We start from the raw sequence: 57,671 nt of genomic DNA on the forward strand, positions 1-57,671 counted from the left end.
GATAACTCGCTCCATGCTTATGAGCATCAAAGCTATCCGTTTGAGGATTTGCTGGAACGGGTGAAGGTAGTCCGGGATGTGAGCCGGAACCCTTTGTTTGATGTTATGTTTGCGATGAATACAGTGGACATGAATAACAGCCTCGATCTGGAGCTGGAAGGAATGATCATGGACGCTATCAAATTCAATGGAAACATGTCCAAATTCGACATAAGCTTAGATGTGCTGGAGAAACAACAAACCTTGGAATTAAGCTTTGAATATTCCACCAAACTGTTTGAAGAGACAACGATCAAGCGAATGGGCTTTCATTACATGGAGATTGTCAAAGGTTTATGCCAAGACCCTAACAGAACGATCTCCGAACTGGAAATGATCACTCCGGCCGAACAAATAACGTTGCTAACAGATTTCGCAACATCGGTTTTTGGCGGAGAATCTGAACAAGAATATACGTTCCTAGAATACTTTGAAGCGCAGTCAGAGCAGATTCCGGAACAGGTGGCTGTCGTATCTGCAAATGAACATTTGACATACCTGGAGGTGAACGAACAAGCCAATAGACTTGCTCGAACACTTCGGGCAGCCGGTGTAGGACGCGACACGATCGTTTGCATCCTGGCAGATCGTTCCCTGCATCTGATTGTCAGCATACTAGCCGTTTGGAAGGCGGGCGGCGCCTATGTTCCGATTGATTCCGATTACCCGGCGGAACGAATTCAATTCATGCTGGAGGACAGTCAGGCTGCCGTACTGTTGACCCAATCTTCCCTGAAAAACCAATTGGATACTTGGGGCGCAGGAAATACGTCACACCATGCTGTGCTCTGCCTTGACGACCCGGGTATATATAGTCATGATGCATCGAATTTATCGCATATCCACAAGCCCAGCGATCTTGCTTATATGATTTATACGTCGGGCACGACGGGACGCCCGAAAGGCGTCATGCTCGAGCATCGGAATCTGATGAACACGGCTTACGCGTCCCGTAGAGAATACCGGCTAACGGAATTTCCGGTTCGGCTGCTTCAAGTAGCCAGCTTTGCCTTTGACGTGTTCGTTGGAGATATTGTGCGCACGTTGTTTAATGGCGGCCTGATGGTGCTTTGCCCTCAGGAGGATCGACTCGAACCGGTTCGCTTGTATGGCTGGATCCGAGATTACCAGATTACGGTATTGGAATCTACGCCTGCACTAGTAGTCCCGTTTATGGCCTATATTCATGAGAACAAGCTGGAGGTCGGCTCCTTGCGGCTTCTCATTATTGGGTCCGACAGCTTCAGCGTGCGCGACTACCGGACGCTGCAGGAGCGATTCGGATCGCAATTCCGCATTATGAACTCCTACGGCGTGACGGAAGCGGCTATCGACTCCAGCTATTATGACGAGCCGTCGGACAACCTGCCGGCCGGCGGGAATGTACCCATCGGCAAGCCGCGGCTGAACGCACGCTTTTATATTTTGGATGCTTCGCTTCACCCGGTCCCGGTCGGTCTGAAGGGCGAGCTGTGCATCGGAGGTGCAGGCGTCGCCAGAGGGTACTGGAACCGCCAGGAACTGACGGAGCAAAAATTTGTTCCGAACCCGTACGTACCGGGAGAACGATTATATCGTACCGGGGATTTGGCCCGCTGGCTGCCGGACGGCAACGTCGATTTTATTGGGCGAATCGATAATCAGGTGAAAATCCGGGGGTACCGAATCGAACTGGGTGAAATCGAGAATCGGCTTCTGCAAGCCGCCTCTGTACAGGAAGCGCTGGTGATCGGTATGACTGCCGGGGAAGGGGAAACCGTGCTTTGCGCCTATTTTGTAGCGGGCGAGAAGCTTTACCCAAGCGCCTTGAGAAAAGAACTGGCGCAGGATCTCCCAGGTTACATGATTCCTTCGTATATTATCCAGTTGGAGGATATGCCGCTTACCCCCAATGGCAAGCTGGACCGCAAAAGGCTGCCTGTACCGGACCGCAAGCTGCATGAAGCAGCGGAGTATGTCGCGCCGCGGACCTCTCTCGAAGCGAAACTGGCTAGCCTATGGCAAGAGGTGCTCGGGCTGGAGAGAGTCGGGATGACGGATAACTTCTTCGAGCTTGGAGGGCACTCGCTGCGCGCAACGGTGCTCGTCGGTAAGATCCGAAAGGAAATGAATGTCGATTATCCGCTGAGAGATGTATTCCGGTGGTCGACGGTTGAGGACATGGCCCGAACGATAGCAGATATGGAGGAGCCATCCAAGAATAAGCCCTTGAATGCTTCCATTCCTGTAATTCCCGAACGGGCGTATTATCCGGTTTCTTCTGCCCAAAAGCGCCTTTTCATTCTCCACCAGCTCGATGGAGGCGAACAGAGCTACAATATGACGGGTATGCTGCTGCTTGAAGGGAAGCTGGATGTGCCGCGGTTCAAGGAAGCATTCCATCAATTGATAGAGCGTCACGAAACGCTTCGTACCGGCTTTGAGCTTCTAAACGGAGAACCGGTGCAGCGGATTTACCGCACCATAGATTTCGACATGGAGCATATCCTCGCCAAGGAAGAGAATGCAAGGGATATCGTACAGGCATTTGCCCGCTCATTTGATTTGGCCGCTCCTCCACTACTTCGTGCAGGATTGATTGAGCTGGCCGAAGACCGGCATATTCTGATGCTGGACATGCATCACATCATCTCGGACGGTGTCTCTACGGCCATTTTGACGAAAGAGTTGAGCTGTTTATACAATGGAGATGGTCTCACGCCGCTTCGCATTCAATATAAAGATTATGCGACTTGGCAGCAAACGGAAGATCAGCTGTTAAAGCGGGACGAAACATACTGGCTTTCCATGCTTGGAGGCGAACTGCCTGTACTTGACCTTCCGACGGATTATGCCCGCCCAGCCGAGAAAAGTTATGAAGGTAACACATGGTCCTTCCAGCTGGACGCAGAGCTTCTCAAACAAGTCAAGCAGCTTGCAGTAACAAGCGGGGCGACTCTGTTCATGGTACTGCAAGCAGCGTATAGCTTACTGCTTCACAACTATTCGGGACAGGAGGACATGGTGATCGGAACGCCGATCGCGGGAAGAATCCATGATGACTTGCAGCCGTTGATCGGGATGTTTGTCAACACGCTTGCTATTCGGCTTTACCCGACCTCAGGCAAGACCTTTTTATCCTATTTGGATGAAGTAAAAGAAACGACGCTGGACGCGTTTGAACACCAGACGTATCCGTTTGAGACATTGGTTGAGAAGCTTCAAGTGAAGAGGGATGTAAGCCGTCATCCGGTTTTTGACACGATGTTTGTCATGCAAAATACAGAACAGGAAGAGCTTACGCTCGAAGGGCTTCGGATTACGCCTTATCCGAACCCGAATCGATTCGCAAGATTTGAATTGACCTTAACGGTGTCAGAAAACCATGACCGGCTGGACTGCCAGTTTGAGTATGCAGCCTCTTTGTACCGGCAGAAGTCGATTGAGCGCATGGCCGCACATTTTGAGCGCTTGCTTACCGCCATTGTGGGTACTCCGGAAGCGGCAATCGGATCGCTTGAGATGCTTACATCGGAAGAGAACGAACAAATTCGCAATGCATTCAATACTGAAATCGCGGATTATCCATCGGACCAAACCATTCACCAGTTGTTTGAAGAGCAAGCCGCGCGTACCCCGGACCATCTGGCAGCCGTGTTTGAGAACCGCAAGCTTACGTACCGGGAGTTAAATGAATGGGCTAATAAGCTCGCTCGAGCACTTAGAGAAGCGGGTATACAAGCCAATCAGCCGATTGGACTCATGGCGGAACGTTCTTTGGAAATGCTCGTTGGCCTATTCGCGATTTTGAAAGCGGGCGGCGCATATGTGCCGGTCGATCCGGGATACCCGGAAGAACGAATCCGTTACATGATCGAAGATTCCGGCATGAACGTACTGCTGACACAGCGGCATTTGCAGCATAACTTGAATTTCAGAGGGACAATTGTGGCGATTGATGATGAATTGACGCTCCATGCGGATGGCTCGAATGTAGAGCCTATCGCCGAGCCGGATCATCTAGCTTACATCATCTACACATCAGGTACGACAGGGCAACCCAAAGGGGTTATGATCGAGCATCGAAGTATCGTCAATACGCTGCTTTGGAAAAAGTCGGCCTATGGCTTCCAACCTGAGGACCGGGCGCTGCAAGTGTTGTCTTTCTCCTTTGATGCGTTCGTCGCTAGTACCTTCACGCCGCTGCTGGCGGGAGCGGCTTTGGTTATGGCCGGGGAAGAAGAGGCGAAAGATCCTGGCGAGATCAGGCGCCTGACCGTGCAGCATGCCGTTACGCATTACACGATGGTGCCTGGCCTGTACTCAGCTGTCCTGGAAATGCTGGCTTCGGCTGACGACTCTTCATCTACCGGCGATGGAGAAGCCGGCAGCTCTCTGAGGGCGGTTACGCTAGGCGGTGAAGCGCTGCGTCCATCACTAGTTACGCGCAGTAAGCAAATCTTGCCCCATGTGCAAATTTTTAACGAATACGGGCCTACGGAATGCAGTGTCATCGCTACCTGCAACCGTGATGTTGATCCGGATGAGCCGATTGCGATCGGACGTCCCATTGCAAACATGCAAGTTCATATTTTGGACCGCAGTGGCAGGTATCAGCCTGTGGGCATACCGGGGGAGCTATACGTCTCCGGGATCGGCTTGGCTCGGGGCTATTGGCGACGGCCAGAGCTGACGGCAGCCTCATTCATAACGCATCCAAACGAAAAGAACGTCAGAATGTACCGGACCGGTGATCTGGCCCGCTGGCTGCCGGACGGCTCACTGGAGTATATGGGCAGGCTGGATGAGCAAGTCAAGATCCGCGGCTATCGGATCGAGCTGGGTGAAGTCGAAGCGATTCTGGCGGGTATGGAAGAAGTGCTGGAATCGGCAGTCATCGCGCTGGAGGACAATTTCGGTGGTCATATGCTGTGCGCCTATTATACAGCTGATCGCCCAATTCCGGCCGATGAGCTAAGAATGAGGTTGAGCCGGAAATTGCCCGCCTATATGCTTCCAGCCCATCTGCTGCAGCTTGAGCGTATGCCTTATACCGTCAACGGCAAACTGGATCGAAAGCAATTGCCTCAGCCCGAGCGCACCGAATGGCTGAAGCCGGAAAGGGCTCCCCGTACAAAGCTGGAGAGGGATTTGGCAGAGATTTGGCGGGATGTGCTGCAGGTACCCCAGGTTGGCATCGACGATAATTTCTTTGATTTAGGCGGCAATTCGTTAAGCTTGATCAACCTTTTATCCCAAATCAACAATCAACTCGAGCTCAGCCTAAAGCTGAACAGCCTATATAACTATCCGACGATACATCAAATTTCACAGTACATCCAGCAGGAAGAATACAGATTGGCATCCGAGGAGGATGGTTTGTACTTGCTGAATGACAAGAAAGATGTTCAAATCTTTGCTTTCCCTCCTGTACTGGGATTAGGCATCTTTTATAGTGAAGTCGCTCAGTATCTCGATTCGCATTCCTTTTATTCGTTCGATTTTATCGAGAGCGAGGATCGTATTGAGCAGTACGCCGACCTCATCGAGCGCATACAACCGGAAGGTCCCTATGTATTGCTCGGATATTCCGCTGGAGGCAATCTCGCTTTTGAGGTTGCTGTTGAGCTCCAAATACGGAATCATCACGTTTCGGATTTGATTTTGATCGACAGCTATAAAATGGACAACATGACCGCAAAAATTCAATCCGAAGATCAACAAAACTTGTATAATCAAATTATAGAAGAAGCTAGGCACCATCCGTTTTATCAAAACTTGCTCGAAACCGATTTTTTCAAACAAAAAATAAAGAACAAAATCATAGCATACACAACCTACTTGCATGGCTTGTTCAATACAAACACGATTTGTGCAAATATTCATTTTGTGGAGGCTGAAAAGGATCGTGAGGCTTTGGAAGTAAGCAGTTCCATGGACGATCCATTCCACTGGCAAAATTTCACCGTTGCACATTACCGAAGATATCAAGGCTCCGGATCTCACGGGGATATGATGGATCCCGAGCACCTGCAGCACAATATGTCGATCATTTCGCAAATTTTAATGTCGAGTTGCCCTGTGACTGTTGTTTAACAGGACTAGCAAAGATGAATAAGAAGGGGCTGTCCTTTCGGGGCAGCCCGCCTTATTCCATGAGGGACTAATGGACTGAGGGACTGAGGGGATTTCTATGACCAATAAGTATAACCTTTTGATTATTGAAGATGACAAGGATCTAGCGGATGCCATGAGAAAGCTGCTTGACAAGTGGGGGTATCACATAGCAATCTGCGAGGACTTTGAATATATCATGAAGTGCTTTAATGAAGTTGAACCCCATATTGTCTTACTGGATATTAATATCCCAGCGTTTGACGGCTTTTACTGGTGTAAGAAAATAAGGGAGGTATCCAAGGTGCCCATTGTTTTCGTAACATCCAGAGACAGCAATATGGATATTGTCATGGCGATGAATAGCGGGGGAGACGATTACATCCAGAAGCCTTTTGATAGCCACGTCCTTGTTGCCAAACTGCAAGCCATTATACGTCGTACTTATGAGTATCAAACGGTCGAAACAAGCCTGATTGAGTACAATCAAGTCATTCTTAATCTAAATGACACAAAATTGTATTTTGGCGAAAAAAACGTCGAGTTAACGAAGAATGAATTTAGAATACTAAAAACAATGATGGAGAATAATGGTAAAGTCGTGTCCAGAGACAGCTTAATGAAACAACTTTGGGATGACGATCTCTATGTCAATGAGAACACGCTCACGGTTAACATGAACCGTTTGAGAAAAAAACTGGAGGAGCTCGGGGTATACGATTTTATTCAAACCAAAAAAGGAATGGGTTACCTGGTCCCATGAGATTGTTTGATTATATTCGTATACAGAAACTGTGGCTGCTGAGTCTCGCCGTCATCATGATGGTCCTGAACAGTATTTTGTTTAGCAGCTTGTCACTGAACAAAGGCATTCAGGATATTGTCTATTTGAACCTCCTCATCATGACGATCCAGGCTGTTTTTTTCATTTATGGTTTCATCCGGCACAAACGAAACTATGCAAGCTTACTCCAGCATGCCAAGGGTAACCCGGCTCAACATGCCCATAATAGCGATTTCTATTTGGAGCTTTTTGCCGCATTAGTGGAGGAAAAGAAGCGAGTTTTTGCCCAAAAAGAAGAGGATTATAAGAAAAACATGAATGAGACTCAGGAGTATATGACGCAGTGGGTGCACGACATCAAGGTCAATCTTGCGGTATGCGACCTGCTCTTGGAGGAGCTTGAGAACAATTATGAGCTTCGAAATCAGATGGAACAAATGAAGTACAGAATTCATCAAGTCCTTCAGATCACCCGTGCCAACCATTATGATCAAGATATGGCCGCGACAGAAGTAGATGTATGTCTTGAGATTAGGAGGGCCATTAAACATAATGCGTTGTTCTTCATCCATAAAAATATTGAAATCCAAACCAATCTACACCCTTTTACCGTCATTAGCGACCAAAAATGGGTTTTCGATATACTTTGTCAAATCCTAAACAATTGCAGTAAATATACGCCTCATGGCGGTCAGCTTTTGATATCCGCTCAAGAAGAAGAGACAGCTTATTACGTACGCATTCGGGATAACGGAGTAGGCATTCCAAAAGGGGATATCCCACGAATTTTTGATAAAGGCTTCACCGGTAAGAACGGAAGGTCGGGAACCAAATCTACGGGGATGGGGCTTTATTATGCGAAAAAAATGGCCGACCGCTTGTGCATAAGCATTGAGGTTGAAAGCAAAGAGGGGGCGTACACGGAATTTACCCTGATTTTTTATAAGCTTTCCGATTATTTTACGATTTCCTCCTCAAGAAACAATATGAAGCTGTAGGAATAAATATCGATGATCTAGATATGAATAGTTTCCCCCATGTACCTTCAAATTAACGCGATGTCGTGTTAAATAAAATGAACATAAAGAAGGCTGTCGATACTTTCTCGACAGTCTGACCATCCATAATAGGAATACCTCTCTCATTTAGGTTTCATGTTAGAAATGTTAGATATGGTTTTGTCTTTTAAATTCGAAAATCTCATCAACAGCTTGATGAGACCCGCCAGATTTTCGAAAGGATTCCTTCATCGTTGCAGCAACTTCCTTGAAGGATGAATGACTTAACACATGATCTACGGCTTCTCGCAGCTGATTTGCAGTCAAGCCTTGCATCTGCAATTGAATGCCAGCTCCGATTTTGGCGACTTGCCCCGCAATGATCGGCTGATCTGCGCTTTGTGGAATTACAATTAGCGGAACACCGCAATACAAGCCTTCAGTGGTACTGTTCATACCTCCATGTGTAATAAAAAGTTTCGTGTATTGCAGAACATCCGTTTGTGGAACGTAATTTTTTACAATGAAATTAGCGGGAATTTCCCCTAAGTCAGAAATAGAGGTGCTATTGCCAATAGATAGGACAATCGTATGATCCGTGTTTCCCAATGCTTCAAAACATAGCTTATAAAAATCTAATGCTTGGTTAAAGACTGTACCTAACGAAATATAAATGGGGTTCTTTTCTTTGATCAAGGTCATGTCGAAGTCCTCATTCGTTACGCATGCTGAGATAGACGGGCCTACAAACTTAAAAGATTGATCGAATGTTTCTACATTTGGTTGAAACTCCTTTGTTGTATAAACGATTGTAATCGGTGCAGGATTAAAGAATACTTCGTAAGGCGAATGAATCTCCACATGATAACTGTCTTTCACCTTAGCTGTCAGGCTTTGATAAGTGTCGATTATCGGTTTCACGATCTCTTCTGGGACTGTCGTAGAAAAATTCTCTAACGCTTGATCAAATGATACATTGGAAAGGGCAAAAGAAGTGCAAGAATTGATTGCAGGAAGTTTAAGAATTTGAGCGAGAATACGTCCACAACCTAACATGGAATCATGGATGATATAATCAAAATGCTCTCCTTTGATTTGTTCAAGAACGCTTGGAATGACGATATCAGCCGTAAGTAATAGACCGTTGACTTCTTGGTATAAATAGTCTCTTCCACCTGAGAGAAAGGCTTTAATTAATGTTTGATCATCAAAGGTTCGTACTGTAGCTCCAAGCTTCTCAATTCGCTCCCGAAAAGCTTCTATGGTAAAGTACACGACCTCTTCACCGCGTGAAATTAACTCTTGCACAACGCCTATAGTTGGATTGATGTGTCCCTCTGATCCAATACAAATAAATAATACGCGCGCCATCTCCATCACTCCTTAAGGCTGATAAATTAACAATCCTACGACAATCGGGACGTGGCGTCAAAGGCGCATGCCAAGCAGCCTCGCTGTCTTCAAGAACAAACTCCGTAGTGGCGATTTTAATGTCCTCTTCGGCGATCATATCAAATACACTTTTCACGGCTGAAAGCATTTCAGACTTAGAAACACTCTTATTGTCTGGATGAAGTTCCAATGATGATTATAGTTACTTGTCGGAGCGAATAAAAGTTGCAAACTCTCGAAGCTGACGAGGCCATTACACTTGATATGACTATGGACGATGGACAAGAATTGTTTGAAAACGCCATAAATTCTGTCGTAACGGGAGGTGCGGATGTTGGTTTGGATTACCTTTGAGGGGATAGTGCCATTTCCATCATGTCAGCTATTGCTAAGATAAATTCAGAATTCACAACACTTTTTATGAGACTGCTGGTTGCCCCAGTTCCTCCATTAATCAGAACATTTTGGCCAGGTTTAAAGCGAACTCGAAATACCAATGCAGCCCATGATGACATAGCTGTGTTGGCGAAAGCGGCAGCAGTAATATCATCAATTCCATCTGGAAACGGACAATCTGCTTTTCGCTGACGACTGTTTGCTCAGCCAAGCTACCATAAGAAGCAGGAGGTAGCGCAAAGTATACGCGAGATCCATCTTCCAAAGTACCGACACCGTCAATACGCGATAATTGGAAAGTTCATTTCTGATAACTAATGCATACCCATTGAACCGAACTTGCTGACTCGACTTAAGGCTACTTGAGAAACGTTAATAAAAAATAGTCCGCTTGTTGGGACGGGGGAATCAAAATGACTATATTCGGGAATTGCCCCTGTTTGTCTTACGATAGCTGCTTTCATAGATAACATCCTTCCCTCTTGTATTATGTGCATATTGCACATAAATTACAATAACATAATTATGTGTAATATGCACGCATTTTATTTTGTAGTAAGGGGTACTCCCAGCGAAGCTGTCATGAAGTGCCAAGTATCATAATAGAGGTAGAGCTAGCAGAACGCGGCCGAGCTAAATCAGAAGCAAAAGATGAAACTGCTAAAAATAGGATTAAACCGTTATTGACTGATCGTACGAACGTCATGTTCATCTGCTCGGACGTTGGACCCAAAGCGAAAGCCTGCAGTTGCCGCTGGGTTCCCCGGTGGGATTTACATCTTAGTCGAGGGTATTGACAGGCAAGTCCAATGTGACCGGAGTATACTACTCCGAGAATGGAAGGCCCATGCTTGCCTCCGAACAAGTAAGTGCCCTCGACTTCAGCCATCGAGTCGCGGCCGAGACCCGTAAACTACTCGCATCATGTTATCCGATGTTGATAGTAGGTTTACCTATTCGAATCCTCATGGAAGAAAAATACCGATAGGGGAAATCGAAAGATTATAATTGCATCAACTTTGCGGATGGTGTCAGCTTGGCTGGTACTACCCCTAATGAGAAAGGGAGCCCTGCACATGTTTAGAGAGCAAACTGCTATTAAGTTTACATAATATAAATTATGTAATTTTGAACGGTGTATTTTATTTTGCACAGTTAACTACTAATGGAATTAATTAATTTACTTTGGATGTAAACTCCCAAGCTTTTGGGTTTATTTTGAGTGGATTAGTGCCTGAAAGTTGGGGGACAGAAAGGTTGATAATTAAAGACCTTACAATTGATCTTGTGCCTATTGTTCAAGATTTATTTGAATCAAGCCAGTTTATTGGACAATGGGACGGAAATTTTGAGCGAGAGCCTGATTACATTATGAAGCGCTTGGTTGAAGGTGATTTGCCTCCTAACGGCTTTAAGGACAATAATAAAATTCAAACAATTCAGCACTCCGAAAGCCGGAATGTTATTGGATTTTTGTCCTTTTATCATGGCTTTCCAGACGAAGATACCGTTTATGTTGTGTTCATGTTCATTGAGAATTCTTATCAAAAAAAGGGGAATGCTTAGGAAGTAATAAAGGGTTTGACTAATGAATTGAAACATTTAAATCATAAAACCATGAGGCAGTGTATTCCCAAGATACTTATGCAAACTTGGAGTTAGAGATAGTAATAAAGTAGGTGATCGATAAATTATCGTGGGACGATTTACGTTATATGGTACAAAATCTATTGAAAGCGGGTTATGAATTAATCACAGCATTATAAAACTCAACAAACGAGAATAATCTGGTTTTTACACGATGAGTAGATCAGGGCCGAAAGAGTTCAATAAGCTGGTAAGCACGGGACAATACATATCCAGAAACCCGGATACGGGAATCTCACTACATACTTTTTCACAAAACCCGTATTTTGTACATATGTACATAAATCTGAATAAACCCTTATACACTGATGATGTGCAGCGACAAGAACATGCCCCTATTAGCGACAAGAACATGCCCTTATCCTCGAGTCAAAAAAGCAGCAGTGTAAGAGTATTAACACTTTCGATTTGAACTTTTCTAAATACTATATTAATTCATATATCCCCATTTTCTATATTGGCTTGCTTTATAATAGTGTAATGGCGAGGTTAATTGATAGTCAGTATTGTGAATACTGAAGCGTGATACAGCATCAGTAATTGCCCTTTCTTTAAATGCGATATGAATGCATTTTCCTGCAAATTAGGGAAATTTCCATGTATTTTTCCAGAAAGTCAATCCCTATTTGCCCTGTACATGAACATTTCTAAAAAATAAATGCCTAATTTCTGCTTTAGCCATAACTTACTTTCAAAACATCGTTCTAACACCAATAGACGTGCTGCTTAAAGTTAAAGTCGAAGACGCTGCCGGTTAAATGGGCAGCATCTTATTAATAGTCCGCAATATCATGTTCGGATCAGCACGGCTGTAACAGCTAGGTCCTTCATGATTCAAGGCTTTATAGCACGTATGGCTGCGGACACCAGGTATTGTTCTACATTTGCGCCAGGAATCCAATCCTTGATGAACGTCCTGGATTCGTCTTTTGGCTCGATCTCAATTTGGGTAAACCCGCATTGCGCAAGCATGGCTTCCAGTTCGCCGATGGAGGAAGCTCCTGAAATGCACCCTGAATAGATACGGTCGATATCCTGTTTGATTTCATCCGGAAAATCGGCCGTTGCCACGACATCCGATATAGCCAGTCTGCCGCCGTCACGCAGCACACGGAACGCTTCGTCAAAAACCTGCTGCTTCGATGGGGACAGATTAATGACACAATTTGAAATAATCACGTCAACCGAGTGGTCCTGAACCGGTAGATGCTCGATCTCGCCCAGCCGAAATTCCGTATTGGTAAATCCGCTTTTGCTGGCATTTTCGCGGGCGCGGCTGACCATTTCCGGTGTCATATCTACACCAATGACGCGGCCGGAAGCGCCCACCTGACGGGAGGCAAGAAAGCAATCAAACCCGCCTCCGCTGCCCAAGTCCAGCACGACTTCCCCCGGTTGCAAAGCGGCAATGGCTTGCGGATTGCCACAACCGAGGCCCAGGTTCGCCCCATCCGGAACGGCCGTTAATTCTTCTGACGAGTAGCCCATTTTAGCGGAAACATCCGCGGCCGACTCACAGCAAGCATTGGCTGGCTCTGGCGCACAACAGGACCCCGCCCCTACATCCTGTAAGGCGATCTCCTTATATCGATTCCGAACGTTTTGTCGAATTTGATCATTACTCACTTGATTCATGAAAGATCACTCCTTAATTTTTTATACAATCAACAGCAGCTCGTAACGCAGCAAGCCGTTGGTTTTGCACGTATGATTGGCCGTCGGTTAAAGAATCGGACGGATTGCTTTTGTATAGCGTTTGGCCTTTTCCAAGCTTCTCTAGCAGATCGTTCGGTTTCCCTTTGGCGCTGTTTCATGAGCATTTCAGCAGCAAACCAATTGAGATTCAAGTCGGTCCCATCTTTTATCAAAAAATGAAAAGCATTCAGCGTTTAAGATGATGCAAAAGCTTTTTAACAACAAACTGCGCGTCCGGCCCCACCCCCCTTAAGGTAGCAGAAGCAAAGGAACTCTGCCCTTCCAGCCCCACATAATAAAGCCCCGGAACCTCGCTTATACCTGCTTGATGTAACGGCCTTCCTTCCGCATCCAGTGCGCCAATGGCTTGAAGGTAGGTAAGATGAGGCCGGTATCCTGTCGCAAAGATCACCGTATTCACCGGTTCTTTCGTCCCGTTCGGCCAAATGACGCCATCCTCATAAAAGGACGTAAACATTGGTTGTTGATCCGGTTTTCCTGCCGCTATTTTCTCTTTGTACCCGCCCGAATCGTTCACCGCACTTGTACTCGGTGCGGTTTTCCCGAATCGCCAAAATGGAAAGGTGTCAAATCCAATCAATCTCACCCAAAAATGCACATCCTGGCCCCAAATCTTCTGTTTCACGAACTGAACCGGCTGGAGTACCGCTAGAGACGTCCGGCTCACCTTGGCCAGCTCAACTCCGATCTGTACGGCAGAATTCCCGCGCCCCACCACCACCACGCGTTGATGGATAAATGGCTCTGGGTTTCGGTATTCAGAGGAATGAAGGATGCGTCCTTGAAAAGCCTCTTGCCCCGGCAAAACTGGCGTATAGGGATTGTGAAACGAGCCGGTCGCATTAATGAGGGTACGTGCCCGAAACGTATCCCCTGCCATCGTGCAGACCGTAAACCCGTCTCCATCCTTTTCGACCGATACTACGCGCTGATTGGTTCGAACCGGTAGTTGAAACTTTGCCCGGTAATCATTTAAATAACGAACGACTTCATCACGCTTGGGGTAACCATTCGGATCGCCGGGGAACTTCATGCCTGGCATCGACGAAAAGCGTGCCGGAGAGAACAGTTTGAGACTATCGTAATAACGCGGCCACGAACCGCCTGCCTCGTCGCTCGCGTCCAAAATAAGAAATCGAAGTCCTTTCTTCTGTAGATGATAACCGGAAGCAAGACCCGCCTGTCCTCCTCCAATGACAATCGTATCCAATACCTCATTCATACCAACATCCTCCGATTTATTTGCAATTTGCAAGTATCAAAGAAAAGAAAATCACCCGATGGGGGTGGAACAGCATAGGCTAGATTTCGACATCGCTTCATTCAAAAGCTTAATGGAGCGAATGACCGTTTCTTTTTCAAAATCGTTCATATGAGAGAACACTTCAGCTAAATAAGCGTTCATTTGCTGGTCAATCGTCGTAGCCACGTATTTCCCTTCTGTCGTGAGCGAAAGCACATACACCCTACGGTCACCTGGATCGGGCGATTTTTTGACCAAATTCATTTTAATTAACGATTGGATTTGTCGGCTAAAGGTCGTAATATCGGTCCCTAACGCCTCGGCTACCTGCTGAATAGACGGTTGATGCTGACGATCGATCTCGTAAAGAATATGGCTTTGCACTAAAGATATATCGCAACCACCGGCCGAGCAGCAATTTTTATTAAGAAACCCAAAACGGCGAGTCATGATTTGAAATAGTTCGCGAGCATTTTCCACAGTGGTTCACCTCATGTTTTAGTTATACAATATTTATTTGCAAATTGCAATTATTTAATTGCAATAAGAAAAACCACTCGCTGAGTGGTCTCCTGCTCGATTATTTGCCGGGATATAGTTTGTGCAACGATTCTTTCTGGGAGGGTTTAATATCAATGATGTTGCGAATGCTTTTCGCCTTTGCCTCAGCTTCGTCAAGCGTATCGCTTAATCCCAAAGCAAGTAAGGTGCCCGCGGCTACCGTACCGGTCCGTCCCTTTCCTCCACCACAATGAAAAGCAACTTTCTTGTTTTGGTGATAAGCTTCGGTGACGGTCTGGATCGCTTGCTCAAACGCTTTTTCTTGTGGCATAGTGGCATTATCCGCTAACGGAATTTGAATCCATTTCGCATTCGCCGCTGGATAGGCGCAATCCGTCGCTTCGCCGCGCAAATCAACAATCACGTCGATACCTTCGTTTTTAACCATCGATTCCACATCAGTTGCCGCGCCCATGAAAATTTTATCCGGTATCAAAGCATGGTAGGTTTTTTCAGACGCCATAGACTATACCCCTTTTTTGAACGATCCAAACTCAATCGAAACCTGGGCCGCTGGCGGAGCGCAGCACAAGGACAAATCCCTGGCTTCTCCGGCGGATTCGAATTCGGAATCTTCTTTTGTGTAGAAAATCTCCCAAGCGTTGCCGTCTGGATCATACACCCAAACTTTATCCTGCACCGCATAGCAACATGTGGTATCCATCTCGTCAATCAGCAGCAGTCCGCTTTGACGAAGCCTCTCCCCCATGGCCAGCACTTCTTCCGTATTATTCACTTGGAATCCCAAGTGGTTCAGTACACCCTTTTGTTCGAAGGGGCGTACATTGAGCGAAAAATGCAGCGCCGGTTCTTCTAACTCGAATTTGGCGTAGTTATCTTTAATTTTAATCGGTTCGGCCCCAAAAAAAGCGCGATAGAACTCCAGAGACTTGTTCAGCTCTGTACAGTTTAAAGCAACATGCATTCGTTTGATCATCGTCGCACCTTATTTCCCTTCTTTGAGGAATTGTTCAATCCGGCTCTTAATCGAATCCCGAACATTGCGGAACTGGTTCATGATCTCTTCTTCCGTTCCGGTTGCTTTTGCCGGATCATCAAAACCCCAATGCCATTTTGTTACGTTCTTGCTCGAGATTACAGGGCAATGCTCGTCGGCGTGGCCGCACAGGGTGATGACATAATCGGCGCGATTCAAAAGCTTCGGATCGATCACATCCGAGGTGTTTTTGCTAATATCCACACCGGCTTCTTGCATGACTTGCACCGCGCGCGGATTCAGTCCATGTGCTTCAAGACCTGCGCTTTTGACTTCATATTTGTCGCTACCTAGCGCGTTTAAAAACCCGTCCGCGATTTGGCTTCTGCAAGAATTTCCGGTGCACAAAAAATAAATGAACGGTTTTTTCTCCATGGTGAATAATCTCCTTTGATTTCAGTTCGTTAATCGTCTTGATGAACCCTTTTCGCTTGTTTACTTCCCATAAAAGACTTCATGATCATTACAACCACCACTAGGACGACCACAATCACCGCAATACATAGCCATGCATTCACCTGTAGCGTCTGGAGAACATAAAGCCATACATAAAGACCGGTGAGCGTAATAAGCAACGTGGGGATAGTTAACAGGATGCCGACTTTAAAATAATAGCCCCATCCTATTTTCACATTTTTCGTGGATAGGACATGCAGCCAAAGCAGCGTGGCCAGAGAGCCGATTGGCGTAATTTTCGGCCCTAAGTCCGAACCGATCACATTCGCATAGATCAGCGCCTCACGAATGAACCCATCGGTTTGCGTGCCTTGGATGGCCAGCGCATCGATCATGACCGTGGGCATGTTGTTCATAATGGACGACAGGATGGCTGCAATAAAGCCCATACCTACGGTAGCCACAAATAACCCTTGGTCTGCGATCGCTTGAATGACGTTGCCCAGTGCATCCGTAAGTCCGGCATTGCGCAAGCCATAAACGACCACATACATGCCGATAGAGAAGATCACGACAGCCCAGGGAGCGCCTTTAACGAGTTTCCAGGTATGAATCGAAGGGCTTTTTCTCGCCGCGAACAAAAAAGCAATCGCAGCAATCCCAGCAATAATGGATACAGGAAGCGAGAAAAATTCGCTAATAAAATACGCAACGAGCAGCGCGGCTAAAATGACCCAAGATAATTTGAACAGCCGCATATCCTTGATAGCTTCCTTCGGCTCTTTCAGCTGCGTCAGATTGTAAGTGTTCGGGATACTTTTTCGGAAATACAGATACAGCACAATGAGGCTCGCAATGACGGAAAAGAAATTCGGAACAATCATGCGGCTCGCGTATTCCGCAAAACCGATATTGAAGTAATCCGCAGACACGATGTTAACCAAGTTACTGACGACAAGCGGCAAGGAAGCCGTATCCGCAATGAAACCGCTAGCCATAATAAACGGCAAGATCATCTTTTCATCAAACTTAAGTGTGCGGACCATGGCGAGCACAATCGGTGTAATTATCAGGGCCCCGCCGTCGTTGGCAAATAGTGCGGCAACCGCCGATCCAAGCAGGATAATAAAGAAAAACATGAGTAGACCGTTCCCGCGTGCCAACCGCGCCATATGTAAGGCAGCCCACTCAAAAAATCCGATTTCATCCAGCACCAGTGAGATTAAAATAATGGCCACAAACGCCAAGGTGGCGTTCCAGACGATGCCGGTTACAGTGCCGACGTCCGCGAAGCTGACCACGCCAAATAGTAAAGCAAGGATCGCTCCGGCACTTGCCGACCACCCGATATTTAGCCCTTTGGGCTGCCAGATGACAAACAGCAACGTTACCAAGAAAATGAAAATCGCTACATAAACCATATGCTTCCTCCTGAACTACGTACAGCAATCATTGGCTTCACAAACGGCAGGCACGATCAGCGCCGCTTGCGAAGGAATTTCCTTTAGAATATCCAAAATATAAGGCTTGTCTTCTAGGCAGAGCGAATAATACACCCATTGCCCCCTGCGCGATTCTTTGACCAAGCCCCCGTCCCGAAGCTTGCGCATGTGTTGACTGATATTGGGCTGGCTTGTTTTCAAAATATCCACGATCTCGCACACGCACAGTTCCTTCACCTGCAACAAGGCTACGATGGTGAGCCTGTTCCGGTCCCCCAATAGCTTCAAGGCATCCGCTACTTCTTCTAGTTTGCTCAACTGCTTCACTCCTTTTAAGCGACGGGAATGTCCATCCCTTTTAGCAACCCGATCACTTTTTCCCGAATCTCGTCACGCGCTCTCTTAACGTCTTCCAGGGTGCCGCCGTCTACGGCCAACGGGTCAGGGATGTTCCACTCCACGTTCATGATCTTGAATGGTACGATGGGACAGCGCTCCACAACTTGTTCGCACAGCTTGACGATCGCATTCGACGATAAAAAAACCTTCATATCAATTTTTTTGCAGACATGCTGGGAAAGATCGATGCCTATCTCGCGCATGGCTTCAATCGTGTAAGGATGTACTTCGTCGGATGGATTTAATCCAGCACTCTCCACCACCACATGATCCCCGCCATAAAACTTGGCAAAAGCTTCGGCCATCTGACTTCGACACCGATTTTGCCCGCAAAGGAAATAAATCCGATTGACATCCCGTTTCATTCTCCCACACTCCCCTACCCGCTGTAAATAGTAATATAATTATTTGCTTATTTATAGTTTGATCTAACATGCCGAATGTTAACGCAGTATTAAACGGTGAAAAAGAAAAAAGCAGCCGCTGGTGAAGGAGCTGCGATCATTGTTTTCGATTAATTATAACTGGCTGTTGCGGCTCAACCTTAAAATCAGTGCTTGACGGCTAAGTCCCCATGCGATGCCGATTGCACTCCAGTAGGATACCGATACATTACTTTGGTCGATCAAGGGAATGAGACGAAGGTCATTGAAACGTTCGACGCGGAAATCTCCAACCCCGTCGAGCTCCAGCAAGAAGGCTGGCAAGCGATTATGGACAATTTCAAAGCCTATACCGAACAAAACTAATCATCGCGAAGAAGACGCCGGGGAAGGTGCCCGGCGTCTTCCCTTGTTAATCCAAGTATGAGTGCGCTCTCCGTTAGCCTTAACCTTGTGCCGCATCCATGTTCATATAGTTAATGGCCCACAGATGGCCGTCCAAGTCCACGAAGCCCCAATGATACATGAACCCATGATCTTCAGGTTCAGCGTGCAATTTCCCGCCCAAGGAGACCGCGGTATTCACGATTTCATCGACCTTTTCCCGGCTCTCGAAGGCCAATGCGATCGTCATCTGCGCATACTTGCTCGTATCGACGGATTCCTTCTCCGTGAGCGTATTAAAGAATGCTTGATTGATCAGCATGACCTGCAGGTTGTCGCCGATCACGATGGCAACCGAATTCTCGTTCTCGGGGAATTGCGGATTGAGCTCGAATCCGAGTCCGGTAAAGAACGTTTTCGATTGTTCTACGTTTTTTACAGGCAGATTGAAGCTCGTGAATGTGGACATCAATGCCATTTTTATACACCTCATCGTCAAATTGGTTTGTTGTCAATGATTGCTTACTAACGTAATTCGTTAGTTTAAAAATGGAAGCCGCTCATAACTTCCGGCTTGCGTAATTTCACTTGATTAAAGTAAGCCCGAAAACGTATCTCCTGAATTTCACTCTAGTGTCACGGTCAGACGATCACGCGGTAGTGAAGATGAACAACGCCGCTTCGGAAGCGGTGCTCACCGAGCAACTCGAGCCGCATGCGGAGGTTGTCCGGCAATGCTCGCTTACCTCCACCCAATACGATCGGATTAAGAAGCAGATGACACTCGTCGACCAGTCCCGCGCTCATCGCCTGCCCAGCAAGCTCGGGGCCGCCAATCGTAATGTCGGCTCCTGAAGACTCCTTCAGCCTCCGGATCGCATCAGGATCGAATTCGCTCTCGTTCCTAGTCCTGGCGCTTGAAACCGACCGAAGTGTCCGGGAATACACGATCTTCTCAGCAGCTCGCCAAATCTGCGCGAAGTCCCGCATTACCTCCGGTTGATCGCCGCTGGACGGGTTCATTTTGATGTTCGCCGTCTCCCAGTACACCATCGACTCGTACATTCGACGCCCGTACAGGTAGGTGCCAATCGGCCGCTGGAAGTCAGTCCAGAACGCAAACACCTCGTCATCGGAGATCCCCCAATCGATATTGCCGCGCTCGTCCTCAATGTAACCGTCCAAAGATACATTAGCAGCGTAGATCAGTTTAGCCATTTCGATAACGCCCTCCAATCTCTGTTCATAAACTATATTTTAAGACATTTCAGTTCGGATTGTTTCTTACAAATTGCTAATCTAATATGCTCGTTAGCTTAACCAACGGGCGTCAGTCTACAACTTTAGTTTCTCAGTCTAATGTAGTGTAGTTCTTATGATCAAAAGTACAACTGCTAGCATGCCGTTTAGAGCTATACGATTTCCAATTTTTCGAATAAACGTTCTAATTTAGGCATACATAAGAACATGTAGAGTCTCCCTAAAATCGCCGAATTTAACAATGCATGCTGGTGTGACAGCATGCATTGTTGTTAAACTAACGTTTCCCGTTAGCGGAATCTGTTTTAGAGAACCTCGCCCCGTAGTAGGCTGAAACTGTAAAATTCTTGATATTCGATATAGTCGGCGAGATTCTCCAGACTAGACCTCACCATCAATATCAGCTAGTCCATATATAACTAGATCGCTTAGGACAGAGGAAGTACTTCAACCACGCTTGTTATGAATAAAATCGTGATAGCTTCAATAAGTATATTTAAGTATAACCTGCGAGGGAGGAATGTATTTTGCAGTTTAAACCACATCCCTTTAATACCGCCATTGTTATCACAGACCCACAAAATGATTTCTTGAGTCCTGGGGGAAAAGGCTATCATCTGACAAAAGATACTATTGAGCAAAACAACACTGTACATAACCTTGAACTATTAATGAGCACTGCACTCAATAAAGGGTATCAGCTTTTCATATCGCCCCATTATTTATACCCTCATGATTTTGGCTGGCAATTTACTGGAAATGAACAAAAAATGTTATTAGGTCTTAGAATGTATCAAGTGGCAAATGCGTACACACCACCGTCTGTAGGAGCTGATTTTGTTCAATCTTTCAAACCTTATATTTTTGATAGGAGAACAATCGTTTCAACTCCACACAAGGTTGCTAGTCCACAAACAAATGACTTGGTATACCAGTTACGACTACAAAGAAAAGAAAAGACAATTATTGCAGGAGTACTTTCCAATATTTGTGTAGAGTCCCATATGAGACATTTAATCGAAAATGGGTTTGAAACTGCTATTGTATACGATGCCACAGCAGCGACTAGTGAAAGGGATTTCCAAGCAGCCATTACCAATTACAAAGCATTCGCCAGTGCTACATGGACAACACAGGAAGCAATTTCACATTTATAAGGGATATTAAATGAAGGTGCAGTTACGTGTTATGAATGACAAAAATAAGTAAATAAATTATATAGATATTTTCTTCAACAAATAAAAAATTAAATTTCCATTTTTCAATCGAAGCTTCTACGATAAAGCATGTAGTTCTTTTTCTGGACTTTAAAGGACTAAGAAAATACTTTATTTTCTTCTGACACTGGCACCGGGCGAAACGAAATAGACGCCGTGGCAACAGCTAGAAATTGATTTCCTCGTATTCCTTCACTCGCCGGTAAAACGTAGGCTTTTTCATACCGATCCGACGCATAGCCTCCATTGCGGTAATCTGGCCAGCTTTCCATTCCTGGTACGCTTCCACAAATTTTCTTTATAATTATCAAGATAACCATCTTCAAATCAAAATAACGAATGCGATGGTATGAGAAAAGGGGGCTAGCCGCCCCCTTTCAGTCGATTGTAGTTGTAACGTCCAGCTCCCATACATCGAGTGATTCGATGATGGCCTCGCCGCCTCTCGCGAATAAGCGGATTCCAAGGCTGGAAGACTCCGGGTATATCCGATTCGTGATCGTCTTCATCCCGCCGTTGGCAAACAACTCCACTGACGAACGATCGAGGAAGAGGTGAAAAACAATGCGCCCGTCAGGCAGCGACGCCAACTCGACTTCACTGCATCCTGGTTCACCTGCTCCTGAACGGCTTCGATCCATCCGCAGCTTACCTTCCGATGATGCATATGCCACCTCAGTATACTCCTGACCGTCGTCCGAGCAACGTAGCTGCATGCCAAATTCTGTGCCCTCGACGGATCTTGAAATGCTGAATATCGCCTTGATCTCCAGCGAATCGCCTTTCACATTGGCAAGAGGCGCAACCGTATCTGCGTCAACCGTCAGATTACTGAATGCATGGTGAGCGCCCCGGATCGACTGTAACTCTTCAACTGGATTCATGCGCAAAGTCCCGTCCTTGGCAAATGTCAGCTCACGAGGTATGGTAAACGCCCCCATCCAGCCTCGTTCTTGTTCCGGCATCTTTGCTCCCCATTATTCATCCATCCGATCAAAATGCGTCTTCCCCGCTCATCCTGAAACGTCTGCGGCACATAAAAATCAAAGCCGTAGTCGAGCCTTTCCCGATAACGTACTTCCAGCTTGCCAGATTCGTAGTTAAACTTTCCGGATAGGTACATCGTCTTGGTGTCGTCCATATTCATTGGAGAAAAGATAAGAACGTGTTCACCATCCCCACCCAGTGGAAACAGGTCCGGACATTCCCACATATTCCCCATCGTTCCGTCGCTTTCAGCTGCGACTCCTACGTAGCTCCATTGCCGCGGATTGTGGGATATAAAGAGAAGCGCCTTACCAAGACCGTCCTTGCCGTAGCCTATGACCATATACCAAAGCCCATCATGCCTCCATACCTTCGGATCCCGGAAGCCGAAGCCGCCTTCCTCCAGTGGAGCGGCGATAACCGGATTATCCGGCAATTTCTCGAACGACAAACCGTCCGTGCTCGTCGCAATGCACTGTACCTCCTCAGGCATACACCCATCGACATGTCCCGTGTAAATGAGCGTAAGCAGACCCTGATCGTCGACAGCACTGCCCGACCAACAGCCGTAGCCCCGAGTTTCACCAAGATCGTATACCTCAGACGGAGCCAAAGCGATTGGTAGATGCTCCCACCTGATAAGGTCCTTGCTTTTGGCGTGTCCCCAATACATCGGGCCATGAAGGGGCTCATAGGGATTGTGCTGATAAAATACATGATATTCGCCCTTGAACGCAATCAAGCCATTCGGATCATTCATCCAACGTGCCCGTGGCATCATATGATATCGAAGTCTGTAGCTGTCATCCGCCGGCAGTTCCGCCGCAGTTCGATTCAACGCCTCGTCGGCTTGCTTCAACCGCTCCATATGATCGGTTTGCAATTGATTTTTAGATGGATTCTCCAACCACATTCACCTTCCTTAGGAATTAGTTTTCTTGTTCGTTCATCCGCAGTAATGTACAAACCTCTGCTTCGTCCTTCGGTCTCGTACCTTAACATCAGATTATTTAACATATCAATCATTTGAAATGTGCTGCAAATGATTGTTTCTTCGATATTCATCAGGCGTCATCCCGAACTTGTTTTTAAACACCCTGTAAAAATATTTATCATCCTTAAATCCGGTACGCGGGGCGATCTCGTACACTCTCAAATCACTTTTTTGCAGCAGTTCCAGCGCTTTCTTCATCCGGAACTCCGATAAATATTTGCTAAAAGTTGTCCCCAAATTCTGTTTGAACATGAGCGTCAAATAGTTAGGGCTAAAGAACAAACTTGCCGCTACTGTATCCAGAGACAAATCTTCCATATAATGCGCCTCCACATATTGTAGGCAAGACTCTACGACAGACTCATGCTTTCTAGAGCGGCTCTTCTGAATCATATCCATCCAATGAAGCAGCAGGTTCATAAAGCATTTTTTGCACATTTCGTAATTGTCGATTACGGAAAGTTGGCTTTCCGCTCCCATCACAATGTCCTTGTAGTCCTGCTCAGAGACAAAATCCCTGATGACTACGGCAACACCGGCTATCATCCGCTGCACGATCTTAATCCACTGACCCGGTTCAGGAAGCCCGCCCTGGAGTATCCCGGCAAACCATTCATCCACCTGATTCATCAGCTGCCCGCTCTTCCCTTTGCGAATCGATTCTTTGAACAACTCTTCCTCTTTGCCATAATTATAGAGTACAGAGCGAATAAGCCGGCTGATCTCCGAATACGGAATGACCGTCCTGTCATGCAGAAAATAACGAAAAGAAGCAGCCATCAGCGCCTCTTCGCATGATTGCTTTGCTTCTTCGATTACATAGCTGCACATCCGGCCGATCCCGATGGTGATGGAGATGCCGAATTGCTTCGAGCCTTGGAATGCGAACTCCTGCAAAACGCTTTCCAATTCCGCCATGCTGCATGCAGATAGGCTGGGAAAGGTCAGCACCGTAAGCAGCAGTCTCTTATCCTCTCGGGAGTAGAAAGATACGGACGACCCCCTTCTTGCCACTGCGGACTCCATTTGCTCAAGCAGTGCACTTTTCATATAGCTTCCGCTTTCCCATGACGCTGCCGGAATCCCGTCGCCTTCTATTTTGACCGCCACAACAATACCCTGAGCTTCAAGTGAAAATTGTCTGCGCATTTCTGCACCTTTCGCTTCAGGCACTCCTTCCGTTATCCAATCATTCAGAAGCTGTTCCCGATAAACAGATAACGTCTGATCCAGTTGCTGTTTGATTTGTTCTTTTTCAAGCTGATTCGTTTTCTCTCTTGTAATACTGTCTTCGGCTTTATCCAGAATGTGGCTGATGCTCTCTTCTTTAATCGGCTTGACCAAGTAATCGAAAGCACCCAACTGAATGGCCTTCTGCGCATATTCAAAATACCGGTAACCGCTAAGAATGATGACCTTGACCGGATGGGCGGAAGCATTCATCTGCTCAATCATCTTCAACCCATTCAGCACCGGCATCTTAATATCCGTAAACACGATATCGATCGGATTCGTGCGAATGACTTCCAAAGCCTCTTGCCCGTTCTTGGCTTCCAGCACATGACAATGAGATCTGGCTTCCCTGATCATCTTGGCCAGCCCTCTACGTTGAATGGCCTCATCATCTACAACCAATATGTACTGCATGTAAGCCACCTGCCCTTTGTGCTTATTTACTTGCCACCAGTGACAGTGAAAGTTAGACGAGCTTCACCGTTCCCTGAACCGCATACACTACTACGCCGCTCTGACCTTCTTCCGGGAATACCAGATCGGTGATGACAGCTGCGCCTTCACCGGCGAACACCTCAACAGAGCAAGTATCCACCCATACATTTAGCTTGATTCTACCATGCAGCGGCAATACCTGCGCCGCATGTCTGCCGGGGAAATTGGCATGAAAACCGGTATTTCCCGACCGGGACCGATCTACGAAGACCTCCCGTTTTGCCGGAACGTACCCACAACGGTTTCGTACGATTCCGACGCGAGGATCTTAAATCCGAATTCCAAGGCTGTTTGCAGCTCAAATTCTGCCTCCAATACATAACAAGACATGGAAACTGCGGATAGCAGATTGATTCCCGGCTCTCGCAGCTAGCTAGTTCGAGCGTTCGAGGCAGCGTCATAGCGCTGCGCCAGCCTTCTGTCGGTATCAGATTGGCGTACGCTCATCCAACCGACGTAAATACGACGTCCGTCCTGCTCGGGAATGTCCGACCAGCTGACTCCCGCGTAGTGGACGGGTCGCCATCCACCGGCAGCTCGAATAAGTCGGGACATTCCCATACGCCGATATGCGCTCCCTCCCCTTCTCCGAACTGACTGGCAAAGCTCCAATCTTTCAGGTTGGGAGAATGATAAATGCTTACCGTCTGCCCGGAGGCGAGAATCAGGATCCAGCGGCTGGTCGGTCCGTGCCAACCCGGCATCAGAACCGTGCCTATCCTTTGATTCCTGTGCTTGTGATGCCTTGCACATAGTATTTCTGCAGGAGCAGGAAAATCAGAACGATAGGTAAAGTCGTAAACGTAAGTGTTGCCATGATTTGACCGTAGAAGATCGGCGGCAGTGTAAAGAACGTTTGAATTCCGAGCTGAATGTTCCGCAGCGATTCTCCGGTCGTCACCAGGATCGGCCACATAAAATCTCCCCAGTGGGAGATAAAATCCAGAATGAATACCGTTGTAAACACAGGCCCTGACAATGGAACGACGATCTTAATGAAGGTTTTCATGGGAGAATAGCCATCAATGGCCGCAGACTCCAGAAGTTCGTTCGGGATGTCCATAAAGAACTGGCGGAACATAAAGATGCTGAAGCAGTTGGCGATAAAAGGGACGATCAGCGCAAACCAGGTGTTCACCCAGCTTAGGCTGTTGACGACGAAGTACAGCGGCATCACGATGCTTTCAAATGGAACGATCATTAGCGCGATTATCGCAGTGAGGATGATGCTTTTTCCTCTGAAATTCAGCTTCGCTAAGGCGTATCCGCACAAAGAGTTTACTCCGAGTCCACTGATACCGATAATCGAGACGTAAAATAAACTGTTGAACAAGTATTTCATCATCGGAATACGTTGGAAAGCCTTTATATAATTATCAAAGGTTATATTCGTAGGAAGTAAAGATTTGATCGAGCCTAACTCGGCAAAAATCTGATTCTCCGGTTTCAGCGATGATATGACCATCCACAGCAAAGGGATAATAAAGAGCACCGACACGATAATGTTGGACGCATAGACGAATATTGTAATCTTACGATCAGCCATGAGCTCGTCACCTTCTTGTCATCTGTCTTTGAGAAACTTCTTCATGGAAAACGAAATGATCACGACAAGCAGGAAGAAAATAACCGATACCGCGGATGCATATCCGGCATTCCTGAACTGAAAGCCCTGTTGGTAAATGAGTAGCGCCAACGTCCTCGTCGAATTCTCAGGCCCGCCATTGGTCATTACATAGGGCTGAGTGAACAGCTTCACTGCTTGAATCGTTGTGATGGTTAACACAAATACGATTACATTGTATAAGTTTGGAATGGTGATATATTTTAGCTGCTGCAGCTTATTAGCTCCGTCCATAGCCGAGGCTTCATAGAGATCCTTCGGAATACTCTGAAGTCCCGCGAGGAAAATCATCATTTGATATCCTGCTGCTTGCCATACCGACATAAAAATGATGGAATTCATCGCCTGGGACGCGCTGCGCAGGAAAGGCTGCTTCGGAATACCCAGCCAGTGCAACGCCGAGTTTATTAACCCTTCATTCGGGTTATATAAGGAGATCCACAAGATGGCGATTACCGTCATTGAGGTAATGACCGGACTGAAATAGGCGATTCGGAACACATTCCTCATCTTCAGCCTGTTATTGACTAACAAAGCAAGCATAAGTGCCACGGCTGATTGTACCGGAACGACGATAACTGTGAAGTACATCGTGTTATACAGCGATTTATAGAACAGCTTATCTTTTAACAGAAGTACATAATTATCGAAGCCGATAAATTTGATTTGATCAGGCCGAAGTAAATTGAACTTGGTAAATCCGAACACCACCGCCAGCATAAAAGGCAGCAGCAAAAAGATAATCAGTAGGATGACGGCCGGCAGAACGAATGAAATGCCCGTGACGGATTCTCTTCGCTTCTGGAACCCGATTGACGATAGCTTGGACTTCTTGGAGCCAGTCTGAGCTTGAACTTGTTGTGAACTTACGCTTTGCATAGATCCATCATCACTCCTCTCAAAGTTTTCCTGAAAACGAACGTGAAATCCGGCGGCTGCGCGGCATTCTCACTGAGTGCCGTTCTCTATGACGGCAGCCGGGATTCCATTAATAAAGGGCGTTTAATTGCTGAAATTGCGCTTATACTCTTTGTCGTACGATGCAGCTACGCTATCAAGCGATTTCTTCACATCAGCGCCCATCATAATGTCCGTCAACGCTTCGGCGAACTTCTGAGTCAGTACCGGATATGCCGGAGTAACAGGTCTTGCATGGGACACGGTCGTTACCTGATCTTTGATAATGCGCATAGGAAGCTCATTGTACTCAGGAAGACTGTCATACGCGGATTTTCGGCTAGCCGGCATGCTGATCGCTTTGGCAAGCTGCGCGGAGCTGTCTTTGTTCGTCATCCATTTCACAACCTCCGCAGCTTCTTTCGGGTGCTTGCTGTCAGCCGATACACCGATTGCCCAGCTGCCGGATGGAGCCGTCAGCTTGCCGCCGGGGCTCTTAGGGAAGTACGTGATGCCCCATTCCAGATCCGGGTAGTTCTTGAATCCCGGAATGTTCCACGGTCCGCCCAGCTTCGTAGCGGCTTTGCCTTCCTCGAATTCCGTCGGCTTCGGATCGATGTTGAACAATTTTTCGTTCGCCATCTTCTGAAGGAACTTCGCGGCTTCCACGCCCTTGTCGCTGTTCACCCAGCCCTTCGCTTCCGTGCCTTCCTTGTTCACGATGTCCGTTCCTGCGGAAAGCCACATCTGCTCGAACGCATAGGTCATCCATTCGCCCTTGTCATTGATCATATTGGTACCGAAGACGTCATCCTTGGATGTCTTCTTCATGACGTCATACCAATTGTCCCACGTCCATGCATCTTCCATCTTCGTCGGCGGCTCGATCCCGTACTGCTTCACAATCTTCTTGTTGTAGAATAAGGCAACCGAGGATTCCGCCAATCCGGCTGCGTAAAACTTATTCTGATAAGTTCCCTGCTGTACGATGGAAGGGACGAAATCATTCAAATCGTCCTTCGTGAAGTACTCATCAAGCGGAATGATAATGTTAGACGCCGCGTAGTTCGCTACGTTCGGTCCGTCCATAGACACCACGTCGGGAAGCGTATGGGATGCTACCGCTGCATTGATTTTATCCTCATAAGCGAAGGAGTTGCCTCGGGTGATCGGCTCCATGGTCAACTTGATTTTGCCTTGGTAAGCTTTATTGAATTCTTCCGTGCGTCTTACGTAAAATTCATCCTCCGGTCCGCTCGCTTGCGGTCTCCAATACGTGATTTCAATTTCTTTCTGTCCACCCTGGCTGTTGTCTCCGGAAGCAGGCGCTGTATGGGTCTGTCCGACTGTGGAGCAGCCGGCAAGCAAGGATATCACAAGCAAACCCGTTACTGTTGTTATGTTCTTTTTCAATTGAACCCCTCCAAGCACGTTTTCTTGTTTACGCTTTCATCATAACGTAACGGCAGCGACCGATCCTACTCTAAAAAACGTGAAATGGTGGACTTTTTCACAGAAAACCCTTACAAATTCGCTCCAGGCAGTGAAATGATCACTTTCGTTCCTTCATTCAGCTTGGATTCGACCTTCACGCCATATTCTTGTCCATAGATGAGCTTCACTCGCTTGTTTACATTCTCGATGCCGATCGATTTGCTCAAGCTTGCCGTATCTTCAGAAACTGTCAGAACACGGGCAATCGTTGCTTCATCCATGCCTTTGCCGTTATCCTCAATCGTGAAGATTCGCAGCCCATCCTTAATTCTCCCCGATACGCGGATCCAGCCTCCTTCTTCCCGATCCTCAAGGCCGTGAATCAGTGCATTCTCGATAAAGGGCTGCAGGAAAAATTTCGGCACCGAATACCGATTCAGCTCCGGATCCAGATGATACTCAATCTCAAACTTGTCCTCAAAGCGTTGGCACATGATGTATTCGTAATTCTGTAAATACTTGACGTCTTCACTAAAGGCAACCTCGCCGGATTTTTTCGCGGTGTATTCCAGCATCTCCGACAGCTCCACTAGCATATTGCTAATGACGGTCTGCTTGTTTTCGATAGCCATATAATTGATGATGTTGAGTGTGTTGTATAAGAAATGCGGGTTGAACTGAAAGTTGAGCGCCTTGAGCTCCGCCTCCATTTCTTTCATGTGCGTCTCATAGTTTTGCTCGATCAAGGTCTGGATCTTATCGTTCATCTGATTAAATTTATGGATAATGAGATTGACTTCGCTCGTACCCTGAGTTTCAATTTTGGTGTTAAAATTCCCCTCACCGATCTGTTTGATTCCCCACATCAGCTTTTTCAGCGGCATCGTAATCCGGCTCGAGAACAAAGAAGCCAGTAGCACCGAAAACACCAGAATCAAGATCGTGGAATACAGCGTGTAACTGAACATATTCGGCACGGTTGCAAGCAAATTATCATAAGGAATAAAAACTGCGGACAACCAGCCTGTCGTGGGAATCCGGTCAAAGCAGACCACCATCTTCTGTCCGTTCACCCGTACATATTCGGTACCGCTCTTCTCTGCCGAGACACTGGCGAGCCATTCACGTGTTACAGGCTTAGAAGCCGACTGATCTGAGGTGGACACGACCTCGCCGTCTTGTGTAAATACGTAATAATACGAACCTTTCACCGTAAGGCTTCCCTTGAAAGCGCGGGTGATCATCGACTCCTGAAAATTGACAAGCAGAATCGGTCTCTCCGCATCCTTGTCCATAGGCCGAAGTAAATTGTTCGTAACATGTGCCAGATTAATCAGCCGCGTTGCGGTAAAAACATACTGATCCTTCGTGCTGGCAATCGCCGAGGAGGAGAAATACTTTTCCAACAGGTTATATGTAGGAATCCAAGTCGTTTGGTCCACAGAATGCAGCCCTGTCTGGTAGATGTCGGAAGCGGAGAAGTTTTTTTTGGGTATCCAAAAATACGGATTTTCTCCGAAGGTGTAGTCTTTCGTAGCAAGATTGACCGAAAAGACATCCTCCGACGTCGGAAAATATTTTTGCAGAATCCTCGTTATTTTCCGGTCCGTTTCGTAATCCAGATACCTCTTTTGCAAATCGGTCGTATTGAATAATTTGTACAAATCCTCATCCAAGTGCATGGTGATCGCGCTCTGTTCCACGGTTGAAAACTTGGCGTTTAGCGATTGATTGCTGCTTTTCACCAAGCCCAGAAGCGAGCTGCTTGCATTTTGCAAAATGACCTGCGAGCTCTTCACGTAGTAGCCTACGCCAAGAACCGTCATCGAGACGGCGATCAGAACGATATATGATACCGTCAGTCGCATCCTCAAACTCATATTCGTGTAATGTCGAAAGTATGTCCTCATTGTCATCCCCCTGTGCCTACTACTCAACAAAGTTCTTATCATGGACTATAGTAAAAAAGAAGTAATTCCGCAAGAGACTGGGACCCACCTTTGTATACCGTCGATTCCCTCTTCTCCATTGGCAAACATCTTGATCCCCAGACTTGCAGGACCGGTTAGATACGATTTGTCATCGTCAGAACGCCATCATTTGCAAAGATCTCCAAAGACGAACGATCAATAAATATGAGTGTCTTGATAAATCCATACTTAACCTCCATCACCATGTGCCAACGAATTCTTTTAACCTTTGGAAACCCAATGTCGTTTGTACCGTACTTCTTTCACTAATTAATCATGTGTTTCTCTCGGTACTGACCAGGGCTATCTCCCCTCAACAAGCAAAAGAACCCTTATATAATAAAGATTCTTTAAAGGGGACTATTATGTCGATATACACTTCATTTGGTATCATATATCATATATCCCATTTTCTTAGTCAAATAAGAAATAAGTCGTTTCCAAAAACATAAAAACGATATCGACAATGGATACCGTTCAGTTCCGTTATTTAGGGCTTTAAATATAATTAGTGAAAATTTAACCGGAAAAGTTTGCAGCTCGTCCGGTCATTTGTCAGACGCTCATAATTGGTTATCTCCAACACGTGACAAGAATTACTACCTTCGCGCAGCCGGCTCACCGACTCCATCACGGATGCCCCTCTGGCCTTATTTCTGGCAACAGATTTGCCCACGAGTTCATCGCGTCGCCGATGTTGACCTGGACGATCCGAATTAGATTCATAGAAGTTGCCCCCATTTAGAAGCTATTAAATCTAGTTTGTTTCTTATGTGAGGTTGCACCGCACAAGCCTCTATGATCAGCCAAGTAGTTAACGAATATGCGTGTAGCGGAGCACCACGACGCCTGAGCCGAAGTGTTTGGCCCCGGTCAACTTATGATTCAGACGATCACGAACTCTACCCAATAATTCTGTAGAAAATCGTTAGGATTAGGGTTTTAACATGGAAAAGCCGGGAGCTCTTGTTTTGGAGTTTCCCGGCTTCTTGGACTTATTCAGTACATTAGGTTGGTGGTACATGTTACAATTCTGTTTCTCGTACATCGGACAGGTATCACCTGGTTATTGCGCGGTTATCCGAAAGGGTTCGCTTTTTCTTTTACCCATGGCTTGAGCAGTCAACAGCAGCTCTTCACCGGCGGTAAGCTGTTCGGAAATGTTGTGCAAGAAGCCGCGATAGGAAAATCTGCCGTACGGCGAAACGGGAAATGAATGCAAATAAGTGCCATCTGTCTTCGTTAATATCACTTCGGTCCACTTATAGTCGGATTCGGCTTCTGTTATGCCGCTAATATGGATAAAACCATTGGCAAGAACGCTTCTGTCTGTAACGGAAGGCATGGTCGTTTGAGTTGATGCTTGGACCGTTGCCTGGGTCGGGCTGCTGGGTGCTTGCCCAAGGATCGTAGCGGTCATCGTCAGCCTATCTCCTACTTGAACGGATTCAGGATTATTGACAATGAAGTAACCGTCAGCGAATGGTTCAACAACAGCAACTACTTGTCCATACGTGCTATTTGTGATGGTAACTTTCGACCCAAGAGGGGCCCAGCCGGTAATCAACATGTCATTCACGAAGTCTGTCGTAACAGGAGCCGCTTGTCCTTGAAGAGCTTGTACGATGACTTTGGCCGGTTCGCTGATGCTTTTCCCATTAGCTTGAGCTGTCAGGTAAAGCTCCTCGCCAGCCGTTAACGTGATGTTGGAACCGGTCAAGTGTAATGCAAGGTTAAATATACCATCTTGGCCTACATGTGAACTTGTCACAATGGTTCCGTCCTTCTTGGTTAACCTGACCATAGACGGCTCCGCTGTTCCTGTTAAGGCTACTTCGTTCGTATATACGCTGCCTGTAGCCGTCGGCTTTGTAGTTTTGTATGGTGAAAGAACCGTAATCGGCAGCGGATTGCTTTTTTCTTTCCCGATGGCTTCTGCAGTAATTAGTAGTTTCTGATCTAATAAGAGCTTCTCAGAAACATACAAGTAGTAAAATCCATCGTGTCCTGCAACATTATCTGTGATGGTATTTCCATTGGGATGTGACAATGTAACTACAGCTTTAGGCTCCGCGTACCCACGAATAAAATAAGCGTAATCATAGACGTTGTCAATGACAGTAGGTGTATTCGTCTGTCCATGAGTAGGCTGTACAATAAGTTTTAGGGGAGCGCTCGGTTTTCTGCCATACTCTTGAGCAACCAGTTCCAACTCTTCACCAGCAATCAGCCTAGGAATTGTACCCCAATAAGGCCAATTCATAGTAAATGAACCATCCTGGTTTAGATAGGAACTATCCACGTACGTCCCGTCCTTTTTGGATAACGTAACCTTTCCAAATGTCGATCTTTCAACCGTTCCTGAAAGTAATAATCCGTTTGTGTATACCGCTCCAGTTACGGTCGGTATTGCCGTTGGCGGAGACGCTTGAACAATAATGGACAGCGGATTGCTTGTTGCTTTGCCAAGCAAGGTTGCAGTTACTGTCAATTCTTTGCCTGCCGTGCTCTCATAGTAGTAGAAGCTGTAATATCCATCGTATACCGAAGCGGTAGTTGTCATGGTGTGCCCATAGACATTAGTAAGTACAACTAAAGCACCCGGCTCTGCATACCCTGTTATCGGGTCATAGTAATCGTAGACGCTGCCAATGACTGTTGGCACTTTCGTTTGTCCTTGAGTAGGCTGTACGATCAGCCTGACCGGACTCCCCTTTTTCACGCCGAACTCCTCGGCATTCAGATATACCTCTTCCCCAACCGTTAGTTCGGAATCTTTAAACATGGAATGTATTTTAAATGAACGATCGTAGTAGTAAACAAATGCACTTGCCAGGTAGGTACCGTCCTTCTTGGTTAACGAAACCGTGTTCAGGTATGGTATCGCTTCTCCAACGCTTCCTGTAAGTGTCGCTCCATTGGTGTATACCGCTCCGGTTACGGCATGTATATGCGATTTGGGCTCAGTCGATTGAACCGTGATGACTAACGGATTGCTCGTGGCTTTGCCGATTACAGTTGCTGTAAGTGTCACTTCTTCTCCAAAAGACAGTTGCCTAAACAAACCTAAGTCGTAATTACCTCCGTAAGTATTAGCAATGACTGTACCAAGATGTTCGCCAGTACGCGTTATTGCTTGCAACAGCGCACCCGGTTCAGCGTATCCGGCAATCGAATAGGTAGCCTCATATACACTGCTGCTAATGGTTGGTACAGTGGTTTGACCGCGGGTAGCCTGTACGGTAATTTTAGCGGGTTTGCTTTGTCTTTGGCCATGCGCTTGAGCTATCAGGTGAAGTTCTTCTCCTGCTGTTAATGTAACGCCGGAGTTATGCAGAGCTGGCCCTATGGCATAGTTGCCATCCTGGGTGCTAAAGCTTGCAAGCGTAGTGCCGTCCGTTTTCGTTAACGTAACCGTTGTTGATGTTTGCGGTGGAGAAGCATCAGTCGCCCCTTTAAGGTCCAATCCGTTCGTATATACGTTACCGATTACGGTCGGGGTGGCAGTCGTTGGAACCGGCTGGACTAGGATCGAAAGGGGTTTGCTCGTTGCTTTGCCAAGTAAAGTTGCTGTAAGAGTCAGCTGCTCACCCGCCAGCAACTGTCTAGACAAGTCTAGGCTATAGCTTCCATTGTATGTACTGGTTATAACGGTCTCTATCTTGGCGCTATTAGTTGTTTTCAACGAAAGTAGCGCACCAGGCTCAGCAAACCCATAAATTCGATTTGAATTTTCATACACACTATGACTGATTGAAGGGATGTTCGTTTGACCTTGTGTAGCCTGTACGATGAGCTTTACCGGATCGCTCTTTTGCTTGTCATAAGCTTGAGCCGTCAGGTACAGCTGCTCACCTGCCGCTAACCTTACGTTAGAGTCATATAGTTTGGGTGAGATGACAAAAGTTCCGTCGGCGGAAACCATCGCTCCTTCGAGTTGGGTACCGTTCTTTGTAGTTAACGAAACCGTGGTCCATCTGTTTTGTAGTGATTTTTCAGCGGTTCCGCTCAAGGTAATCCCGTTTGTGTATACATGTCCTGTTACCGTCGGCATTGCGGTTTTCCATTGAGTAGTTGCCAACGCGGCGTTCTTGCTAGTGGGTTCACTGCTGATTCTTGTACCCGCTACTGAATTGGTGGTAGGTTCACTGCGATCTACCTGTTCGGCGGACTGGACTGAACCGTCCTCCAACATATTTCTATCTTCTGTGTCTAGCAGGTTAAGTGATTCTTCCTGGGGGTATGAAATATCCGAAGTATTCATTGGTACTGGAGTGCTGAGTGATGTTGTTGGCATTAATAAGCTATACAACATGATAAATACAAGGATCCTGCTGATTTTATTGCTTAATTCCCGCACGAACAAAATGGGTCGCCTCCCTGGAAACCATATTTTAGTAATACCCTTTCGATCACAGCAACAAGTCAACTGGTACTTATATACGTTGATAGGAAAGGTATCCAGGTATAATATACCATTATTAAATAGATTTATCTTGAAAATTCCCAACAGGATTACCTAACTTCCCGAACTGAAACTCCTCGAAGGATTGCTTAATCTCCTACCGGCAGTTAATCACGTACTGTCCGTGGAGTTAATTAAATAGGTATGAAAAAAAGAGATAGCTTATGGAAATCCCATAGTGCTTTCTCTTTGTCTAGGTTACTCAAGGTTAATTTTGTCATTGTGGTATTTGCCCAGTAGTCATAAACGTCAATGTTGGAGTAAGACAAAAGTCTTGTTACACCGGAGTTTATGAAGATATTAAATCGAGCTTGCTTCTTATGTGTGCTTGAATATGGCCGCTTTGAACTAGCGTTCGCCGTTAGCCATACATGCAGCGCATAAGCCTCGATGATCAGCCAAGTAGTTAACGAACGGGCGTGTAACGGAGCACCACGACGCCGGAGCCGAAGTGTTTGGTCCCGGTCAACTTAAGATTCAGACGATCACGAACACCACCCAATAATTGGGGGCCGCGTCCGGCAACGATTGGCTGTACCAGGAAGTGATACTCATCCACCAATCCTAGTTGAGCCAGGGTGGAACCGAGGCCGGGACCGCCGTTAACGACTAGGCTCTTCCCTTCTGTCGTAAGCTTTGGCACCTCCTCGGAAACAGGCCCCTTCAACAAGAAAGAGTTCTGCCACGACACGTGATCCAGCGTCCGCGAGAAGACGTACTTGGGTTTCCGATCGAGTTTGCGAGCAAAGTCGACCATGAATTGAGGTCCGTCGCCGCTGCTGGCAATAGCTGGCCAAGCACTTTCCATCAGCTGGTAGACTTCTCGTCCAAAAAGCAGACCATCGGACTGGTCCATCAGGTCCACTGTATACTGGTGTAGCTCCTCGTCCGCAATCACCTGCGTATGGTCACAGCAACCGTCCAGTGTCACATTCATCATCAGGATTACACGTCCCATATGCAGCCTCCTTTTTTCTACATTTTATCATCCAAAAGCAGGCTCGGTTTCTCACCGATTGCTAAATGTGTACATAATGATGGGAGATTAAACAATTTCTGCTCATTAATTGAGAAAAGACAGCGGTCCGATGTGGTCCGCTGCCTTCTCATGTTGATATTCAACTCTCGGTTGCAATAGCTTAGTATTTGATATCATCACCAGTTTTTTATTTATTTAATCGATGGGCATTTCATATTAATGTCTCCCATCTCTAACCTTTGAGATCGCTCGACTAAACTGCTTAAAGGGACGCTTTGCTCGTTTTCTGGATTATCCAAAGGATAAATTCTGGCAGTTTCATTCTTTTCATCGACATGTTGGATGTAGATTGGCGTCCCGTTATAAGTGACATCAACCATGGTAGGTGAATCTGCAATTTCTTGTGCCCGTTGATTATTCATTATTTGGCCTCCTTTACGTACTAGTTACATTATTTGTGTATGTGAAAGGATGTATTCATAAAAAGGCACCTATGTATTTCCTGAGCAATTAGTGCCCAACTCATCGATAAACTGTTCGAAGCTGCTGGTTGTTTAGGTATTCGTTTCTAGTACCATGAGGGTCGATGCCGGTGACATTCGTCCAGTAATAGATACAGAGTGAGTGATTTAACAAAAGTTTGCATTTACAGTATACTATTGAGGAGAATCCGAGGTTTTATTTTCGGGTTCTCCTTTTAAGGTATTTGTGTTGCGAGCTGTTTAAACCAATTTTATAAAGTGGAGGGCACAATGATTTGGAATAAAATCAGAAAGCACACCCTGCTGCCATATTTCTTTATCTATGGACCACTTTGGTTTTATATAGTAACTGGAAAGTTTTATTCGTACTTTACTGTGTTGTCTTTCCTAATAGGAGGGGGGTTATTTGTGGTGAGAAATCACATCCTGCTCAAAGGGGTAATACCCACAAAATTCATATTAATCGAACTGTTATTTGCGATAATTTGCATTTATGTTGTATTCTTCTCTAGCGTTCCGGACTACATGAAAGCAACTATTTTCGTGATCTCTTTATTTATCTTTATGCCAATCTACTTTAAATTTTTGGACGTATCATTAAAAAAGGCTTATTTTAATCAGCAATAAATTAGGCATGGCTTCCTGAATGCGTAAAATCTGTCGGGGTATCCATGAAGGATTTGCCCGTGCGACTTTTGAACAACATGTTAAAATAATTCGGAGTCACAACTACATGTCCGGCAGGCTTTGCAATGTCGCATGAATACCATTTTAAATCATAAGTGCTTGTCTTAGCTTACTAGTGCTATTAATGAATGTTGGACTTGTTTGCTACCCAGGATCCTCCTTCATCTGTACTCCGGTAGAACATCGTTGCCGATCGAAGTGCCCCTTTTACTGCAGCTTCCACGGTAGGAAAACGGTTTTCCTCGGAAATCTCCAGATCAGCCTGATCCGCTCCCCGATAATAGTGGCTGATCTCATAAAAGTAACCGTCCATCCGGTTTCTTAGAATTTGAATTCCAATTTCTTTACCATCTATGCGAGCTTTAAACGACGAGACGATTTCGAGCACCGCTTGGATATCCGCATGAATATGCTCTAGCTCCGATAAATCGAACATTAAGGTTCCCCTCCCCTTTCGCTGCCATAATCTGCTTACATTATTCCTTGATCTACAGGAATTATGCATAGATATAATTGCTTTTCAAATATTGCCCCGCTATTAAGTAAGGAAGTTACCTGCTGGGGCTTCAAGTTCATAGTCATCCTTATCTTCGTCGAATAGAAGGCTTTTCTCGGGCGGAAAGATAGACGGAAAAGAGGGCTCGAAGGCCCTCTTCATTCCTTTTATTTCAAATAAGCACCTGTTTCACCAATTTTGCCTTTGCCATTGAGCACATACACTCTTGCATTTCCTTTGCCGGAGCACTCCAGCGTGATGCTGCCGTTCGATACCGTCTTGGTATCGCCCGTCACTGCGTCAACATAGATTCCGTTGGGGATTCCCGTAAAGGTCGCATTTCCGGAAATCGTCACCAGCACAAAGCTGTCGATCCCCTTAGCCGTATCTGTAAATCTTCTCTTGAACGCCAGATCGCCGCTTACATTCTCCGTGGAGTACTGACCTTTTTGCAGGGCCGGAATGGCTCTTCTGATCAGGTTCAAGCTTCGGATGTGCTGCGCCAGAGGATGTTGGAGCGATTCCGCAAGCGTACCGGTCGCATTCGTATACTTACCGTAGTCGGTTACCGTCACGCTGCCTTCGATGCGTTCTCCAAAATATGCGCGGCCCGTTGTGCTTAACGGAGCGTTCGGACCTACATCAATCACTTTGCCTTTCTGGAATTCAACTTCACTGCCGTAAAAAATCGCCGGTATGCCCCGGAAAGTAAACATGAGATTCAGATTTTCCGCCCAAGTATCCTGCGTGCCGGCGAATCTTTGATTTTCCGGAGCTTGGTCAGGCGCGTAATCATGCGAATCGATGTACGTTACGTTCCAAGTTGCATCATTGTAGTACTGGTCTCCGCTTCTCAAGCTGAATGCTTCTCTTGCCGTCTTAAATGCCCAATGCATCGGGAAGTCGATCACATCCATGCCCGATTTCTTCGAGTAGTCCGGCGTATGGTAGTTGTTTCCATTTAAGAAAGCGTTGTTCGATGTCGGTTGTCCTGCTGTCGATATGTTGTCTGCCCAATGTTGTTCAACGGACGCCTTGTTGGAAGCGTAGTCATTCTTGCCGTCGCCCGGATAGGATTTCGATTCTTTCCAAGTATAGAATGGTGTCGAAATCGCCGGAATGCCGCTGTTCCACACATCCCGATAGCGGGTAGCCACTTCGCCGAAGATAAAGAAGTTCGAGCCGCCTCTTTCCTTCCAGGCAGGCAAGAAATATTTATTAAAATTATAACGGCTCACATGCTTCACCGTATCGATGCGGAAAGCGTCAACCCCCATATCGATATACTTATTGTAGGTGTCTGTCAAATATTGGACAACCCTCGGGTCTTCCGTATTCAAATCCACGCAATCCCCTGCAATCTGCCCCGTTTGTACGGTGTAAGATTCCCAAGAAAGACTTTTCTCGGTATGGTATATATTGTTGTTAATTCCCTCAGTCTTCATCAAAGCGAGTCTTGCCTGATACTGCTGCTCGGGTGTCATAGAATCGTAGTTTGCAGGCAGCTTATCTGTAATTTTGATCATGTTATTGACTGTATCCGGTTTAGTCGGGTCTTTCTTGAACATCGGGAACAGATTCTCTTCACCGAAATTGCCGGTATGATTGACCACGATATCCTGAATAATTTTGAGCCCTTTGGCATGAGCCGCATTAATCAAATCTTGGTAAGAGGCACCAGCCGACTCATAACGCGGGTCCACTTTGGAAAAATTAATCGCATGGTATCCATGATAATCATAACCGCTGGCATTTTGCACGACAGGCGTAATCCAGATGGCGCTAAAGCCAAGGGCTTTAATGTAGTCCAGTTTTTGAATTAGCCCTTTGAAGTCGCCGCGCCATGCCGGGTCTGAATCAGGATTTCCTGCTTTGGCGTCATCCCAGGCATGCTCGTTGTTGCTCGGATCGCCGTCATAAAATCGGGAAGTAATAACGAAATAAATCGTGTCCTCGCGGAAATCGCCTCCGCTTTTTCCAATGTTATAGACAAAGCTCTGCGTTGTCTGATTGCCAGCGCCGTCAATAACTAAGAATTTCATAGTCGTCGACTTGGAAATCAGGATCGACGGTCCGGTCAAGCCGGCCGATGCATTACCGGCAATATAGGTTGGGGAACTTTTCGACGGTTCGGTGCCATCCATTGTATAGTACGCGGTTGTAGTTGCAGGCTTGTTATCTTTCACGTTAAAGGATACCGTTACTGCTGTCTCGGAGCGTCCTACCGGCAAATTTGGCGTGATGCTAGGAGGCTGCGTATCGGCATTCGGATCGATAACATAAGCGAAGGAGCTCACGCTTCCTTCTTGACCGGCTGAATTGATTCCAAACGCTTTGATCGTCATCGTTGAAGCAACTTGAATCGCTGAGGTGTAAAGTGTTGACGATCTCGTAGGCGTAGATCCGTCCGTCGTGTAGTAAATTTTATCTCCATTATTGGTGCTAGATAGCGTCACCGTTTGGGCGGAGTCGTATGTTTTCGGCTCAGGCGAGACCGAAATCGCTGGAATTTTGGGACTCTCTGGATTGACATCATACCAGACGTTATCGGTGTAATACCAGCCTTCTTTGGCGCTGCGCGTCAAATCCACCGTTTGTTTGCCGCTGCCGTCATTAAAAATCAAGCTCGTGCTTGTTGCCCCGCTAATCGTATAGCTGTACCAGTCGTTGCCATCGGACTTCATCAGAATGCCCGGCCATGCGCCGCTCGTTGCTACAGTTGTCGGAAGCAAGTTCCAATAGTGGATTCTGACCGCTGAATTCCAGTTCGAAGGTTTTTTGACATGCACCGTTAACCCGGTTGTCTTGGGGTCAATCACATAAGCGAAGCTGTTTACACTGCCCTCCTGACCGGCCGCGTTAACTCCGAACGCTTTGATGGTCATCGATGATGCCACTTGAATCGCTGAGGTGTAAAGTGTTGATGATGTCGTAGGAGTAGAACCGTCCGTTGTGTAGTAAATCTTATCTCCATTGTTGGTGCTAGATAGCGTCACCGATTGGGGGGTACTGTATGTTTTCGGCTCGGGCGAGACCGAAATCACAGGGGTTTTAGGGCCCTCCGGATTTGAATCATACCAGACGTTATCGGTGTAATACCAGCCTTCTTTGGCGCTGCGCGTCAAATCCGCCGTTTGCTTGCCGCTGCCGTCATTAAAAATCAAGCTCGTGCTGGCTGCCCCGCTAATCGTATAGCTGTACCAGTCGTTGCCGTCTGACTTCATCAGAATGCCCGGCCACGCGCCGCTCGTTGCTACAGTTGTCGGAAGCAAGTTCCAATAGTGGATTCTGAGCGCTGAATTCCAGTTCGAAGGTTTTTTGACATGAACCGTTAACCCGGTTTGGGCTTGGGGTGTATCACCGGGTAAAACGGTTACATAGTCGAGATTAATATTTCCGCTATCTCCTGAATCATATTTATATGTGATCGTATTATTCCCTGCAATTAACGTAAGGGATTCCGTTTTGTCCCCCCACGTATCCCAATTTGCCAAATTTGGCAGAGTCGTCTTTTTGACGGCTGATCCATTGACAATGATGGAAACCGTTTTGGCACTGCCTGTCGCATTGGCATAGCGGAGCGTTGCATCATAACTTCCTGCTGAAGTAGCCTGAACGGTAAAAGTCGTGGTTGCACCGGCATTTTCGTATCCATCGATAAAGCCAGTTCCGGTGTACCCGCTGTGATTGGTATTTAGCTTAGCCCCGTCTGATAATGCAGCATTTTCAGCCTCGTATTTTCCATTGGCAGCTGCCGCTGTCGTATTTTCATGCGTAACTGGATCATTCGTATTAGATACGGCCACTGCCCCGCCCGTAAACGTAAACAAACTCAAACAAATCGAAAATACAAGAAGCAAAGTAAACAGTTTCCTTGATATGCTTTCTTTCAAGTGTACATCCTCCTCTTTGTAAAGGCATACTAGCTTCCAAATAAATCAGCAAAATCGACCTTCAAACTAGCAGACTGTGTGAGAAAACGTTTGCACAAATTCCAGCAGAGCTTTTTAATTACGTGGTCGCTTTAAAGTAGTGCTCCTATCAAGTGCAAAGAATCCTTTTGACAACGCTTACATCATTAAACCATGCTCAGCATGACAAGGTTACGCTTGTCGTTTCTTTCTCGCCCCCCTTCAGAGGTTGATTCTATTTTCTCACCCCCTCTCCATATTTAATGAGCATTGGACTGAATCAGGAAAGAAAACTGTTTTATTATAAATTCAGGAGATCGTTCTGGTTATTCAGCTAAATGCGCAAAGGTTTGCATAATACTGTAAAGCTCATTGAGGAAATTAAAAAAAGTAGTAGGGGTTGTAATAAACTGGAATCTTAATTATTATCTCAATGTCCTTGTTCTTCGTCAATAGTGTAACCAACATTTTTTATAGGGAATTTCAGCGCCTGGAACGGGGACCGTTGAAACGTTTTTTATTCTGAACCATGTCACATAGTTCGGGTAGTACCGGCGAAGCTGACACTACCCGCAAAGTGGATATAACGAGTGCATTCATCTAACAATCTGCTGTGCATTCTACAATCCGGACGCCCCAGCGCTCCAGTCCAACCGTGTCCCCGGTTTGAACCGTCTGTCCGCTCAAGAGCTCGGTGCCAGCCGGGTATCGGTATACCATGTTTACAGGCTCGTCAGAGTAGTTGAAGAAAAACCGGATGGTATTTCCCGACGGGGTTGTACCCTTCTTGGTGATTACCGGGAAGACAAGCCCTTGCTCCTTGCCCCATAAGCCCGCCAGCTTCACGGTTTCCGACAGCACCTCACCCATTATGGCTTGAGTGACGAAGCATCCGATATAGGTTGCTGTACCTTTTCCGAAACGGTTGCGGGTGATCGCAGCGTATTCGCCCCAATGCGGATGGTCGTAATAAGCCAGTACTTCGGCGGTTAACGGGGTAATAAGCTCCATCCATGTATGGATTCGGTTATTTTCTTCCCCGACTTTGTAGGGATCACCCTTCAAGGATACCTTCTTTGGCTCCACGAACATGCTGTACGTGATTCCGCAAACATCCCCGATGATCCCTGGCTGCTTGGACGTGCGGACCTTCACGGTATCGTCCGTAAATCCAGACTTGAAGGTGTAGACCACATGTCCCCCATTGTCCACAAACCGGTTCAACCGGTGAAGAAGGTCATCTGGTGCAGCATATAACGCGGGAACGATCAACAGATCGTAATCCTCCATATTCTCGCTGCTGGGATACAGGAAATCGCACCCGATGTTCCTCTTATATAGTTCATCATAAACAAGTCGAACCACATCATTATAATTGTAAGTGGAAGAGAAGTTCCGTTTGAACCACTCCATGGCCGTAAGTGCTTCATTACTAACCAAAATGCCGATCCGATTCTTGATCCGGAAATTCACCAGCTTCGGGGATAATTTCGCCATGTCGCGGCCGATGGTGCAAGCCTCCAGGTAAACCGGATTCGGTTCGAAATCGTGGCTTAACAGACCCTTCCAATATGTCTCGATGGAATTATGGATCGAATGCCAATGCCAGTATGCTACCATTTGGGCGCCTGAGGCCAAGTGGCTGAACGCCTGGAGCCGAAGCTGGCCCGGATACGGGGTCCACTGGGCGAAGGCTTGCGCTTCGGTCTCAAGCACAAGGTAATTTGCGCCGCCCTTCAGTGAGCGGGCCACGTCCCCTCCGAAGGATATTTCGATTCCAGTCAGATCATCCTGGGACGGGTGGTAAATATCCACCCCGGCGATATCAAAGGGCTTTGACGCTTCGAAATGGTTTACATCTGGTTGAATCCCGTAAGAGTAACCCCGCCACTCGAAATCAAAATTCTGGGTAACGAACTGATCAGGTCGTTTGTATTCCTTCACCAAAGCCGCATGCCAAGCTAGGAAATCCGTGACAAGCTTTCGCTGGAATCGGGCGAACTCTGAACCAAGGCTGCCGTTGATGGTGCCGACCAACGAGGGAAAGTCCTCCCACGCATTAATCCGGTTACTCCAATAGTCCAAGCCGAAGGCTTGGTTGATGGCATCGAGGTTGTTGAACTTCTCTCGCATATGTTTAATGAAAAGTAGTTGAACATTGGTACCGCAGGTGTGGTAATGCTTAGTCTCATTATCCGTCTGGTAGCCGATGACCGCCGGGTGGTTCGCTACGCGGCTGATCAATTTCCTGATAATACGCTCGGCGTAAAACAGATAAGTTGGATTGGTGATATCCATGATCTGCCGTGGACCGTATTTTCCCGGACCTTGCGGGGTGACCGCCAAAACGTCAGGGTGTTCTTTGACCATCCACGTTGGTACTGAATAGGTCGGGGTCCCTACAATCACGTGGATCCCGGCCCGATGCATGGCATCCAGCACACGATCCACGGAGGTGAAATCGAAAACCCCATTTTGGGGTTCATGGGTGCTCCAGGTAGATTCTGCGATCCGGACCACGTTGATTCCTGCCTCTTTCATCAACTCGATGTCCATCTCTAGCCGATCATAAGGCATGTACTCATCATAGTAGGCAACGCCGTACAGCAATTTGTCCATTCCTATCATACCCTTCCCTTATCTGCTCCAATGACGATTGTATGAAACAAACATAGACATAAGTTGATCTAGACTTCCTTCAATAACCGCTCCAAATTGCCGTAGCTGATGGCCACGCCTTCAACCTCATCTCTGGTCGTCACGTCCTGCTCGACAAAAATATACTCTGCGGAGCCGATCTTTCGTGCTGCTTCAATAATCCCGCGTATATTCAGCGTGCCAGTGCCGACTTCGCAGAAATGGGCAGGATCCTGCGTTTTATACAGCTCGTCGATCGTAATGTTGCTCGTTGCTCCAAATACATCAAACCAGTTCACATGCTGTGTAGTGACCGGCAAATCCTTTTGATGCAGCTTTGTGCAGCGGTCCCCCAATTTATGAAGCCATGCGATCGGATCAGCTCCTCCCCTCACTGCCCAGTACGAATCGAATTCGAAATGAATCAAATCTTTCTTCATGTTGTGCAGCATGATATCCATCACAGTCTCGCCTTCAAATTGCTGAAATTCCTGAAAATGGTTATGATAATACAGGCCCAGCCCGTTCGTTTTGCAAAGCTCGCCGTAACGGTTGAATGATTCGCAAAATCGGAGCACATCGTCTTTATTCGAGAAAAAGGCAACGGAGCAGCCGATGGCCGGGCTGCCGATCATATGGTTAGCCTCGATGATCCCTTCCCATTCCGTCTCTTCATTGATATGGGTATGACAGCCGACCACTTTCATCCCGAGCCGATCGAGCTGTGCCCGTACTTCCTTCGGCGACAGCCCGCCGACTAGGCTTAAGCCTTCGTTAGTTTTTCGGATGACCATTTCCAGGTTTCTATAGCCGATGCCCGCCAATTTTTCCAATGTCCCTATAAAATCTTGCCTGAGTGCGTTTTTGACTGAATATAGCTGCAGTCCCATAGATAAACTCATACTTCATACCCTCCGTGGATGTGGTCTTGACATTAATTTTCTATTGAGCTGCCGAGTTGTAATTGTTTTTTATTTCGAATTAATGAAATTATGACGCCTGAAATAACAAGAAAGGCTCCCGCTATTTGACTGATTAGCACATCCTCTCCCATTACCATACTCATAATCATGGAAGTAATAGGAACGAAGTTAAAGAATAGTCCCGTGCGAGTAACTCCAAGTTGGGATATGCCTTTGTTCCACCATAAATAGGCCAGCACTGAACCGAATAATGCGATGAAACCAATAATAAGCCAAACGTCCGTCAAGTTAACCAAATGATCAGGTTTTAACTCAATTGGGAAGTTCATAAATGGAATAAAACAAATGGCTCCAAAAAACATAGTAAGTGCCGTTGTTTTTTGAGGAGTGCTATCTTTTAAATACTTTCTTCCTAATACTCCGTACAGAGCCCAACAAGAATTTCCACCCAATACTAACAAATCTCCAACAGATACTGAACTCAACTTTGTGATGGAACCTGCCGTAATTACAAACCAGACTCCTATCAAGGAGAGGATCATGCCAAGTACTTGTTGCCTGTGTATCCGTTCCCTTAATATCAAAAATGAACAAATTAAGGTTACAGTTGGATTCGCTGCAGTGATTAGGGCAGTGTTTACTGCCGAAGTATAGGCCAATCCGCTAAAAACTAATGCGTTAGTCATGAAAATTCCAATTACTCCTATAAAGAAATAATGGACTAAATTAGACTTCAACTCCTGATAGGTCGGCCTCTCCTTTAAGTAATAAATAAAAAGCAAACAACATGTTGCTATTAAAAATCTCCAGCCTACAACATTCATCGGACCAATAGCACTAACGGCTAATTTCCCTAAATTAAAGCTCACACCCCATAAAATCGCTGATCCAATGGGCAACAAATATATCATTCCGTTTTTCACTTGTGTCGGTCCTTTACATTTTTAATTGATCACGTTCTCAACCTTTAACCGCACCTTCCGCTATCCCAGATACAATAAATTTCTGGAAAATCGCATAAATGATAATAACCGGAATCGCCGTCAGCACCAATGCCGCCAAAATCAATGACCAGTCTTTCGTATATTCGCCGAATAATTTATTGGTAGATAGAATGAGCGTGTAATCGTTAGTGTCCTGAATCATCAGCAAAGGCAGGAGGAAATCGTTCCAAATCCACAAAAAGTTCAGTATACCTGCGGTAACTGTTATCGGCAGCAGCAAGGGAAGAATAATGGTCGTAAAAGTCCGGAGCTGACCGCAGCCGTCAATATGAGCAGATTCCTCCAGCTCGCGCGGAATGGACTTCACAAACCCATGGTACAAAAAAATCGCCATATTCACGCCTAGACCGATATAAATGACGGCCAGTCCGTAGATGCTTCCTTGCAGCGATAAACTTTTGGTCGTTTTCACCAACGGAATCATGATCGATTGGAATGGCACCAGCATGGAAGCGATGAAAAGGAAGAAAATGAAGCTGCTCAACTTTCCGGGCGTTCGGGATAGCTTGTAGCCTGCCATAGAAGCGAACAATAAGATACCGCCGATCCCGAGCACCGAGACAATCACTGTATTGCCAAGACTCGACAGCAATTGCGTCTTCTGAAGTGCTTCCGAGTAGTTTTGAACTTGCAGAGCCGTCGGCAACGACAAGATGGAGCTGAACATTTCTTTCTCTGTTTTGAACGAGTTCAAGACAGTCACATACAGAGGGAAAAAGGAAACGATCGCAAACAGCGACAGTACGATGGTAATGACGATGGAGCCCAACCTCGCCTTTCTCATGCTTCCACCTCCCGCTTCTTCATCACAAATACCTGAACAAAGGTAAACAGCATAATCATGATGAAGAGTAGCGCCGATTTGGCACTGGCATACCCGTAACGGAAGTTATTAGAAAATGCTTCTTCAAATATATTCATCGTAATCACCTGAGTCGCCCTGCCCGGTCCTCCGCCGGTCAATCCATAGACGACGTCGAAAACCTTAAACGAGCTATTCAAAGTGAGAAAGAAGCAAATCGTGAAGGCATGCGTAATCATCGGCAGCGTGATATGAACAAGGGATTGAACGGGACTGGCCCCGTCGATAATGGCAGCCTCTCGAAGAGATTGCGGCACTCCCTGCAAGGCGGCCAAATAAATAATCATCATATACCCGACACCGTGCCATAAAGAAACGATGACGATGGAGAAAAAGGCCGCCTTCGGATTCCCGACCCACTCTTGATTTAGAAACAACAAGCCGGTCTTGGCGGCAAGCTGAGGCAGTACTTGCGTAAACATGAAGGTCCATATGAAGGCGCTGATAATCAAACTGACCATGTTCGGCATAAAAAAGATTGTTCTGAAAAAACCTTTCGTTTTCTGCCTCGACTCAACGAGAGTCGCAAGCAGGAGCGCAATCACATTCTGCGCGATGACCATGAAAATGACAAATTGCAGAGTAAACCAAATCGAATGAAGGAATTCAGGATCGTCCGTAACCGCTTCAACAAAGTTGTCTAAGCCTATGAAATGATAGCTTTTGGCGAGTCCGTTCCAATCCGTAAAGCTGTAGTAAAAGCCACCTAAAGTTGGAATCAATAGCAAAACAAAATAAGTAAGGAATGCCGGGGCGACAAATGCGAGCAAGACCAGATGTTTGTTCTTCATCATTGTGTGTACCTCCAGTAAGAGATAAAGACAGCATTTCTGCTGTCTTTATCCCATTTCGTTTGCAGAACTAATTGTTGATCTTATTGGCATTCTTCCAAGCTCTGTCCAATCCGCTGATAACGTCATCCTGTGAAATCGATTTGGAATAGTACGCTTGCAGCAGCTTTCCGACTTCGGTCTTGACCGCAGGCGGCATGGACGGATCTTTATAAGCTTTGCCTGCTTTAATATGAGTCAGCGCTTCGTTAACCCACGGATAGCTATCGAACGTATGATTTTTCGCAACCGGATTGAACTTCAAGCTATTGTACAAATCATTCGTTTTATTGTCGTCCAGCACAAAGTTCACGAAATCGAACGCCAGTTCTTTGTTTTTGCTGCCTGTGGCGACAACGAGCGAAGTGGAAGCGCTCATATTGATCATCGTGGCGTTCGGATTCTCGTTGATCGGCAGCGGTGCGACGCCGATCTGCATATCCGGGTTCGATTTCAGAATCGTATCCGCATACCAGGGCCCCATCACCCACATCGCCGCTTTACCTTGCGCGAATGCCGCAGCGCCGTCCGCCGGGGATACTTCAAGCGCCCGATCGGTTCCATTGGCATTAACTAGGTCAATAATGCCGAACAGCTGAGATTTGATCTCCGAGAACGATCCTTTGTCGCTGTTCATCCGGTCAATGAAGTCCTTGTTTTCCGTATTTACCAACGCGCCAACCGTCAAGGGAAGTAAGAGCTGCGGCGGTGACGCTTCCTTATAGGCCAGTTCAAAAGGCGTGATGTTATTTTTCTTCAATGTCTCGATAACGGCCTTCATCTCGGTAACGGTTGCCGGAGGCTTCAACCCAAGGTTGGAAAATATTTCTTTGTTGTACAAGTAGCCCCAATTCAGTGTCTCAAGCGGTACGGCCAGCACCTTGTTATCAATGGTGACAGCCGATTTCACGCTATCCAGAACCTTGCCCACGAACGGCTGTTTGGACAGATCTTCTACATAGCCGGCTTTATAGTAGGTGGGCAGTTCATTGATCGCATGCAGGGAGAACACATCCGGAACATCGTTGGCCGCCAGTCTTGTTTTCAATATTTGCGGCGCTTGATCGCTAGGAGGCATCTCCATTTGCACCTTGAGATCGATGTTTTTCTCCGCTTTTACTTTGGCTACGAAATCGGCTACAAACTTGTCGTATTGCTCCTTGAATCGAGGCTGAGGCAGAAAAATCTTCAATGTCTCTTCTTTCGGCGCCGCGCTGTTTCCAGAGGCTTGATTCCCGGCATTCCCGGTGCCGTCGCCCTTTGCCGCGCACCCAGCGAGCAGTGAAACCGCTACCACCGTACTCAGTACGATGCTCCAGCTTTTTCTCATATTCTTATGACCTCCCTGTAGTAGATTACGTTTTGATTGTAAATGAATAGCGGAAGAAGTTAATTAGATAGATTTAACCGCTTTCATTGCACCTTTTTAACTTCCCTCTTGCTTTTTTCGCATTTCTCCGGGTGAAATCCCGAAATATTTCTTAAACACTCTGTAGAAATATGCTATATCTTCGTAACCGCACATTTCGGCTACCGCCTTAATCGGAATCTGATTGAAGACGATCCATTCCTTCGCTTTCTCCAGCCGCAGCTTTTGGATATAGTCTGTAATATTGATGGCAAACTCGCTTTTGAATGCCCGGCTGAGATAAACATAGCTGACAAAATAAACTTGGGCGATCTTCTCCACCGTAATCGGCCTTGCGAAGTTGATTTCGATATAGCTTTTAATATCCTGCAAATTCAATTTTTTCTTGTATTTCCGTTGATGAATCAAGGCTTCGATCTTAGAAACATAAAGCTTGGCCAATTCCTCCACGACCGTTTCCCATGAAGAGCATCTGAATGCTTCTAAGGGTAAGGGATCGCCATCAACCAAGTTTTTCACCATCAGCTCGTTCAGTAAAAATAAATACTCTTGATATACGCGCTCCATCTCGAACGCTTCCAATCGTTTATAGGCATCGATTTGGGCTGCCAGCTGTCGGAATGCGGCTCGAACATTGTCCGCATCCAGATCGGAAAAGTACGAAGCGATGGCAGGCATCGCATTTTTGATCAGCTTCATCAGCTCGATATCGAACACACCAGCCTGCTCAGTTGCCATGTCAGACTCTATCTCATCTCTGCACACTCGCAATATGGCATTCAGTTCTATTGGATCAATCGGTTTCAACAAGTAATCTTTTGCTTTCGAGAGAATCGCTTGCTTCATATATACAAAATCGTCATATCCGCTTACCACGATCAGCTTTATTGCTGGAAACTGCTCATGGATCCAATGCAGCAATTCAGTCCCGTCCATGCCCGGCATTCGCATATCCGTAATCACAATATCGGGAGACCATTCCACAATGAACCGAATCGCCTCCAGCCCGTCGGCGGCTTCCCCAACAATGTTCATCCCATAAACTTCCCAGTTGCCAAATCTTTTAATGATGTCCCGATTCAATTCTTCATCGTCGACAATAAGCACCTTAATCATTAGTGACGCTCCTTTCCCTAGGCAATAGCAAACGAATGGCGGTCCCTTTGCCTAATTGACTGTCAATGGATAGCCCATATGGGGAACCGAAATGCATGCGGATTCTAGCAGCCACATTACTCAAACCGATCCGTTCACTGCCTGACCAAAACGGTTCGGTTTGTGCCTCAAGCCGGTACTGAAGCTGACTCAGATGTTCGGCAGGAATGCCGAGCCCGTTATCTTCAATTAAGATGAAGATGCCTTGCACAGTATGCTTGACAGTAATATGAATTTCCCACACTCCGGTTTTCTTCTCCAAGCCATGAATGAATGCATTCTCCACAATAGGCTGCAAAGTAAGCTTCGGGATTGCACTTGATTCAACTCCGGGTTCCAAGAACATATGAGTCGTAATGCGGGAAGTAAATCTTTGCTTCTGAATGTATAAATAATTTTGAACATGATCGAGCTCCTGCTTCAACGTTGTCAGCTCTTCCGGATCCCGGATGATATATCGGAACATGTCGCTTAATGAGCGGATAACATCATATAATTCATCGGGTTTTTTGGAGAACGCCATGCTGCCGATTAGCTGCAGCGTATTTTGCAGAAAATGCGGATTGACCTGGGCCTGCAGCGCCTTCAATTGGGCGGTCCTTTTTTCCAAATTGATGCTGTATTCCGCCTTGATATATTCTTTGAGTCTTTTGGACATATTGTAATAGCGCATCTCCAGCAGTCCGATTTCATCTTTCCTTGTAACGGGCGGAGTTTCATCTTCTTTCAGAGGAACTATGCCTTGCATGGAGCGGGCCAATTTTACAATGGGTTTCGATGTTTTCCATGCAATCATAATCGCAACGAGAACGGAAAGAAGGGTCGAGATCGCACCGATAATGACCGCATACTGCCAAGTTCTTCTCGCACTGTTATCAATAAAACTGCTGGGTATTACTTTGATAACGTTCAAATTCCATAATGGGATGGTGCCGTAAAATACATAATCTTCTTTCGTTCGAAAATAACCCGATTCGGCGTTCATTTGGTTTTGAAGGTTGATTAACTGATCGGAAGAAACGGGCTGACCTTCGAGGGAGTACAGCATTTCTCCTTGTTGATTGGAGATGAAGACCGTTTGTTCGCTCCCTGGAGTCAGTAAATTCAGGGTATTGTCTAGATTGGACCAATTGATTTCTAGCGCAATGCCGCCAAGTCGTTTCCGGTCTTCAAACCTATTGATGGTCCGCATTAAATAAAAGGAGCCGGTATTGTCTTTATTTTCAATGATGAAATTCCCTTGATTCTTGAGAAAATTCCTGAACGGGTCTGGGATCCGCGGTGGTGTGAAAACCTCCATATTGCTGCCGTTAACGAGAAATTGTTTATTCGAATCGCTTAGATAGATATGGATACCAGATAAATAATTGACGTTGGAATAAAAAATCGATGTAACCGCATTCACAAAATCCTTTTGAGCGTTAAAGGCAGTTGAAGGGTTGGCATCCCCCATCTTGGCGATATATTCGTTGTAGCTTTCGTTTATAAGCAGCGTGTAGATGATATTGTTCATTTGCTCAAAGCGTTCTCCCAGATAGCCAGCAGTCCATTTGATTTTTGACGAGTTGGACTCTATGACTTCCGCCTCAACCGATCTTCTTGTATTCTCGGCGGCCAACAAAGAGATGAAGATCAAGGGCACGCAAGAAAGACCGATCATGGTGACAATCAGTTTATTTCGAATACTGCGTTGAAAGGGATCCAGAAGGAGTCGGAAAATCCTGGTCATTATTCTCAACGAACTCACAGCCTTTTTCTACGAAGTTATTGCATCATTCATTATAGCATAAGACCAGATCCCAATAGCCTTGAGAAAACCTGCCTAAGGATAATCTACTACTAAAATAATATGGAAACAGATCCGAATTATTAGAAGGAATTACCCAAATGTATTGTATTTTTTTACCCTCAAGCAAAAGGGAGCCTGCCCCCTCTTGTGTTAGGCTCTCCCTTTTCAGATTTAACTATAAATTACTGGGGCCACCACTCCAGGATTTTGGAGTATCATGCATGAACCTCCGTTAAGGGGACAAGCTACATCATATTGAAATATTTCCTTATGGAGACAAACCATGCGAAACCTACTTTACCTTACGCTTCGTCCAGCCGTTGTCGCTTTAATCATGTTGATCTTTACTCACTCTCCCGCCTATGCTGACCCCCCCTTGCCGATCGTCGCAAATCAAGGGATATACACGATAGAGATTTATCCTCAAAGTCATCAAATGATTGTGCGGGTGCATGGACAGAAATTCAAAACATACCCCATTGCCGTTGGCAATCCGTCCACGCCTACCCCTGTCGGAGAATACCAAATTGTGTATAAGGGGAAAGATTGGGCTCCTTCCTTCGGCCCTCGCTGGCTTGGATTAAATGTCCCTTGGGGGAATTACGGCATTCATGGCACGAATAAGCCCTACTCCATCGGACAGCATTTGAGCCATGGCTGCATCCGCATGCGCAATCGCGACGTCATTGAATTATTCGATATGATTCCGCTTGGCACCGTGGTCAAAATAAACGGGCATGTATTAGGAGATCAGGATCATCAGCCTAGAGATTTGGCGGAGGGCGACGTTGGAGGCGATGTGCAGTTGATTCAATCTCGTCTGAAAAGCGCCGGTTATTTCAAGGGAATATGTAACGGGAAGTTCCGTTCGGACACAACGGCAGCATTGAAACAATTTCAACGCGATCATCAACTGGCACCAAACGGTGTCGTCTCGGGAAAGGTGTACGAACAATTGGGGTTATTGGAATGAAGAACCCGTTGTGGAAATTAGAAAAACCTTTAGGGGGCTCTTAGTGTGCTGCGCTTATTTCTGTTGATCGGCATGTCTCTTATCATTGGGTTAGCGCCATTGCAAGGTTACGCGTTTCCTTTGAAGAAGGATAGCGATAAAGAAGAAATCACCCATTTTTTAACCTTGCTGTATAAAGACCGCAACGAATTCTTAATCAATCAGCGTCCGGAAACTATAGAAAAGTATTATACAAAGACCGAAGGCGCAAGCCGTTATGCTTATCAAATGGAACTGCGGCGGGCAAAATACTTGTACGCCTGGGCGGAAAAACGCGGGCTTCGCCTTGCAGCAGCCGAACCGACTATTCGGATCGGACGCCTGAAAAAGGACGGCGACCAAGCGACGGTAACCCTGGTTCAATCAACCAAAATAACTTACGAGTATAAGGCATCTTATCTTCCCTTGCAATCATTTGGAGTCGGTACCCGGCACGCCCTGACTATTAAAAAGGAGAATGACGGCTGGCTCGTAAAAAAAGAATGGTTCTTGGACCCCTTAGAGGAAAATCCGGATCTCATTTCGGAGTCTCCTGCTGGATTTCCTCATTTGTCCACGCTGGACTATACGCCGAAATCAAAGGGGCGATACAACCGGGAGCGTGCGGTTGCTTACGCCAACAAGTACGCGGGTCTGGCTTGGGGAGCCGGAAATAATAATCGATACAACAAGGAATATATGGATTATACGCCTCTTGGTGGTGACTGTACGAATTTTACCTCTCAAGTTCTTGGAGATAAAAAGGAAGGCGGCGGCCTTCGGATGACGGGCGTATGGGGGTATCGGGGGGGCGGAAAGAAGGCTTGGGTGCAAACGGATGCGTTCGAGCGTTTCCTGCTTCACTCCGGATATGGAAGATTAATTGCCAAGGGCACGTTTACAGAGATATCCCAAGCAAGCGAAAAACATCCGAATGGAGCCCTTGCAAAGCTGTTGCCAGGCGATGTAATCGGTTATTCGATTGACGGAGATACGGACCATTTTTCTGTGTTTGTCGGGCATGATGTCAACGGCTATCCTTTGGTGAACTCCCATACGGCCGACCGCTACCGCGTTCCGTTTGACCTCGGCTGGGACAAAAATACGAAATATATCTTAATTCATATTAACGATTAGAAGATAGGGACGTATACCTTCATAACCTTGTACATATAATTTTGGGACAAGGTTATTTGGGGTGAAAAAATGAAGCTTCCCATCTTCCTGAAACAAACTGCGCTACGTACTGGCTCCATTTTTATTGTTAAAGTCATCGGACTTGCCGTTCGCATTCCGCTATACCGGCTGCTCGGATCGGAAGGAGTCGGAATCTATCAAATTGTTTATTCTATTTATGGCTTCGCATATACGCTCGTCACAGGCGGTTTTCCAACGACGTTAGCCTTGATGACGGCAAAAGACGCCAAGCACGGGTCGCAATTTTTTAAAGGTTTAATGATCCCCTTTTTATTGTTAGGTATTTTTTTTAGTCTCCTTTGTTATGTCATGGCGCCTTCTCTCGCCCATCATTTCGGGGATAGCCATTTGTCGTTTCCTATACGGTGTATTGCACCGGCCTTACTGATTATCCCGGTATTGCAGTTATATCGCGGTTTTTTGCAAGGAATCGAATGTTACGGAGACGTATCGACTTCCGAGCTGATTGAGCAATCGGTACGCGCCGGTACGATGCTTTTGCTAGTTGTGGTCTGGATGAAATATGGCGTTCACGCTGCGGCCGGTGGAGCTGCTTTCGGTGCGTTTACGGGCGCTTTTGCTGCATTATGTTTTCTTTGGCTATACCAATCCGGCAAAAAAACAACTTCTTACCATACGAAGCGCAGAACATCTATAGAATCAATCCGCTGGACTGCTCTCGAGCCGGGGGTCATTTTTTTTCTCAAATCATCTTTTGTTATTACCTTAACACGCTTGGTTGCGCCAACATCCGACCTTCTGGATGCACTTATTATTCCTTCCCGCTTACAGATATCGGGTCTGAGTCAATCGGATGCTGTAGCCATCTTCGGAGAAATATCAGGAATGGCATCGATAACGGTTTACCTGCCCACGATCCTGACCGCAGCCTTGTCGTACACGATTGCCTCTAAACTAACTGCCAGTTGGCAAAATAACAAAAGGGAAGATTTTATTGAACGTTCCAACTTGTCTTTGGAAGTAGGGTGGTTCTGGGGTGTCGGCTCGACGGTCTTCCTCTTCTTTCACGCGGACGAGCTTTCGTCATTCATTTTCGGCAACGAAGGCGCCGCGCAAGCCATACGCTTGATGTCTTTTGCTCCCATCGTTGTGGGAATGAGGGAGCTGACGACGACGATTTTATGGGCCATGGATCAAAAAAGAGCGCCCTTGACCGGTTCCCTCCTAGGTCTTGTATGCTCGGCGATTGCAGCTTATTCTTTGACGGCTATACCTGGTTTTGGTTACGCTGGTGCAGCGATAAGTGTGTTTGCCTTTGAATTCGTGCCCTTGCTTTGGAATGCGATCGTGATACAAAAACGATGTAAAGGTGCTTTTCCCCTAATCAATATATTCAGCGGCTTGCTGATTCTTGTGGCCATCGCCTTTTTTTACACCCCATTTAATGCCATCTTACTTCATGTCGGGCTTGATTCAGCGATCATCCGCTCGCTTGGGGGGATACTATTTTTTATCTTCTGTATTGTTCTGTATATGTTGCTCCGTTTTCGGAAGAAGATAGGCAATCGGTAAAGCGGATCTGTAACGACTTCCAGGCTTCTAGGGTTGAAACCAGGGAGCAGCTGCCGCGGCGGTCTGTTCCCTGGCTGATGCGATTATATATTGCTGCTCCCCTTTACAAGATTTCGATATACCCTTCTGTTCCATGCACGCGAATTCGTTGTCCATCTTTTATCAGCTTGGTGGCATTCTCCACCCCTACAACGGCCGGCAAGCCATACTCGCGTGCGATAACCGCTCCATGGGTCATCAGTCCGCCAACTTCGGTGACGAGTCCTTTTATGGATACAAATAAGGGTGTCCAGCTAGGGTCAGTAAAGGCGGTGACCAATATATCTCCATGCTCCAGGTCAGCATCTTCCATGCTTAAGATGACACGCGCCCGTCCTTCTATAACTCCGGAGGAAACTGCTAGACCTGCCATAGCTTCAGGCGGGAGATTTTCTCGCTTGTACTTCCCTGCGATGATTTCTCCATCAGACGTGATGACACGTGGCGGAGTTAGTTTTTCATAATAGTTGTACTCGTCTTTTCGTTTGCTGATGATCTGGTAATCGAGTGTATGTGTGCGTACGACTTCGCGAAGCTCTTCAAAGGTGAGGTCGTATATATCTTCTTTTTCATGAATAACTCCCGATTGTACGAGTTGTTCGGCTTCTTTCAGTAAAGCCTGCTTATAAACGAAGTAGCGACTAATATAGCCATATTTGGGATATTCGCGATAACCGATGAAATTCCGGATTAGATCGATCATTCGTTTTGTCTCTGTGGCTTTTTGTTCGCCATCCGGTAATGACTTCAATCGTTCCAATAACTCTTGTTCTTTTTCCAAAGCTTCCTGTCGACCTTGCTCAAATTTCCGTTTGCTTTCGTTAGGCTCAAAATTTTTGATATTACCCAAAATGATCGGGACCAATGTAATTGGTTTTTCGCTCCAACGCGTTCTGGTTATATCAATTTCTCCGGCACATCGCATTCCGTATCTGTCGAGAAAAGCCTGGATTGCAGCTTGGGTTTCCTGTCCGCCATCCAACGTAACCAGCTCATCCAAAAAGTTATCTGCTTTTGCATCCTGTAAATAATCAATTACTTCTGGATACGGACGAATCACATCGGCTACATCCAATAGCGCGAGCCCCATTTCCGAAGTAATATTGCCCGGCACAGATTGAGAAATCGTGTCTGCTGCATTTTTTTCCCCCAACCACTCCAACATTTTTTCGTTGATCCATGTTGAAGCATTCATCGCAGCCATAAACACAGCCGAGCTTTGTGGATCGAATAAAATCTTCTTTAATTGCTGGATATCCTCCAGGATAAAATCAAGCAAATCCGCTCCCGATTTCGTTCGGATGTTCTGTTTTAATTCATCTATCGAGGCTTGACTACGCT

43 protein-coding genes and 2 pseudogenes (2 of these 45 cut by a window edge) are annotated in these 57,671 nt (G+C 46.3%); 9 read left to right on the top strand and 36 right to left on the bottom strand.

What is annotated here, in order from left to right:
• From GSF01_RS06910 to GSF01_RS06920, 3 genes are all read left to right on the top strand, one after another.
• Positions 1–6,114: the final stretch of a non-ribosomal peptide synthetase gene (locus GSF01_RS06910; RefSeq protein ID WP_159882308.1), read on the top strand. The gene continues 6,612 nt to the left of window position 1, outside the view; the window shows 6,114 of its 12,726 coding nt (coding positions 6,613–12,726); its start codon lies beyond the left edge, outside the window; the stop codon is at positions 6,112–6,114.
• Positions 6,115–6,211: 97 nt separating this feature from the next.
• Positions 6,212–6,895: a response regulator transcription factor gene (locus GSF01_RS06915; RefSeq protein ID WP_159882309.1), complete on the top strand. Its 684-nt coding sequence runs from the start codon at positions 6,212–6,214 to the stop codon at positions 6,893–6,895.
• Positions 6,892–7,914 carry a sensor histidine kinase gene (locus tag GSF01_RS06920; protein ID WP_159882310.1) on the top strand — a complete coding sequence of 341 codons (1,023 nt, stop codon included), beginning with the start codon at positions 6,892–6,894 and terminating at the stop codon, positions 7,912–7,914. Before GSF01_RS06915 ends, GSF01_RS06920 begins: the two co-directional genes overlap by 4 nt.
• A 168-nt stretch (positions 7,915–8,082) precedes the next feature.
• Here the strand turns inward: GSF01_RS06920 and GSF01_RS06925 are convergent, their stop codons facing one another.
• The gene (locus GSF01_RS06925; protein ID WP_159882311.1) at positions 8,083–9,285 is read right to left on the bottom strand and encodes a macrolide family glycosyltransferase; all 1,203 of its coding nucleotides are present in this window, start codon (positions 9,283–9,285) and stop codon (positions 8,083–8,085) included.
• Between the two features lie 1,674 nt (positions 9,286–10,959).
• Here GSF01_RS06925 and GSF01_RS06930 point away from each other — a divergent pair.
• The gene (locus GSF01_RS06930; protein ID WP_159882312.1) at positions 10,960–11,268 is read left to right on the top strand and encodes a hypothetical protein; all 309 of its coding nucleotides are present in this window, start codon (positions 10,960–10,962) and stop codon (positions 11,266–11,268) included.
• A 915-nt stretch (positions 11,269–12,183) separates the two neighbouring features.
• Here the strand turns inward: GSF01_RS06930 and GSF01_RS06935 are convergent.
• The 9 genes from GSF01_RS06935 to GSF01_RS06975 form a co-directional block, all read right to left on the bottom strand.
• A complete protein-coding gene (locus GSF01_RS06935; protein ID WP_159882313.1) occupies positions 12,184–12,984 on the bottom strand; it encodes an arsenite methyltransferase in 801 nt (266 codons plus the stop codon).
• 247 nt (positions 12,985–13,231) lie between these two features.
• Positions 13,232–14,287, bottom strand: a complete 1,056-nt coding sequence (locus GSF01_RS06940) for a flavin-containing monooxygenase (protein ID WP_159882314.1) — start codon at positions 14,285–14,287, stop codon at positions 13,232–13,234.
• A gap of 51 nt (positions 14,288–14,338) precedes the next feature.
• Positions 14,339–14,788, bottom strand: coding sequence for a MarR family winged helix-turn-helix transcriptional regulator (locus GSF01_RS06945; RefSeq protein WP_159882315.1), 450 nt, complete (start codon positions 14,786–14,788; stop codon positions 14,339–14,341).
• Positions 14,789–14,888: 100 nt separating this feature from the next.
• On the bottom strand, positions 14,889–15,332 hold the full coding sequence (locus GSF01_RS06950; RefSeq protein ID WP_159882316.1) for a protein-tyrosine phosphatase family protein: 444 nt from the start codon (positions 15,330–15,332) through the stop codon (positions 14,889–14,891).
• A 3-nt stretch (positions 15,333–15,335) separates the two neighbouring features.
• Positions 15,336–15,803, bottom strand: a complete 468-nt coding sequence (locus GSF01_RS06955) for an ArsI/CadI family heavy metal resistance metalloenzyme (protein ID WP_407945749.1) — start codon at positions 15,801–15,803, stop codon at positions 15,336–15,338.
• A gap of 12 nt (positions 15,804–15,815) precedes the next feature.
• Positions 15,816–16,241 (bottom strand): arsenate reductase (thioredoxin), encoded by a 426-nt coding sequence (arsC, locus tag GSF01_RS06960; RefSeq protein WP_159882318.1) that lies wholly within the window; start codon positions 16,239–16,241, stop codon positions 15,816–15,818.
• Positions 16,242–16,270: 29 nt separating this feature from the next.
• Entirely contained in the window at positions 16,271–17,683 is a 1,413-nt protein-coding gene (locus GSF01_RS06965) for an arsenic transporter (protein ID WP_159882319.1), read from the bottom strand.
• 15 nt (positions 17,684–17,698) lie between these two features.
• Positions 17,699–18,022, bottom strand: a complete 324-nt coding sequence (locus tag GSF01_RS06970) for an ArsR/SmtB family transcription factor (protein WP_159882320.1) — start codon at positions 18,020–18,022, stop codon at positions 17,699–17,701.
• A 14-nt stretch (positions 18,023–18,036) separates the two neighbouring features.
• Positions 18,037–18,468: an arsenate reductase ArsC gene (locus GSF01_RS06975; RefSeq protein ID WP_159882321.1), complete on the bottom strand. Its 432-nt coding sequence runs from the start codon at positions 18,466–18,468 to the stop codon at positions 18,037–18,039.
• Positions 18,469–18,720: 252 nt separating this feature from the next.
• Here GSF01_RS06975 and GSF01_RS30035 point away from each other — a divergent pair, with 252 nt between their 5' ends.
• Positions 18,721–18,852, top strand: a complete 132-nt coding sequence (locus GSF01_RS30035; RefSeq protein WP_268893700.1) for an SRPBCC family protein — start codon at positions 18,721–18,723, stop codon at positions 18,850–18,852.
• Between the two features lie 79 nt (positions 18,853–18,931).
• Here GSF01_RS30035 and GSF01_RS06985 read toward each other — a convergent pair whose 3' ends face one another.
• Both GSF01_RS06985 and GSF01_RS06990 read right to left on the bottom strand, forming a co-directional pair.
• The gene (locus GSF01_RS06985) at positions 18,932–19,348 is read right to left on the bottom strand and encodes a VOC family protein (RefSeq protein ID WP_159882323.1); all 417 of its coding nucleotides are present in this window, start codon (positions 19,346–19,348) and stop codon (positions 18,932–18,934) included.
• Positions 19,349–19,512: 164 nt separating this feature from the next.
• Complete coding sequence (locus GSF01_RS06990) at positions 19,513–20,088, bottom strand: dihydrofolate reductase family protein (protein WP_159882324.1); 576 nt, start codon at positions 20,086–20,088, stop codon at positions 19,513–19,515.
• A 569-nt stretch (positions 20,089–20,657) separates the two neighbouring features.
• Here GSF01_RS06990 and GSF01_RS06995 point away from each other — a divergent pair.
• Complete coding sequence (locus GSF01_RS06995; protein WP_159882325.1) at positions 20,658–21,287, top strand: isochorismatase family protein; 630 nt, start codon at positions 20,658–20,660, stop codon at positions 21,285–21,287.
• Between the two features lie 437 nt (positions 21,288–21,724).
• Here GSF01_RS06995 and GSF01_RS29575 read toward each other — a convergent pair whose 3' ends face one another.
• The 23 genes and pseudogenes from GSF01_RS29575 to GSF01_RS07110 form a co-directional block, all read right to left on the bottom strand.
• Positions 21,725–22,312 carry a glycoside hydrolase family 32 protein gene (locus GSF01_RS29575; RefSeq protein ID WP_235941329.1) on the bottom strand — a complete coding sequence of 196 codons (588 nt, stop codon included), beginning with the start codon at positions 22,310–22,312 and terminating at the stop codon, positions 21,725–21,727.
• Complete coding sequence (locus tag GSF01_RS29580; RefSeq protein WP_235941330.1) at positions 22,258–23,241, bottom strand: glycoside hydrolase family 32 protein; 984 nt, start codon at positions 23,239–23,241, stop codon at positions 22,258–22,260. The genes GSF01_RS29575 and GSF01_RS29580 overlap by 55 nt, the downstream gene beginning before the upstream one ends.
• 111 nt (positions 23,242–23,352) lie before the next feature.
• A complete protein-coding gene (locus tag GSF01_RS07005; protein WP_159882326.1) occupies positions 23,353–24,975 on the bottom strand; it encodes a response regulator in 1,623 nt (540 codons plus the stop codon).
• Positions 24,976–25,027: 52 nt separating this feature from the next.
• Positions 25,028–25,309, bottom strand: a complete 282-nt coding sequence (locus tag GSF01_RS07010) for a GH32 C-terminal domain-containing protein (protein ID WP_235941338.1) — start codon at positions 25,307–25,309, stop codon at positions 25,028–25,030.
• 121 nt (positions 25,310–25,430) lie between these two features.
• A pseudogene (locus GSF01_RS29585) lies at positions 25,431–25,751 on the bottom strand (glycoside hydrolase family 32 protein); the annotation flags it as partial.
• A gap of 20 nt (positions 25,752–25,771) precedes the next feature.
• Complete coding sequence (locus tag GSF01_RS07020) at positions 25,772–26,602, bottom strand: carbohydrate ABC transporter permease (RefSeq protein WP_159882327.1); 831 nt, start codon at positions 26,600–26,602, stop codon at positions 25,772–25,774.
• An 18-nt stretch (positions 26,603–26,620) separates the two neighbouring features.
• Positions 26,621–27,559, bottom strand: coding sequence for a carbohydrate ABC transporter permease (locus GSF01_RS07025; protein ID WP_159882328.1), 939 nt, complete (start codon positions 27,557–27,559; stop codon positions 26,621–26,623).
• A gap of 123 nt (positions 27,560–27,682) precedes the next feature.
• Positions 27,683–28,990 (bottom strand): ABC transporter substrate-binding protein, encoded by a 1,308-nt coding sequence (locus GSF01_RS07030; RefSeq protein WP_159882329.1) that lies wholly within the window; start codon positions 28,988–28,990, stop codon positions 27,683–27,685.
• Positions 28,991–29,100: 110 nt separating this feature from the next.
• Complete coding sequence (locus GSF01_RS07035) at positions 29,101–30,921, bottom strand: cache domain-containing sensor histidine kinase (RefSeq protein ID WP_159882330.1); 1,821 nt, start codon at positions 30,919–30,921, stop codon at positions 29,101–29,103.
• Positions 30,922–31,076: 155 nt separating this feature from the next.
• Positions 31,077–31,187, bottom strand: coding sequence for a GH32 C-terminal domain-containing protein (locus tag GSF01_RS30325; protein WP_159882331.1), 111 nt, complete (start codon positions 31,185–31,187; stop codon positions 31,077–31,079).
• Positions 31,188–32,047: 860 nt separating this feature from the next.
• A complete protein-coding gene (locus tag GSF01_RS07045; RefSeq protein WP_159882332.1) occupies positions 32,048–35,347 on the bottom strand; it encodes a hypothetical protein in 3,300 nt (1,099 codons plus the stop codon).
• A gap of 505 nt (positions 35,348–35,852) precedes the next feature.
• Positions 35,853–36,404 (bottom strand): dihydrofolate reductase family protein, encoded by a 552-nt coding sequence (locus GSF01_RS07050; protein WP_159882333.1) that lies wholly within the window; start codon positions 36,402–36,404, stop codon positions 35,853–35,855.
• Positions 36,405–36,673: 269 nt separating this feature from the next.
• Positions 36,674–36,847, bottom strand: a pseudogene (locus GSF01_RS07055) (small acid-soluble spore protein H); the annotation flags it as partial.
• A gap of 868 nt (positions 36,848–37,715) precedes the next feature.
• Entirely contained in the window at positions 37,716–38,030 is a 315-nt protein-coding gene (locus GSF01_RS07060) for a hypothetical protein (protein WP_159882335.1), read from the bottom strand.
• A 227-nt stretch (positions 38,031–38,257) separates the two neighbouring features.
• Positions 38,258–41,983 (bottom strand): chitobiase/beta-hexosaminidase C-terminal domain-containing protein, encoded by a 3,726-nt coding sequence (locus GSF01_RS07065; protein WP_407945748.1) that lies wholly within the window; start codon positions 41,981–41,983, stop codon positions 38,258–38,260.
• 618 nt (positions 41,984–42,601) lie between these two features.
• Positions 42,602–44,620, bottom strand: a complete 2,019-nt coding sequence (locus GSF01_RS07075) for a beta-galactosidase (protein WP_159882336.1) — start codon at positions 44,618–44,620, stop codon at positions 42,602–42,604.
• Positions 44,621–44,688: 68 nt separating this feature from the next.
• The gene (locus GSF01_RS07080) at positions 44,689–45,540 is read right to left on the bottom strand and encodes a sugar phosphate isomerase/epimerase family protein (RefSeq protein ID WP_159882337.1); all 852 of its coding nucleotides are present in this window, start codon (positions 45,538–45,540) and stop codon (positions 44,689–44,691) included.
• Between the two features lie 32 nt (positions 45,541–45,572).
• Positions 45,573–46,484: a DMT family transporter gene (locus GSF01_RS07085; protein WP_159882338.1), complete on the bottom strand. Its 912-nt coding sequence runs from the start codon at positions 46,482–46,484 to the stop codon at positions 45,573–45,575.
• A gap of 37 nt (positions 46,485–46,521) precedes the next feature.
• Positions 46,522–47,349 carry a carbohydrate ABC transporter permease gene (locus GSF01_RS07090; protein WP_159882339.1) on the bottom strand — a complete coding sequence of 276 codons (828 nt, stop codon included), beginning with the start codon at positions 47,347–47,349 and terminating at the stop codon, positions 46,522–46,524.
• Positions 47,346–48,218 (bottom strand): carbohydrate ABC transporter permease, encoded by an 873-nt coding sequence (locus GSF01_RS07095; RefSeq protein ID WP_159882463.1) that lies wholly within the window; start codon positions 48,216–48,218, stop codon positions 47,346–47,348. Before GSF01_RS07095 ends, GSF01_RS07090 begins: the two co-directional genes overlap by 4 nt.
• Before the next feature lie 70 nt (positions 48,219–48,288).
• Positions 48,289–49,587, bottom strand: coding sequence for an ABC transporter substrate-binding protein (locus GSF01_RS07100; protein ID WP_159882340.1), 1,299 nt, complete (start codon positions 49,585–49,587; stop codon positions 48,289–48,291).
• A 96-nt stretch (positions 49,588–49,683) separates the two neighbouring features.
• Positions 49,684–50,742, bottom strand: a complete 1,059-nt coding sequence (locus GSF01_RS07105; RefSeq protein WP_159882341.1) for a response regulator transcription factor — start codon at positions 50,740–50,742, stop codon at positions 49,684–49,686.
• On the bottom strand, positions 50,735–52,510 hold the full coding sequence (locus GSF01_RS07110; RefSeq protein WP_235941331.1) for a cache domain-containing sensor histidine kinase: 1,776 nt from the start codon (positions 52,508–52,510) through the stop codon (positions 50,735–50,737). Before GSF01_RS07110 ends, GSF01_RS07105 begins: the two co-directional genes overlap by 8 nt.
• A 394-nt stretch (positions 52,511–52,904) precedes the next feature.
• Between GSF01_RS07110 and GSF01_RS07115 the strand changes: the two genes are divergently transcribed.
• From GSF01_RS07115 to GSF01_RS07125, 3 genes are all read left to right on the top strand, one after another.
• Positions 52,905–53,543, top strand: a complete 639-nt coding sequence (locus GSF01_RS07115; protein ID WP_235941339.1) for a L,D-transpeptidase family protein — start codon at positions 52,905–52,907, stop codon at positions 53,541–53,543.
• A gap of 45 nt (positions 53,544–53,588) precedes the next feature.
• Positions 53,589–54,698, top strand: coding sequence for an amidase domain-containing protein (locus tag GSF01_RS07120; RefSeq protein WP_235941332.1), 1,110 nt, complete (start codon positions 53,589–53,591; stop codon positions 54,696–54,698).
• Positions 54,699–54,767: 69 nt separating this feature from the next.
• Positions 54,768–56,291: an oligosaccharide flippase family protein gene (locus GSF01_RS07125; RefSeq protein WP_159882344.1), complete on the top strand. Its 1,524-nt coding sequence runs from the start codon at positions 54,768–54,770 to the stop codon at positions 56,289–56,291.
• Between the two features lie 103 nt (positions 56,292–56,394).
• On the opposite strand, the gene ppsA is transcribed toward GSF01_RS07125, so the two are convergent.
• Positions 56,395–57,671, bottom strand: partial view of a phosphoenolpyruvate synthase gene (gene ppsA, locus GSF01_RS07130; protein ID WP_159882345.1) — the final stretch only. Its footprint extends 1,339 nt past the window's final position; the window shows 1,277 of its 2,616 coding nt (coding positions 1,340–2,616); its start codon lies beyond the right edge, outside the window; it ends in the stop codon at positions 56,395–56,397.

The sequence above is a fragment of the Paenibacillus puerhi genome, from assembly GCF_009846885.1.
Taxonomy (GTDB): Bacteria; Bacillota; Bacilli; order Paenibacillales; family NBRC-103111; genus Paenibacillus_G; species Paenibacillus_G puerhi.

Excerpts from the sequence above, each read along its gene's own strand:
- GSF01_RS07105 (WP_159882341.1), bottom strand. The coding sequence starts at position 50,742 with ATGATTAAGGTGCTTATTGTCGACGATGAAGAATTGAATCGGGACATC.
- GSF01_RS06915 (WP_159882309.1), top strand. The coding sequence starts at position 6,212 with ATGACCAATAAGTATAACCTTTTGATTATTGAAGATGACAAGGATCTA.
- GSF01_RS06975 (WP_159882321.1), bottom strand. The coding sequence starts at position 18,468 with ATGAAACGGGATGTCAATCGGATTTATTTCCTTTGCGGGCAAAATCGG.
- GSF01_RS06965 (WP_159882319.1), bottom strand. The coding sequence starts at position 17,683 with ATGGTTTATGTAGCGATTTTCATTTTCTTGGTAACGTTGCTGTTTGTC.
- GSF01_RS07125 (WP_159882344.1), top strand. The coding sequence starts at position 54,768 with ATGAAGCTTCCCATCTTCCTGAAACAAACTGCGCTACGTACTGGCTCC.
- GSF01_RS07095 (WP_159882463.1), bottom strand. The coding sequence starts at position 48,218 with ATGAAGAACAAACATCTGGTCTTGCTCGCATTTGTCGCCCCGGCATTC.
- GSF01_RS29575 (WP_235941329.1), bottom strand. The coding sequence starts at position 22,312 with ATGCCGGAACAAGAACGAGGCTGGATGGGGGCGTTTACCATACCTCGT.
- arsC (WP_159882318.1), bottom strand. The coding sequence starts at position 16,241 with ATGGAGAAAAAACCGTTCATTTATTTTTTGTGCACCGGAAATTCTTGC.
- GSF01_RS07005 (WP_159882326.1), bottom strand. The coding sequence starts at position 24,975 with ATGCAGTACATATTGGTTGTAGATGATGAGGCCATTCAACGTAGAGGG.
- GSF01_RS06940 (WP_159882314.1), bottom strand. The coding sequence starts at position 14,287 with ATGAATGAGGTATTGGATACGATTGTCATTGGAGGAGGACAGGCGGGT.
- GSF01_RS07100 (WP_159882340.1), bottom strand. The coding sequence starts at position 49,587 with ATGAGAAAAAGCTGGAGCATCGTACTGAGTACGGTGGTAGCGGTTTCA.
- GSF01_RS07075 (WP_159882336.1), bottom strand. The coding sequence starts at position 44,620 with ATGGACAAATTGCTGTACGGCGTTGCCTACTATGATGAGTACATGCCT.
- GSF01_RS06920 (WP_159882310.1), top strand. The coding sequence starts at position 6,892 with ATGAGATTGTTTGATTATATTCGTATACAGAAACTGTGGCTGCTGAGT.
- GSF01_RS07020 (WP_159882327.1), bottom strand. The coding sequence starts at position 26,602 with ATGGCTGATCGTAAGATTACAATATTCGTCTATGCGTCCAACATTATC.
- GSF01_RS07050 (WP_159882333.1), bottom strand. The coding sequence starts at position 36,404 with ATGGGACGTGTAATCCTGATGATGAATGTGACACTGGACGGTTGCTGT.
- GSF01_RS30325 (WP_159882331.1), bottom strand. The coding sequence starts at position 31,187 with ATGGTGATGGAGGTTAAGTATGGATTTATCAAGACACTCATATTTATT.
- GSF01_RS06925 (WP_159882311.1), bottom strand. The coding sequence starts at position 9,285 with ATGGCGCGCGTATTATTTATTTGTATTGGATCAGAGGGACACATCAAT.
- GSF01_RS06950 (WP_159882316.1), bottom strand. The coding sequence starts at position 15,332 with ATGGCGTCTGAAAAAACCTACCATGCTTTGATACCGGATAAAATTTTC.
- GSF01_RS07060 (WP_159882335.1), bottom strand. The coding sequence starts at position 38,030 with ATGTTCGATTTATCGGAGCTAGAGCATATTCATGCGGATATCCAAGCG.
- GSF01_RS06985 (WP_159882323.1), bottom strand. The coding sequence starts at position 19,348 with ATGGCATTGATGTCCACATTCACGAGCTTCAATCTGCCTGTAAAAAAC.
- GSF01_RS07080 (WP_159882337.1), bottom strand. The coding sequence starts at position 45,540 with ATGAGTTTATCTATGGGACTGCAGCTATATTCAGTCAAAAACGCACTC.
- GSF01_RS07110 (WP_235941331.1), bottom strand. The coding sequence starts at position 52,510 with ATGACCAGGATTTTCCGACTCCTTCTGGATCCCTTTCAACGCAGTATT.
- GSF01_RS07115 (WP_235941339.1), top strand. The coding sequence starts at position 52,905 with ATGTTGATCTTTACTCACTCTCCCGCCTATGCTGACCCCCCCTTGCCG.
- GSF01_RS07025 (WP_159882328.1), bottom strand. The coding sequence starts at position 27,559 with ATGCAAAGCGTAAGTTCACAACAAGTTCAAGCTCAGACTGGCTCCAAG.
- GSF01_RS07035 (WP_159882330.1), bottom strand. The coding sequence starts at position 30,921 with ATGAGGACATACTTTCGACATTACACGAATATGAGTTTGAGGATGCGA.
- GSF01_RS06935 (WP_159882313.1), bottom strand. The coding sequence starts at position 12,984 with ATGAATCAAGTGAGTAATGATCAAATTCGACAAAACGTTCGGAATCGA.
- GSF01_RS06990 (WP_159882324.1), bottom strand. The coding sequence starts at position 20,088 with ATGGCTAAACTGATCTACGCTGCTAATGTATCTTTGGACGGTTACATT.
- GSF01_RS07090 (WP_159882339.1), bottom strand. The coding sequence starts at position 47,349 with ATGAGAAAGGCGAGGTTGGGCTCCATCGTCATTACCATCGTACTGTCG.